The organism is Candidatus Limousia pullorum (assembly GCF_057405065.1).
The window spans coordinates 115,343-173,013 of sequence record NZ_CM171614.1 but is presented as its reverse complement, the minus strand read 5'-3'; the positions used below and the strand labels follow the sequence as shown (position 1 = coordinate 173,013).

Annotated in this window: 46 protein-coding genes and 5 tRNA genes (1 of these 51 cut by a window edge); 16 read left to right on the top strand and 35 right to left on the bottom strand. The window is 37.4% G+C overall.

The window, feature by feature from the left end; all coding sequences use genetic code 11:
• The 14 genes from hslO to CGICJO_RS00645 all read left to right on the top strand — a co-directional run.
• Positions 1-810: the 3' portion of an Hsp33 family molecular chaperone HslO gene (hslO, locus tag CGICJO_RS00710; protein WP_486499280.1), read on the top strand. It extends 87 nt beyond the left edge of the window; 810 of the gene's 897 nt are visible here — the last part of the coding sequence; the start codon falls outside the window, past its left edge; the stop codon is at positions 808-810.
• A gap of 186 nt (positions 811-996) precedes the next feature.
• Positions 997-1,072: transfer RNA gene (locus CGICJO_RS00705), tRNA-Val, on the top strand.
• A gap of 3 nt (positions 1,073-1,075) precedes the next feature.
• Positions 1,076-1,152: transfer RNA gene (locus CGICJO_RS00700), tRNA-Asp, on the top strand.
• A gap of 5 nt (positions 1,153-1,157) precedes the next feature.
• A tRNA-Phe gene (locus tag CGICJO_RS00695) sits at positions 1,158-1,233 on the top strand.
• Positions 1,234-1,238: 5 nt separating this feature from the next.
• A tRNA-Gly gene (locus CGICJO_RS00690) sits at positions 1,239-1,314 on the top strand.
• Between the two features lie 91 nt (positions 1,315-1,405).
• Positions 1,406-1,480, top strand: a tRNA-Cys gene (locus CGICJO_RS00685).
• A 166-nt stretch (positions 1,481-1,646) separates the two neighbouring features.
• A complete protein-coding gene (locus CGICJO_RS00680; RefSeq protein ID WP_486499279.1) occupies positions 1,647-1,922 on the top strand; it encodes a hypothetical protein in 276 nt (91 codons plus the stop codon).
• A gap of 618 nt (positions 1,923-2,540) precedes the next feature.
• Positions 2,541-4,106, top strand: coding sequence for a type I restriction-modification system subunit M (locus CGICJO_RS00675; RefSeq protein ID WP_486499278.1), 1,566 nt, complete (start codon positions 2,541-2,543; stop codon positions 4,104-4,106).
• A gap of 79 nt (positions 4,107-4,185) precedes the next feature.
• Positions 4,186-5,388: a restriction endonuclease subunit S gene (locus CGICJO_RS00670; RefSeq protein ID WP_486499277.1), complete on the top strand. Its 1,203-nt coding sequence runs from the start codon at positions 4,186-4,188 to the stop codon at positions 5,386-5,388.
• Entirely contained in the window at positions 5,378-5,884 is a 507-nt protein-coding gene (locus CGICJO_RS00665; protein ID WP_486499276.1) for a HEPN domain-containing protein, read from the top strand. The genes CGICJO_RS00670 and CGICJO_RS00665 overlap by 11 nt, the downstream gene beginning before the upstream one ends.
• A 54-nt stretch (positions 5,885-5,938) precedes the next feature.
• A complete protein-coding gene (locus CGICJO_RS00660; protein WP_486499275.1) occupies positions 5,939-6,412 on the top strand; it encodes a hypothetical protein in 474 nt (157 codons plus the stop codon).
• Between the two features lie 25 nt (positions 6,413-6,437).
• On the top strand, positions 6,438-6,938 hold the full coding sequence (locus CGICJO_RS00655; RefSeq protein WP_486499274.1) for a hypothetical protein: 501 nt from the start codon (positions 6,438-6,440) through the stop codon (positions 6,936-6,938).
• Between the two features lie 19 nt (positions 6,939-6,957).
• Entirely contained in the window at positions 6,958-10,068 is a 3,111-nt protein-coding gene (locus CGICJO_RS00650; RefSeq protein ID WP_486499273.1) for a type I restriction endonuclease subunit R, read from the top strand.
• 51 nt (positions 10,069-10,119) lie between these two features.
• The gene (locus tag CGICJO_RS00645) at positions 10,120-13,890 is read left to right on the top strand and encodes a tetratricopeptide repeat protein (protein WP_486499272.1); all 3,771 of its coding nucleotides are present in this window, start codon (positions 10,120-10,122) and stop codon (positions 13,888-13,890) included.
• Positions 13,891-13,994: 104 nt separating this feature from the next.
• Here the strand turns inward: CGICJO_RS00645 and CGICJO_RS00640 are convergent, their stop codons facing one another.
• The 3 genes from CGICJO_RS00640 to CGICJO_RS00630 form a co-directional block, all read right to left on the bottom strand.
• Positions 13,995-14,957, bottom strand: coding sequence for a DUF2806 domain-containing protein (locus CGICJO_RS00640; protein ID WP_486499271.1), 963 nt, complete (start codon positions 14,955-14,957; stop codon positions 13,995-13,997).
• A gap of 25 nt (positions 14,958-14,982) precedes the next feature.
• Complete coding sequence (locus CGICJO_RS00635) at positions 14,983-15,414, bottom strand: hypothetical protein (RefSeq protein WP_486499270.1); 432 nt, start codon at positions 15,412-15,414, stop codon at positions 14,983-14,985.
• Between the two features lie 72 nt (positions 15,415-15,486).
• Complete coding sequence (locus CGICJO_RS00630) at positions 15,487-16,437, bottom strand: tyrosine-type recombinase/integrase (RefSeq protein ID WP_486499269.1); 951 nt, start codon at positions 16,435-16,437, stop codon at positions 15,487-15,489.
• A 297-nt stretch (positions 16,438-16,734) separates the two neighbouring features.
• Between CGICJO_RS00630 and CGICJO_RS00625 the strand changes: the two genes are divergently transcribed.
• Positions 16,735-17,916 carry an IS110 family RNA-guided transposase gene (locus tag CGICJO_RS00625; protein ID WP_087376648.1) on the top strand — a complete coding sequence of 394 codons (1,182 nt, stop codon included), beginning with the start codon at positions 16,735-16,737 and terminating at the stop codon, positions 17,914-17,916.
• Between the two features lie 274 nt (positions 17,917-18,190).
• Here CGICJO_RS00625 and CGICJO_RS00620 read toward each other — a convergent pair whose 3' ends face one another.
• The 32 genes from CGICJO_RS00620 to CGICJO_RS00465 all read right to left on the bottom strand — a co-directional run bounded on the left by CGICJO_RS00620 (position 18,191) and on the right by CGICJO_RS00465 (position 56,174).
• Entirely contained in the window at positions 18,191-18,472 is a 282-nt protein-coding gene (locus CGICJO_RS00620) for a TM2 domain-containing protein (protein ID WP_486499268.1), read from the bottom strand.
• A 199-nt stretch (positions 18,473-18,671) separates the two neighbouring features.
• A complete protein-coding gene (locus tag CGICJO_RS00615) occupies positions 18,672-19,463 on the bottom strand; it encodes a helix-turn-helix domain-containing protein (protein WP_486499267.1) in 792 nt (263 codons plus the stop codon).
• A 169-nt stretch (positions 19,464-19,632) separates the two neighbouring features.
• Positions 19,633-20,598 carry a DUF3991 and toprim domain-containing protein gene (locus CGICJO_RS00610; protein ID WP_486499266.1) on the bottom strand — a complete coding sequence of 322 codons (966 nt, stop codon included), beginning with the start codon at positions 20,596-20,598 and terminating at the stop codon, positions 19,633-19,635.
• A 260-nt stretch (positions 20,599-20,858) separates the two neighbouring features.
• Positions 20,859-21,122, bottom strand: a complete 264-nt coding sequence (locus CGICJO_RS00605; protein WP_486499265.1) for a topoisomerase C-terminal repeat-containing protein — start codon at positions 21,120-21,122, stop codon at positions 20,859-20,861.
• The gene (locus CGICJO_RS00600) at positions 21,119-22,612 is read right to left on the bottom strand and encodes a hypothetical protein (RefSeq protein ID WP_486499264.1); all 1,494 of its coding nucleotides are present in this window, start codon (positions 22,610-22,612) and stop codon (positions 21,119-21,121) included. The genes CGICJO_RS00605 and CGICJO_RS00600 overlap by 4 nt, the downstream gene beginning before the upstream one ends.
• A gap of 3 nt (positions 22,613-22,615) precedes the next feature.
• The gene (locus CGICJO_RS00595) at positions 22,616-23,170 is read right to left on the bottom strand and encodes a hypothetical protein (protein WP_486499263.1); all 555 of its coding nucleotides are present in this window, start codon (positions 23,168-23,170) and stop codon (positions 22,616-22,618) included.
• A gap of 12 nt (positions 23,171-23,182) precedes the next feature.
• Positions 23,183-25,597 (bottom strand): VirB4-like conjugal transfer ATPase, CD1110 family, encoded by a 2,415-nt coding sequence (locus CGICJO_RS00590; protein WP_486499262.1) that lies wholly within the window; start codon positions 25,595-25,597, stop codon positions 23,183-23,185.
• The gene (locus CGICJO_RS00585; RefSeq protein WP_486499261.1) at positions 25,594-25,923 is read right to left on the bottom strand and encodes a hypothetical protein; all 330 of its coding nucleotides are present in this window, start codon (positions 25,921-25,923) and stop codon (positions 25,594-25,596) included. Before CGICJO_RS00585 ends, CGICJO_RS00590 begins: the two co-directional genes overlap by 4 nt.
• A 14-nt stretch (positions 25,924-25,937) precedes the next feature.
• Entirely contained in the window at positions 25,938-27,332 is a 1,395-nt protein-coding gene (locus tag CGICJO_RS00580; RefSeq protein ID WP_486499260.1) for a CHAP domain-containing protein, read from the bottom strand.
• Between the two features lie 6 nt (positions 27,333-27,338).
• On the bottom strand, positions 27,339-28,427 hold the full coding sequence (locus CGICJO_RS00575) for a type IV secretion system protein (protein ID WP_486499259.1): 1,089 nt from the start codon (positions 28,425-28,427) through the stop codon (positions 27,339-27,341).
• Positions 28,428-28,432: 5 nt separating this feature from the next.
• Positions 28,433-28,846, bottom strand: a complete 414-nt coding sequence (locus tag CGICJO_RS00570) for a hypothetical protein (RefSeq protein ID WP_486499258.1) — start codon at positions 28,844-28,846, stop codon at positions 28,433-28,435.
• A 19-nt stretch (positions 28,847-28,865) separates the two neighbouring features.
• Positions 28,866-29,213, bottom strand: a complete 348-nt coding sequence (locus CGICJO_RS00565) for a hypothetical protein (RefSeq protein ID WP_087378672.1) — start codon at positions 29,211-29,213, stop codon at positions 28,866-28,868.
• 21 nt (positions 29,214-29,234) lie between these two features.
• A complete protein-coding gene (locus CGICJO_RS00560) occupies positions 29,235-30,224 on the bottom strand; it encodes a hypothetical protein (RefSeq protein WP_486499257.1) in 990 nt (329 codons plus the stop codon).
• Positions 30,225-30,239: 15 nt separating this feature from the next.
• Positions 30,240-31,730: a VirD4-like conjugal transfer protein, CD1115 family gene (locus CGICJO_RS00555; RefSeq protein ID WP_486499256.1), complete on the bottom strand. Its 1,491-nt coding sequence runs from the start codon at positions 31,728-31,730 to the stop codon at positions 30,240-30,242.
• Positions 31,727-32,185, bottom strand: a complete 459-nt coding sequence (locus CGICJO_RS00550; RefSeq protein ID WP_486499255.1) for a hypothetical protein — start codon at positions 32,183-32,185, stop codon at positions 31,727-31,729. The genes CGICJO_RS00555 and CGICJO_RS00550 overlap by 4 nt, the downstream gene beginning before the upstream one ends.
• Positions 32,186-32,256: 71 nt before the next feature.
• Positions 32,257-39,027 (bottom strand): helicase-like domain-containing protein, encoded by a 6,771-nt coding sequence (locus CGICJO_RS00545; RefSeq protein ID WP_486499254.1) that lies wholly within the window; start codon positions 39,025-39,027, stop codon positions 32,257-32,259.
• Between the two features lie 10 nt (positions 39,028-39,037).
• On the bottom strand, positions 39,038-40,834 hold the full coding sequence (locus tag CGICJO_RS00540; RefSeq protein ID WP_486499253.1) for a relaxase/mobilization nuclease domain-containing protein: 1,797 nt from the start codon (positions 40,832-40,834) through the stop codon (positions 39,038-39,040).
• On the bottom strand, positions 40,821-41,246 hold the full coding sequence (locus CGICJO_RS00535; RefSeq protein WP_486499252.1) for a plasmid mobilization protein: 426 nt from the start codon (positions 41,244-41,246) through the stop codon (positions 40,821-40,823). The genes CGICJO_RS00540 and CGICJO_RS00535 overlap by 14 nt, the downstream gene beginning before the upstream one ends.
• Positions 41,247-41,565: 319 nt before the next feature.
• Positions 41,566-41,865, bottom strand: a complete 300-nt coding sequence (locus tag CGICJO_RS00530; RefSeq protein WP_486499251.1) for a hypothetical protein — start codon at positions 41,863-41,865, stop codon at positions 41,566-41,568.
• Positions 41,840-42,133 carry a septation protein SpoVG family protein gene (locus CGICJO_RS00525; RefSeq protein WP_486499250.1) on the bottom strand — a complete coding sequence of 98 codons (294 nt, stop codon included), beginning with the start codon at positions 42,131-42,133 and terminating at the stop codon, positions 41,840-41,842. The genes CGICJO_RS00530 and CGICJO_RS00525 overlap by 26 nt, the downstream gene beginning before the upstream one ends.
• Position 42,134: 1 nt before the next feature.
• Positions 42,135-42,998 carry a ParB/RepB/Spo0J family partition protein gene (locus CGICJO_RS00520; RefSeq protein WP_486499249.1) on the bottom strand — a complete coding sequence of 288 codons (864 nt, stop codon included), beginning with the start codon at positions 42,996-42,998 and terminating at the stop codon, positions 42,135-42,137.
• Positions 42,999-43,787: a ParA family protein gene (locus CGICJO_RS00515; protein WP_486499248.1), complete on the bottom strand. Its 789-nt coding sequence runs from the start codon at positions 43,785-43,787 to the stop codon at positions 42,999-43,001.
• Positions 43,788-43,816: 29 nt separating this feature from the next.
• Entirely contained in the window at positions 43,817-44,713 is an 897-nt protein-coding gene (locus tag CGICJO_RS00510; RefSeq protein ID WP_486499247.1) for an MSCRAMM family protein, read from the bottom strand.
• Positions 44,714-44,750: 37 nt separating this feature from the next.
• Positions 44,751-46,103 carry an MSCRAMM family protein gene (locus tag CGICJO_RS00505; RefSeq protein WP_486499246.1) on the bottom strand — a complete coding sequence of 451 codons (1,353 nt, stop codon included), beginning with the start codon at positions 46,101-46,103 and terminating at the stop codon, positions 44,751-44,753.
• Positions 46,104-46,120: 17 nt separating this feature from the next.
• The gene (locus CGICJO_RS00500; protein ID WP_486499245.1) at positions 46,121-49,807 is read right to left on the bottom strand and encodes a leucine-rich repeat protein; all 3,687 of its coding nucleotides are present in this window, start codon (positions 49,805-49,807) and stop codon (positions 46,121-46,123) included.
• Positions 49,808-50,150: 343 nt separating this feature from the next.
• A complete protein-coding gene (locus CGICJO_RS00495; RefSeq protein WP_486499244.1) occupies positions 50,151-50,963 on the bottom strand; it encodes a hypothetical protein in 813 nt (270 codons plus the stop codon).
• 358 nt (positions 50,964-51,321) lie between these two features.
• Complete coding sequence (locus CGICJO_RS00490; RefSeq protein ID WP_158096314.1) at positions 51,322-52,437, bottom strand: STAS-like domain-containing protein; 1,116 nt, start codon at positions 52,435-52,437, stop codon at positions 51,322-51,324.
• Positions 52,438-52,682: 245 nt separating this feature from the next.
• The gene (locus CGICJO_RS00485; RefSeq protein WP_486499243.1) at positions 52,683-52,874 is read right to left on the bottom strand and encodes a hypothetical protein; all 192 of its coding nucleotides are present in this window, start codon (positions 52,872-52,874) and stop codon (positions 52,683-52,685) included.
• Positions 52,875-53,089: 215 nt separating this feature from the next.
• Positions 53,090-53,311, bottom strand: coding sequence for a type II toxin-antitoxin system RelB family antitoxin (relB, locus tag CGICJO_RS00480; protein ID WP_486499242.1), 222 nt, complete (start codon positions 53,309-53,311; stop codon positions 53,090-53,092).
• A gap of 140 nt (positions 53,312-53,451) precedes the next feature.
• The gene (locus CGICJO_RS00475; RefSeq protein ID WP_486499241.1) at positions 53,452-53,850 is read right to left on the bottom strand and encodes a single-stranded DNA-binding protein; all 399 of its coding nucleotides are present in this window, start codon (positions 53,848-53,850) and stop codon (positions 53,452-53,454) included.
• A 664-nt stretch (positions 53,851-54,514) separates the two neighbouring features.
• On the bottom strand, positions 54,515-55,639 hold the full coding sequence (gene ybiA, locus CGICJO_RS00470) for a riboflavin biosynthesis intermediates N-glycosidase (protein ID WP_486499240.1): 1,125 nt from the start codon (positions 55,637-55,639) through the stop codon (positions 54,515-54,517).
• A 37-nt stretch (positions 55,640-55,676) separates the two neighbouring features.
• Positions 55,677-56,174, bottom strand: a complete 498-nt coding sequence (locus CGICJO_RS00465; RefSeq protein WP_486499239.1) for a hypothetical protein — start codon at positions 56,172-56,174, stop codon at positions 55,677-55,679.
• A gap of 235 nt (positions 56,175-56,409) precedes the next feature.
• On the opposite strand from CGICJO_RS00465, the gene CGICJO_RS00460 reads away from it, so the two are divergent.
• A complete protein-coding gene (locus CGICJO_RS00460) occupies positions 56,410-57,621 on the top strand; it encodes a helix-turn-helix domain-containing protein (RefSeq protein WP_486499238.1) in 1,212 nt (403 codons plus the stop codon).
• The last annotated feature ends 50 nt before the right edge of the window (positions 57,622-57,671 follow it).

The following is a 57,671-nucleotide window of genomic DNA, read 5'->3' as shown; positions in this document are numbered from 1 at the left end:
GCTCAGGAGCTTCACCACACCACAAGCTGCGGCACAGCGGCTCTGGGAAGACTGCTGACAGCGGCTTCTATGATGGGCGCACAGCTTAAACAAAAGAACGCAGTGATAAACCTCAGCGTAAAGGGAAACGGCCCTCTGGGCCCTGTTGTAGCCGTTGCAAACAGCAAAGGTAATGTAAAGGGTTATGTGGGAAACTGGGATTGCCCTACAGAGCACTACAGCAACGGAAAGATAAATGTTGCCGCCGCAGTTGGTAAAGAGGGCATACTCACAGTTATGCGTGACTACGGAAGCGGCGACCCGTATATAGGACAGGTTCCTTTGGTAAGTGGAGAGATAGCTGAGGACATAACAAACTATTACGCCACAAGTGAGCAAATTCCAACAGTATGCGCTCTTGGAGTTTTGGTGGATAAAAATAACGGACTGGTTTTGGCTGCCGGAGGATTGCTTATACAGCTTCTGCCAGGTGCTACAGACGAAGAAATAGAAAAGCTCGAAAAGAATGTTGCCGCTTTAGAGCCTGTAACCACAATGCTCGCAAAGGGAATGTCAGTTTTGGATATCTGCAAAAAAGCTTTGGAAGGCTTTGAAGTGGAAGTTTTGGACGAATTCCCAGTAAGCTATGTGTGCGGATGCAGTAAAGAAAAAATAGAAAACGCCATAAGAGGCCTTTCTGACGAAGAAATAAAGGAAATAATAGAGAAAGAAGGGGCAGCAAAAGCCTCCTGCAACTTCTGTAATAAAAAATTTATTTTTACAAAAGAGGATTTGGAGAAGATTATTTCCGAGAGAAAAGACAAAAAATAAGGCGAAAATACAGAAAAACAGGGTAAATTATTAGCGATGTTACGTATATTTTAAGTGATATTGTCATAAAATAAAAAAATCAAAAAAAATTTAAAAAAACGCTTGACTTTTACCCTGTGATGATGTATTATAATACACGTCGCTGAAAGACACCACACCGAAACGGCAAAAACGGTGTGAGTAAATGGGAGCATAGCTCAGCTGGGAGAGCATCTGCCTTACAAGCAGAGGGTCATAGGTTCGAGCCCTATTGTTCCCACCATTTGGCCCGGTAGTTCAGTTGGTTAGAACGCTAGCCTGTCACGCTAGAGGTCGACGGTTCGAACCCGTTCCGGGTCGCCAAATTTGCCTCTGTAGCTCAGTTGGTAGAGCAGGGGACTGAAAATCCCCGTGTCGGTGGTTCGATTCCGCCCGGAGGCACCATAAATGCGGATGTAGCTCATCCGGTAGAGCGCCACCTTGCCAAGGTGGAGGTAGCGAGTTCGAGCCTCGTCATCCGCTCCATTGAAAAGCACTTAATAAAATTTATTAAGTGCTTTTCATAACATAAGAGTTAACTGCATATAATAAAGTGTAGTTAAGAAAAAGTAAATAAGGCGTCATAGCCAAGTGGTAAGGCATGGGTCTGCAAAACCCTGATTCCCCAGTTCAAATCTGGGTGACGCCTCCAAAAAGCGATAGGGGAAAGTGTATACTTTCCCCATTGCGTACATCTTATTATTACATGCCTTTAATGATCTTTGAAATACTTTCGCATAATATTCAAGGCAGTATTTGCAGCGAAGGAATGAATATTAAAGATTGTTTTTAATTAACAATAAAAAGGAGAAATAATCATGAAAAAATACATAAAGGAAAGTCACATATATTTGCCAGTATTCTTATTTATAATTGTGCTTGCGGTAGCTTTTGTTATGAAACATTTCTTTTTTAATTATAGTGGAAATGCACAGCTTAATTATACAGCAAATGAGCAACAGGCCCTTGATTTATTGGCTCTTGTAGTTATTTTCCGTCTTTATTATAAAGTTATTAAAAAGTCTTTAATATTCTCTATCAAAGAAACAAAAGGTTTTATAATCAGATATAGAGATTATAAAAAGAGCATGTAATAACACTAATAGGTTCAAGAAATTTGAGCGCATTAGTATTACCGCATAGACGCCCGATTCTCATAACGCTTTCTTCCCGGCACATCATCTTTTCGAAGTGTGTTCCCCAAGATTGTCAATGAGTGAGTGGCTCGCTGGACAAACCGTTGTCTTGGTAGGGTGAACGGTTCATCGTCACGGCGAATGCTTATATGACTCAAGTATCCGTCATGTCAGGCGTGAGGTAAGCAAAACAGCACTTACCTGTTTTTCAAGGTACAGCGAAAAAACAAAAAGCCTGCACCTCTGACACGTCAGAAAAGTACAGACTTACAGCAAAAAATATATCCAAAATAAACGCACACCACAAAGCGTGCGGAAATCCGGCTTCATAAGTCATGCTGAGTATTGTGAGTACTCTCATGGCGCAAGGCTGTCAGTAATTGCAGTTATTGGCAGCCTGTGAGGCTTATTTGTGTTTCCACAAATATATTATAGACCTTTTGATTTTCAAAGTCAATACTTACGAAGGGGAAGTATTGACTTTTTTTGTATTTTTTATTTGTCGAAATTTAATATAATTTGATGATGTATAAATAAAAAACTAAAGATAGTAGACATTTTTTTGGAGGTTTTAGGATGAGTGATATTAAAAAGGAGCAAGAGAGGGACGAGCTTCACAGGGCTATATGGGCGATTGCTGATGAACTTCGTGGAGCTGTTGATGGTTGGGATTTTAAAAACTATGTGCTTGGAACAATGTTTTATCGTTATATATCCGAGAACCTTTGCAGTTATATAAACGAGGGTGAACGTGAAGCAGGTACACCTGATTTTAATTATGCAGATATGTCAGACGATGATGCCTTAGACGCTAAAGAAGGTTTGGTAGAGGAAAAAGGCTTTTTCATTCTTCCCAGCCAGCTTTTTTGTAATGTACAGGCAAAAGCCAAGGATGATGAAAACTTAAACGAAACCTTGGAAAAGGTGTTCAGGAGCATTGAGGATTCAGCAAAGGGAACAGAGTCAGAAAACAGTCTTGCAGGTCTTTTTGATGACTTCGATGTAAACAGCAATAAGCTCGGTGCAACAGTGGCAAAGAGAAACGAGAAGCTTGTAAAGCTGTTGGACGGAGTTGCCAATATGAAGCTTGGGGACAATGTAAAAGATCATCATATAGACGCATTCGGCGATGCTTATGAATACCTTATGACCATGTATGCCAGCAATGCAGGAAAATCCGGAGGAGAATTTTTCACCCCGGCGGATGTTTCAGAGCTTTTGACAAGACTGGGTACAGTGGGAAAAAAGGAAGTAAATAAAGTATATGACCCAGCCTGCGGTTCAGGTTCTCTGCTTTTAAAAGCTGTGAAGATTTTGGGACGTGACAATGTCCGCAACGGATTTTTTGGTCAGGAAATAAATATAACCACTTATAACCTGTGTCGTATAAATATGTTTTTGCACGATATACCATATGATAAGTTCAGCATTGCCTGTGAGGATACTTTGACAGCTCCACAGCATTGGGACGACGAGCCTTTTGAACTTATAGTATCAAATCCGCCATACTCTATAAAGTGGGCAGGCGACAGCGATGTAAAGCTTATAAACGACCCACGTTTTGCACCTGCCGGAGTGCTTGCTCCAAAGAGCAAGGCAGACCTTGCTTTTATTATGCACAGCCTTTCATGGCTTGCCACAAACGGAACCGCCGCAATAGTCTGCTTCCCGGGAATTATGTACCGTGGAGGAGCGGAGAAAAAAATCCGAAAATATCTTATAGACAACAACTATGTGGATTGTGTTATCCAGCTTCCGGGAAATCTGTTTTTCGGTACTTCAATAGCAACCTGTATTATGGTTTTAAAGAAAAGCAAACCGGACAATAAAACCTTATTTATAGACGCCTCAAGCCAGTGTATTAAGGTCACAAACAACAACAGGCTTACAGAGGAAAACATAACTAATATTGTAAATGTTTTTGCAGACAGAAAAGAAGAAAAGCATTTCTCTCATTTAGCCGAATACGAGGAAATTGTAAAGGAAGACTATAATCTTTCTGTTTCCACCTATGTAGAGGCTGAGGACACAAGAGAGAAGATTGATATAGAAAAGCTTAACGCCGAAATAGCAGAAATCGTCAAAAGAGAGCAGTGGCTTAGAGATGAGATTGAGAAAATAGTAAGTGAAATTAACAATTAAGAATGAATAATTAAAAATTGTTTTTAATATGAAACAGGCGGTATAAGCAAAAGAAAAGTCAGAAAAAGGCGGTAAAAATATGAGCAGGCTGGAAGATTTAATACAGCAACTTTGTCCGGATGGGGTGGAGTATGTATCACTCAAAGAGATAGCACATTATTCTAAAACAAGGATTGGCGTGTCAAAAATAGATGAATACACTTATGTAGGAGTAGAGAATCTGCTTCAAAACAAACAAGGTAAAACAAAAGCAAGTATTTTGCCAAGCTCTGGTTTGGTTATTGAATTTAATAAAGATGATATTCTTATAGGAAATATTCGTCCATACCTAAAAAAAATTTGGATAGCCGATTGTAATGGTGGAACAAATGGCGATGTTTTAGTAATAAGAAGAAATGACACTGACACACTTATATCAAAGTTTCTATATTATATTTTATCATCTGACAACTTTTTCCGTTATGATATGCAGAACGCTAAGGGAGCTAAAATGCCAAGAGGAAATAAAGAAGCAGTAATGCAATATAAAATCCCTGTTCCCCAAATTCCCGTTCAGCGTGAAATTGTCAGGATACTTGACAATTTCACAGAGCTTACAGCAGAGCTTACAGCAGAGCTTACAGCCAGAAAAAAGCAGTATGAGTATTATAGAGATAAGCTTTTAACTTTTGGTGATGATGTCCCGATTATAAAGTTAAGAAATGTCGTAAAAAAAAGTTGTTCTGGTTCTACTCCGAAGAAAGGTGATAGCAGATATTATGAAGGAGGCACAATACCTTGGATTAGAACACAGGATGTATACTTTAATGAAATTTATGAGGCAAGTAGTTTTATTACACAGGAAGCGGTTGACAAAACAGCTGTTAAATGGATACCGGAAAATTGTGTCATCGTTGCTATATCAGGTGCTTCAGCTGGACGTTGTGCAATAAATAAAATTAAAACCACAACAAATCAGCATTGTCTAAATATGGAAATTGACTGCTCGAAAGCATTGTATAAATATATTTTTTATTGTTTGACAAATCAATATAATGAGCTTTTATCAAAAAAACAGGGTGCGAGAGGAGATTTAAATTCCACATTAATTTTGGACATAGAAATACCTGTTCCACCACTTGAAGAGCAACAACGTATTGTTAATATCCTCGACAGATTCGATACTCTATGTAATGACCTAACCAGCGGCTTGCCTGCTGAAATAGAAGCCAGAAAAAAACAGTATGAGTATTATAGAGATAAGCTGTTAAATTTTGATGAGGTAAAACACTATGAACAATGATGATAATAGCACGCCTTTTGATTTATCAAAAACAAGGAAATACGATAAAAAAACAGATAAAGATAAACTTAGTAAAAACTTTTATAAGGATGCAAAAATATATTTAGAAGTTGCTATGCATTGCTTTAGTTTTAATCTTAATTGGACACCGGCTGTATTATGTAACATATCCTTTTCCTGTGAATTATTTTTAAAAGCTATATTATACGGTTTTGGAATAGATTTTAAAAATACTCACGGTCTTAAAAATCTCTTTGAAAAGTTGCCTGAAAATGAGCAAAGTTTTATTAAGAAAAGTTTTATTAAGAATAATATTTTAATGGAAAATACAGAAGAAGAGTTTATGCGTTGTCTTGCAGAGCAGAATGAAGCATTTACCCAGTACAGATATATGTGTGAGGCTAAATCAATAGTTTGTAATTATAATTTTTTATTTGCATTTGCACATATTTTAAATTTTGTTTATGAATCATTAGTTAAAGAAAACTTTAAATAATGAATGTTGTAATTTAATAAATGTTTTATATTTGTTTTAAGGAGCTGAATAATAATGAATTATTATGAAAGAATGTACCGTTTTTATGAAAAGATTGTAGGAAAAGAAGCTGACAGCTTGGCTCGTGTTGCTGTAGATAAGGTTATTGAAAGATTAAAGAGTATTACACCGGATAACAGTGATTTTATGCAGTCAGGCGATGACAATTCTATTGCTAACCTTTGGGAAGAAATCTGCGTGCAGGTTCAGGGAGAAAAATCAGCCTCATGGAATGCATATGAAGACTTTATATATTCATGTATTTCAGAGATAATCCCAGACACCTATACTGACAATCAGCTTGATATTCTTTGGTTTAAGACAAAGGAATACGAGGAATGGAGCGGCTGCGAATTTGATGAGGAAGAGGAATTGGAAAGATGTTTCTATAAAGAAATCTATCCGGAGGGAATAGGATATATTGAGGATATTAAAAATATGCTGTATCTCGAAATTATCCAATCAGCAGCAGACGAAGAGCTGGAATAATTAAGAATGATGGAGGGGTAAGATTTTGGAAGCATGGAAAACAATCTTATTGACATCTATTCTTTCAATAATAACGGCAATTATTACAACACGAGTTACGGCATGGTGTAGCCATAAAAATGAAGTAAAAAAGTGGTTGTTAGAAAAGCGTGCGGATATATATTTTTCTTTTTATAATCAAGTAGAACTTGCGTTAAAAGAAAGAGAAAAAGTATTTAGAAAAGAATATCTTTATTCTTTGATTGATCTTAAACCACAAATGAAGCTAATATCATCGGAAAAAACATTTAATACGTTTCGATCATATTATGAATTTATAGAAAATATTGTAAATGAATATGAGTCGTTTTGTAATAAAAATGATCCTGAGAAAAATAAAGATCTTGTAACGCCTTGGGACATTGATATGTATGAATGGCAAGTGGGAAATTATGAGCAGGAACATTTACCAAATAATCAAATTATGAATGTATATATCGAACCATTATATAAAGCGATGAGAGATGATTTAGGGAGTAACATTTAATTCCTAAAAAGGAGGAATTATGAGCATTTATAATCTTGTGGCTTCGACTACCGAAAACACTGTTGTTGCGGAATACGAGCCTGTGAAAAAGCGTTCTGACAGTTATCAAAGTGAAGCAGAGCTGGAAAAAGAGTTTATATCTTTGCTTACCCAACAGGGATATGAATATCTTAATATTCACAAAGAGGACGAGCTTATAAACAATCTTCGCCGCCAGCTTGAAGCCTTGAACAATATTTCTTTTTCTGATGATGAATGGAAGCGTTTTTTCTCCGACTCAATAGCCAACAACAATGAGCATATTGTAGAAAAAACCAGAAAAATACAGGAGGACAGTGTTCAGGTTCTCAGGCGTGACGACGGTTCTTCAAAGAATATTTCATTGATTGATAAAAAGAATATACATAACAATCGCCTGCAGGTTATAAATCAATACGAGGTCAGCCGTGAACAGGGCGCAAAGCATGACAACCGTTATGATGTGACAGTCCTTGTAAACGGACTTCCATTGGTGCATATAGAGCTGAAACGCAGAGGCGTTGCTATAAGAGAGGCTTTTAATCAGATAAACCGCTATCAAAGGGATTCGTTTTTTGCAGGTTCAGGACTTTTTGAATATGTCCAAATTTTTGTGATTTCCAACGGCACAAATACAAAATATTATTCCAACAGCACCAGATTTAACGCCATAAAAGAACACAGCTCAAGGTCGGGAAAAAAGGTAAAGACAAGCAACAGCTTTGAGTTTACCTCTTTTTGGGCAGATGCAAATAACAGAATTATCCCGGACTTGGTAGACTTTGCAAAAACATTTTTTGCAAAGCATACTATTTTAAATGTATTGACACGCTATTGTATTTTTACTTCGGAAAATCTTCTCCTTGTAATGCGACCGTATCAAATTACCGCTACAGAAAAGATTTTAAATAAAATTGAAATTGCCAACAATTATAAGCTATATGGTAAAACTGCCGGAGGAGGTTATATTTGGCATACCACCGGAAGCGGAAAAACTTTGACTTCATTTAAAACCGCAAGACTTGCTTCAAAGCTTCCCTACATAGACAAGGTTTTGTTTGTAGTTGATAGAAAAGATCTTGACTATCAGACAATGAAGGAATATGACAGGTTTGAGAAGGGTGCCGCAAACAGCAATACATCCACGGCGGTTTTAAAAAGACAGCTTGAAAATGAAAACGCAAGGATAATTATAACCACAATACAAAAGCTCTCCACCTTTATAAAGAAAAACAAGGAACACAGTGTTTACGGAAAACATGTTGTAATTATCTTCGATGAGTGTCACCGCAGTCAGTTTGGAGATATGCACAGGGCAATTACAAAGAGCTTTAAATATTATCATCTTTTCGGATTTACAGGAACGCCTATATTTGCCGTGAATTCTGGAAACGGAAAATATTTTAATCTGAAAACTACGGAAGACGCTTTTGGCGAAAAGCTTCATACATACACTATTGTTGACGCTATAAACGACAAAAATGTTTTGCCTTTTAGGGTTGAATATTTCAAAACCATGGAGGCAGAACCGGATATTGATGATAAAAATGTATGGGACATCGACAGAGAAAAAGTATTTATGGCTCCCAAAAGAATTGAGCTTGTCACAAAACATATTTTGGAACACTTTGACCAAAAGACCTACAGAGGAAACAAAAGCTATATCTTTAACAGTCTTGTAAATGTTTCAGAGGTGGCTTCCGATAAAAAAGGCGTTATCGACGAGATAAAGGAAAAACAGCGTGTAAGCGGTTTTAACTCAATCTTTGCCGTGTCATCGGTTGATATGGCAAAGCTCTATTATCAGGAATTTAAAAAGCAGATGGAAAAAGACCCGTCTAAAAAGCTTAAAATTGCCATCATCTACAGCTATGGAGCAAATGAAGAAGAGTCGGACGGAATTATTGACGAGGAAAACTCTGAGGATACCAGTGCACTTGATCAGAACAGTCGTGACTTTTTGGAAAAAGCTATCAAAGAGGATTACAATAAAATGTTTGGCACAAGCTATGACACCTCTGCTGACAAATTCCAAAACTATTATAAGGATGTTTCTTTGAGAATGAAAAACAAGGAAATTGACCTTTTAATTGTAGTCAATATGTTCCTCACCGGATTTGACGCAACTACCCTCAATACTCTGTGGGTTGACAAAAATCTGAAAATGCACGGATTGATACAGGCGTTCAGCCGCACAAACAGAATATTAAATTCAATAAAAACCTTTGGAAATATAGTTTGCTTTAGAAATCTCCAAAAAAGAGTTGATGATGCTCTTTCACTGTTCGGAAATAAAAACGCCGGAGGTGTTGTTCTGCTGCGTAAATTTGAGGATTATTTTTACGGCTACACAGGAGAGGACGGAAAGAAACATCCGGGTTACTCCGATATGATTGAAGAACTTGAAAATAAATTCCCCCTGTTCGAACCGAGGATAGGGGGAGAGCAGAACCAAAAGGATTTTATAATGCTGTTCGGAGCAATTCTCAGAATGAGAAATCTTCTTTCTTCGTTTGATGAGTTTGAGAAAAATCAGCTGATTTCAGAAAGTGATTTTCAGGATTATCTTGGACGTTATCAGGATTTGCACGATGAATGGACAAGGCATAACAAAGGCGAGAAAGAGGATATTACCGATGACGTTGTGTTTGAAATTGAGCTTATCAAGCAGATAGAAATCAATATAGACTATATCTTAATGCTTGTTAAAAAATACAGCGACAGCAGTTGCCAGGATAAAGAAATACTTGTAACAATAAAAAAGGCTGTTGATGCAAGCCCAGAACTGAGAAGCAAAAAACAGCTTATTGAAAACTTTATTGCAGGTATTAACGAATCTGATGATATTATGTCGGAATGGTACGACTTTGTGGCAAAGGAAAGAGAAAAAGAGCTTGTAAAAATAATTGCAGAGGAGAAGCTCAAAGAAGCCGACACAAGAAAGTTCATACAAAACGCCTTTCGTGACGGAGAAATAAAGACAATAGGAACAGACATAGATAAACTCATGCCTCCGGTATCCCGCTTCGGAAACAACAAACGAGCCGAGAAAAAACAAAAGGTAATAGAAAAATTAAAAGAATTTTTTGATAGGTTTTGGGGGATAGGGTAGGAATAATTTTACAACAGTTGACGGTTGTTTATTAGGAAAGGATGGTAGAATATGTCTGGTATTATTGATGTTATAAATCTATTAAAAAATGTTGTAGATACTGCTGATAATGTCGGAGGGAAAATCGGTTCCGTTCAAACTCTTTATGAGCTTTTTAAGAAGGGCAATCACATAGATGAAACTATGGAGGCCATGAGAAAAAAGTCAAAAGAGGCATATGATAAGTACTGCAAGAACAGAAAATACAGGGAAAATGATTTGGGAATTCCGATAAAAGAAAGTATTCTTGGGTATTGGGAGTCCTGCCTTGAAAGAAATGTTATACCCAGTGAAAATGATATGGTTCAGTGCGGTATAGCAAGCCCTGAGGAAGCCGAAATTATGCTTCCTTACCTTATGGAAATGTGGATGACTGTTCCGGAATTTTCCCAGTGGCTCAACGGAATAATAAGCAAAAGCAAGTTGGAAAGCATATCTGAAAAGCTCAGAGACCTTCCAAAAATGATTAAGGCTTTGGAAAAAATCGAAAACAAGCTTGAAATCCAGAGCATAAACGGCATTGCAACCATATTGACCGCCTCCTATATCAACGACGCAAAGTGCTCCTGTACTGATTCAAAAATCAAGAATTATTACATGGTAGACAACAGGTTTGACATTATGCTGAGCGTTATAAGTGCAGGTCGGGATGTACCCAGCCCTCAGGTGGAACAAGAGATAGAAAAGACTCTGGAAGCTGGAAATCCTGTTATAATCACCGGAAACGGAGGTCAAGGAAAGACAAGTCTTATGCTCAAAGCGGCCATAAAATGGGTTGAAAGTGGTAAACCTGCTATTTGGCTGGCTTTATCCGGCAGTGAAGAAATATTGGAAAGACAAGCACGAGATTTTTATAACAGCTTGATTCAGTTGGTTCCAACAGGTGAAAGACTGCTGCTTTGCATAGATAACCCTTACGAGGGAAGAAGGTCCTTTGAAAATCTTGGCAGAGCTTGGGGTGATTGTGAGAAAATACAGCTTTTAATGGCAGAGCGTGAAAATAGGCTGACACAGCTTGCGGACCCGGACTCAAATTTGCTTATAAATTGGTTTGAAAATTCCAAACTTATTGTATTGCAGGGTGTTAACCAGAGCAGAAAGTACACTCTGCACGACTATCCTATGAGTTACAGCTATTTTAAAGAGGATGCCGAACGCAGGAAAAAGATAATCAAAAAATCTACCTATTTTTTGGTAAAGGAAAAAGCTGTAAGCGATGAGGGCAGAATTTCAACTATAGAAAAAATATTGGACAGATACGGAAGACCAAATGTCAGTATAGTTGAACTGATTTACCGAACCTTGTTTGAACTAAAAAAAATCGCCTCAAAACCGGGAAGTATCAAGCTGGATTGGGATGAATGGGGAGATTTGTTAAAGAAAGAATTTAATTGTAACTGGAGTTATATAGATCTGTACGGGGTTATTGCAGCTTTTAAGATTTTTAACGTGCCCTTTACACTTTCGCTGTTTTGCAAGTACTTTGATTTTAACCAGAGAAAACTTATAAGCAGAATTCGTGAAAGCTTTTTACCAAGCCACGTGGAACCCGTGATATTCAAAAAAAACAAAGAAGACAAAGAAGAGCTTCAGACAAAGCACGATGTTATTGCAGAACTGTTTTTCTCCTTTAACAAAAGAAAAATTTCCATTGATGATTTAATATTGAACTTGATAGAGGTTATGGACGAGAGCGAAACAGAGATATTTTTAAAGTGCATAGTTGAAAACAACAAAAAAGAAATAAAGAAGGGCTATAAGCATCTTGTGGGTGATATAGATTACTGGAGCTATATGAAAAAAATATATCTCCGCAGTAAAAATGGAAACTTTAATCTTTTGTACAGGTCAAAGGCGTACCTGTGCCTCGGAGCGATTTGGGCAAAAAAGCAGAAGTCTGAGGATGAAGATCTTTTGAAGGCTATGCTTGAGAGTACTGCACCTCCTGTAGACAATGATATATTGCTGGCAAAGCTTTATACGGAATGGGGAATTTTGGCAGCAAGTAAAAAGGATAAGAAACTTGCCGAAGAAAAGTTTATGGAAGTGATAAATAATATTCCCAAACAAATCCCTGCCAGAACAGAGTTAGGTCGCCTGCTGTCAAAGCAGGCAGGAAGAGAAGCTGAGGCAGAGCAATATTTGAAGGAAGTAATAGAAATAGACCCGAAGAATATACAATCGAGAACAGAGTTAGGTCGCCTGCTGTCAAAGCAGGCAGGAAGAGAAGCTGAGGCAGAGCAATATTTGAAGGAAGTAATAGAAATAGACCCGAAGAATATACAATCGAGAACAGAGTTAGGTCGCCTGCTGTCAAAGCAGGCAGGAAGAGAAGCTGAGGCAGAGCAATATTTGAAGGAAGTAATAGAAATAGACCCGAAGAATATACAATCAAGAACAGAGTTAGGTCGCCTGCTGTCAAAGCAGGCAGGAAGAGAAGCTGAGGCAGAGCAATATTTGAAGGAAGTAATAGAAATAGACCCGAAGAATATACAATCGAGAACAGAGTTAGGTCGCCTGCTGTCAAAGCAGGCAGGAAGAGAAGCTGAGGCAGAGCAATATTTGAAGGAAGTAATAGAAATAGACCCGAAGAATATACAATCGAGAACAGAGTTAGGTCGCCTGCTGTCAAAGCAGGCAGGAAGAGAAGCTGAGGCAGAGCAATATTTGAAGGAAGTAATAGAAATAGACCCGAAGAATATACAATCGAGAACAGAGTTAGGTCGCCTGCTGTCAAAGCAGGCAGGAAGAGAAGCTGAGGCAGAGCAATATTTGAAGGAAGCAATAGAAATAGACCCGAAGAATTTGCATCCGCATACAGAGTTAGGTCGCCTGCTGTCAAAGCAGGCAGGAAGAGAAGCTGAGGCAGAGCAATATTTGAAGGAAGCAATAGAAATAAATGCTAAGGATATACAATCGAGAACAGAGTTAGGTCGCCTGCTGTCAAAGCAGACAGGAAGAGAAGCTGAGGCAGAGCAATATTTGAAGGAAGCAATAGAAATAAATGCTAAGGATATACAATCGAGAACAGAGTTAGGTCGCCTGCTGTCAAAGCAGGCAGGAAGAGAAGCTGAGGCAGAGCAATATTTGAAGGAAGCAATAGAAATAGACCCGAAGAATTTGCATCCGCATACAGAGTTAGGTCGCCTGCTGTCAAAGCAGGCAGGAAGAGAAGCTGAGGCAGAGCAATATTTGAAGGAAGCAATAGAAATAGACCCGAAGAATTTGCATCCGCATACAGAGTTAGGTCGCCTGCTGTCAAAGCAGACAGGAAGAGAAGCTGAGGCAGAGCAATATTTGAAGGAAGCAATAGAAATAAATGCTAAGGATATACAATCGAGAACAGAGTTAGGTCGCCTGCTGTCAAAGCAGGCAGGAAGAGAAGCTGAGGCAGAGCAATATTTGAAGGAAGCAATAGAAATAGACCCGAAGAATTTGCATCCGCATACAGAGTTAGGTCGCCTGCTGTCAAAGCAGGCAGGAAGAGAAGCTGAGGCAGAGCAATATTTGAAGGAAGCAATAGAAATAGACCCGAAGAATTTGCATCCGCATACAGAGTTAGGTCGCCTGCTGTCAAAGCAGGCAGGAAGAGAAGCTGAGGCAGAGCAATATTTGAAGGAAGCAATAGAAATAGACCACAAGAATTTACACGCTCGAAATGTGCTGGCAGAATTGTATGAAAAGTTGGGCAGGCTTTCAGAGGCAAAAAAGCTTTATCAGGAAATATGTGATATTGACCCAGAAAACAAATATGGACTTGGAGGATTGTCACGGTTGAAATAGCGCAGTTGCTTGCCTAATTGCTCATAAGAATTAAACCAATAAACAATCCCTGTAATTCAGAAATAAGAATAAATTGCAAGGATTTTGAAATATTATGATGTTGTTTAAAAGAGTAAATCCTCATTTTCAAAGCTGTTTGTTCCAGTGATTCGATAGGCGGAAATTTTTAAATCTGGGTATGTTTCTTTCAGTTCTTGATAACAGCAGAGTTTATATTCTGTGTTTTCAGTAAAATTCGGAGAACTACTGATAATTTTGAAAAGATCTATTCCGCTTGTGGTCAAAAAATATGGCTCTATGGACAGAAAATTATTTTTATTTTCATCAGCGAATATAAGACAGATTATACTTTTATCATGCATATGCAAAATATTGTTTGTTTTAAAATCTGTAGTCAATGCGTTGTCGATAGAAAGCAGTCCGCTTTCTATCATAGGAACAATATGGGTTGAGTATTTCATGCCGGTATTTTCTATTATTGCGTAGCTTTTTTCATTTGTGCCGTCAAGTTCATGAAATCCATTGCTGAAGATAAATGTACAGTCACCGCTCGATACAACATAACGGCAAAGATTATTAAAGATTTTTGCTTCTTTTTGGGATAGATTTCTTATAATGTCGAGGGTTCTGAGAGAACAGACTCCTGGTTGTTTGATTTCTCCAGCCAAAACCTGTCCCCAAAGTTTTTGTAGTTCTTCATTGCTTATATTGCTGACAGCATCAAAAAATCTCATAAGCCAGTCGAAATCCACCGGTTCATCGGAGCAAGTTTGTTCGTTTTCTTCGTTTAGTTCTTCTGCCGCAAAGTTAACTGTATGTACGAAATTTTTCAGTTTGGCAATTTCGTACATGGTAAAAGTCTGATTTTCAAACAATTCCATATTTTTCTGTTTTTTGTATATCTCAACATCAACCTCGGCTTTGCCGTTTTTTAAGGTCAATGTTGGGGTGTACAGCGTTTTAAATATGTCGGTGGCAGTATCAAACAATTTTATTAGAACCGGCGATGTGGCAATTACGGGAGCCACACTGTTTATTATCTCTATAAGTCCGTTTTGGTCAATCATATTTATCCTCCTATCTATTAAAATATTAAATCACATTTCTTATATCATTTTCTACGATATTAAACCTCATAAACTCGGGAATGGAGTATGCTAATGCTTCTTCCTTTATGGTGTTGTCGTTATTTACATTTGCTAATATCAATATGCTGGCAGGGAAGAGCGGATCTTTTAATTTTAGATGACGTAGCTCTTCATATCGGTTACATATTGGTACATTATTTACTCTGCTTATATAATCGAGCATTGCAAGGAGATAAAGGCATTCCGAATACCATTTTCTTTTATAGTATTCCGTGATTTCATCTTTTTCTAAAAGATCGATGATGAAATCTATATCGCCCTTTTCTTTGAGGCGGTGGCATACATTGCTTTTGAAAAGCTCAAAGTCAATGCGACTGGAAGTTTCATCAGTGCAGTTTGTTAATTTATTTTGTGCGTTGCTATTGTTGGTTGACACAGTGAACACCTCCTATTATTGATATTATAAGGGTATACCGTTATAATATCAATAAATTTTATCCTAAATATTTTATATTATCCTATCCAGCACATTGGTTTCTTTGTAGTTTTTTTCAAACAGGTGGATATAGGTGTCATAGGTTGTGCGGACGCTGGAGTGTCCCATTATATGGCTTACGGATTTTATATCACAGTTTTCTCTGAAGAGCAGGGAAGCGAATGTATGGCGCAGACAATACAATTCCCTTGGAGTGACTTCAGCTTCCTTTAACAGTGCGTACCAATTTCGTCTTAACATATCGGGTTTTACTATCTTTCCCTCGTGCTGCATTATAAATTTACCTTTTGGGTTGGTTTTACTTGCAATTTGTTTTAGTGCATATTTAGCGTTATTATTCAAATAGATTTTTCGTCTGCTGCTTGAGGTTTTAAGGGTTTCTTGGAGAAGAACCACATAGTTGTCGTTCTTTTCGTCGTGATATGAAACAACGCTTCTTTGTATGTATATATAATCGCCTTTAATATCGCTCCATTTAAGACCCAATAATTCACATGGGCGCAGTCCTGTGTTCAGAAGGAAATAATATCCCCAGCCTATATAAGGCTCTAAAAGACTGCTCTTATAGGTTCTCACTGATATGGCGAATTTAAGGCGTTTGATTTCCTCGGGAGTTAAAATTGATTTTTCCTTTGATGGGGAAAAATTATTTTTCTTTGGTTTCTTAATTGGTAGCATAGGATTATTGGGAACATCTCCTATGTACTGTGCAAACTTAAAACAGGCGTTTACAGCTTCATATATTTTCTTTGAGGTAGATAGGGAATAGGTGCCATACACAAATTCAAAGAAATCCAACACTTGTTGAAGTTCAATTTCACACATCGGAATATGTCCTAAATAGGGAATTACATTTTTGGTTACTGTTCTGTAAAGGCGATCGTATGAGGTTGGTTTTAACTCTATTTTTTTACATGGAAGCCAAACCGTTTTGTAATATTCTGTCAATGTTTTTTCTGTCATAAAAATTCTCCTTGTATAATAAATTTAGGTTGATAAGGGAGCCTATCTCCCAAAATCAACTGTATAATTATTCAACATAATGTTGTATAATTGTAGTTATTAGATAGAGGATGTCGTATTCTCCTTGGGGAGCCAAAAACTACTCCGTACTGGAAAGACTGACACCTCTTTCTGATAAACAGATTACGAATAAGTTGGATGTTGACGGCTGATTGCCGTACTTCGAATATAGAACAAGGCAGTAACGTTTATCAGATAAGAGGAACTATCTAAAATCTGTTTATTTAGGTGAATGTTATGCTTTATCTCGGAATTGATATCGGCAAAAATACTCATGTTGCTTCTCTTATTGATGAAACGGCAAAACCATTATTCAAAGCATTCTCGTTTTCAAACACAACCGAAGGCGCAAACAGCCTGATTGAAAAATTATCAGTACATATCAATAATCAATCAGAAGTTGAAATAGGAATGGAGGCTACCGGTCATTATTGGCTTTCGATTTACTCATTTCTTGTTGAAAACGGATTTGTTGTTCATGTCGTTAATCCTATTCAAACTGACGGCTGGCGAAAAGGGACTGAAATCAGAAAGCGTAAAACAGATTTCATCGATTCTGTTCTCATTGCTGATTTGATACGCTACGGTGATTTTGTTGAAACCTCACTGTCAGATGAAGACACAATGTCACTGCGTAATCTGTCACGCTTTCGCACTTATCTTGTTTCGTCCATTTCAGACTTGAAGCGCAAGGTAATCTGTGTTCTTGACCAGGTGTTCCCAGAATATCACACTGCTTTTTCAGATGTTTTCGGCGAAACCTCTAAAGAACTTCTTTCGCACTTTCAGACTGCGGATGATTTTGAAAACATCTCTTCTGAACAGCTTGAAAACGTGCTCAAAAAGGTCTCTTTTAAGGGTTTTGCCAAAAACAAAATCACTCAGATTTCAGAGCTCGCAGCAAGTTCTTTCGGACTGAAGTTCTGTCAGGATAGCTTCTCTTTACAGCTTCGGCTTTTAATTGAGCAGATTAAATTTATTGACGCTCAGGTATGTGATGTGGAAGCAGAAATCAAAGTTATCCTTGATAAAATTAATTCTCCTATTATGACTGTACCGGGTGTAGGCAATATTAACGCCGCTGTTATTTTAGGAGAGATCGGTGATATCTCTCGCTTTTCAAACGCTTCCAAGCTTGCTGCTTATGCAGGTATAGACGCTTCTGTCAGCCAATCCGGTGAATACCAATCCACCAATAACAAAATGAGTAAGCGTGGCTCTCCCTATTTGCGCAAAGCTCTGTTTCAGGCTGCCTTGATTGCAGCCTTTCATGATCCGGTTTTCTCGGCTTTTTATCAAAAAAAGCGATCCGAGGGCAAGCATCATCTTACTGCTGTTGGTGCTGTTGCCAGAAAGCTTTGTAACACCATTTTTGCTGTTTTAAAATACAATACCGCTTACGTCCCTCAATTTAAATAATCTTTTTATACCCACTTATCCATCGACTTGGACTTTTTGTTCAGGTCTTTTTGTCTTGCATATTTTTTCATCCCTTATTCGTTATTTTTTTATTTTTCCTATTGACTTTTTATAGTTGGTCTTTCCGATATAAAAAAGACCGGCTATAACTCTCAAAAGAGGTACAGCCGGTCACATAGCTTTTATACAACTCATTTTTAACAACATCCATCTTTTGAGTTCTATTTAAGCTTTTTAATTATATCAAATTTAAAATAAAAGTCCTTAAAAGTTGTTATTTGACAATTCTTCCGTCTTTATCTTTAAATTCTCCCACTATCAGCAAAAGTAAATCGTTAAGCCAGCCAAGGAAGAAAAAACCTCCTGTTAAAAACATCAAAAAACCGGATTTAACTCTTCCTACATACATTCGATGAATTCCGGCAATGCCGAAGAAAAAACAGAGGAACAAAGCCACCCAACGGCTGGGCAGTTTCCTGATTGTTTGTGTGGTATAAAACTGATTGGTTTCCGGTACATACTCTGTGTGTTCTTCAACTAGATACCTGTTACTCATTAAAAACAACTCCTTAATTTTTTATTATTCAAATCTTATCGCACCACCAGTGAAAAAAGCTTACGATAAAATATAAGTTTTAAATAAAATAAATTAAATTTATTAGACTTATGTTAAAATACTGATTATTTATATAATAAAAATTCTAATACATGTTGATAAGTGTTGAAATGTTAATTATGTTTAATATTATATCATATCATTTCATGTCATATGTTGAAAAATCATATTGTTTGATATAAATTATATAAGAAGTGTTATGTATATAATTTATTATTTCTTTTTTCTGGAGATAGATAGTGGGTACTATAAGAGATAGACGTTTTTTGATACTACCCCATGAAATAAAAGAAAAATCATCAGAATAAATAATTGTAGAAGTGTTATTCAATACAAGTTTATCTGCTGTCGGCTCGGAAGTCTGCTCTGTATCATCACTGAGTCTGTAGTGATTGTCGGAGTAGCTTCCGTCCTCTTTTCTGACTTTACTTTTGACAATTAACTTCATATCAGCCAGCTGACGGATAAGTCTAATGGCTGTTACACGGCTGCATCCGAGTTTTTCAGCTATATCCGTGTAGCTGTTCCATGCAAAGCGTTTTACGCTCTGGATTGATCTACAGATGAACAGATACGCTTTCATAGCCGATGGACGCAGCTTGCCCATTACGTGACGTGGTACAAAGAAATAATCTCTTGTCAAAACAGGGAGAGAATAGCTGAATGTGCCGAGATTGCCGTCTCTTTTAAGATTGCGGCGGATTATTCTCAGGAACCCTTTATTGCACAGTGACTTTATGGCTTTGCGCACGGCGGCAATGCTGGAAAGACCGCATTTTTCAGCTATTTTAGCCTGCTTAATGCAAAGGCAACGTCTTGTACTGCCGTTGACAAAAAATGTACTGTGAACGCTGTAGAGAGCCGACAGCACGGCACATTCTGTAGCTGTTAAAGAGAATATATCGTTTGGCATTTTAAAATGATTCAGCATATTTTCACCTCTTTCTGTATTGACAATTAAATGGATAAGCCTTAAAATAAAAATGGGCAAGGCAAGGTGCGGCGATTAACTATTGTTTAATCGTTGTTTATTTGTTTGTTCGTCAGTTTCTAAGGACAACCGTGAAAAGGGAGAGTTTCACGGTTGTCCATTTTTTATTTTACTTGATATTTACTGACCTTCTTTTTTGAGCATACTCATTCAAATCTTTTGATGCTGATATAAGGCTGTCGTTTAAATCTTTCCCGCTATAGGATAAACGTGTAATTACATATTTGTCTTTATATTTTTGGGATATCTTTTTGCCTGCTGTTCTTCCTGCTTCGTCGTTGTCGAGGCATACAACTATCTTTTTCACATTTTCGTGATTATTAAGATAATGTTCCAGGGCGACATCTGAAGTTCCTCCAAGTGACAGCAGTGCGTAATTTTCAAATACACCTGTTACGGTTTGATTCTTTTGCAGACCTATTAGAAATGTAGCAAAACTCATTGCGTCTATAGGTGCTTCAAAAATCTGTAGAGTTTCCTCATTATGATTTCCTATGAAAAAACCTACCTCTTTACGGCTGTTTTGAACATCTCCTCGGAACTGTTTATCGCCGGTTCCTCTTATCGAGCCGTACTGAGGTTTTTTGTTGCCTTTTTCGTAACCTACAAAAACAACATTTCCTTTATTGTCCTGATATAGCTGTTTTCTTCTTATAAGTTCAATTACAAGCTGTGGGTCAATTTTACGTTTCATACAGAGATAACCGAAAAGTCTTTTGTATTTTCCTTTTTCAGCTTTTGGAAGAACAATATCCGCAACAGTATTTTTACTTTCCTGGAGTGAAGATTTCGGTATATATGTTTGTTGATTGCCGAGGATATTTGATAAAGCTTCGGGAAAGCGCATACCCTCAATTTTTGTACAGAAATCAATAGCACTGCATCCTCCTATTGAACGTGAATTCCAATACCATCGGTGTCTGTCCTTGTTGATGACAAGGCTGTCGTGCTCAACACATTTATAGGCTTTTCCTGATGTTTTAAAGCTGTAGCCTTTGCTTTCAAGAAAATTTATCATATCGGTTTCTTTTGCTTTTTCTATTTCCTCTAATGTGTATTTTTTATGTTCAGCCATTTTATTTTTCCTTTCTTGATTTTTTCATAGTTCTTTTTTCAATAACTATAAAGACCAAAACAGAAATAAACCCGGGAATAACCAAGTAGTCACCGATTAACAAATAGAGCAGGACTGACAAAATAACACTCAGTCCTGCTCCTATCAGATATTTATTCTTTTTTGGGAATTGTCCGCAGTTTTTCCTCACACTGTAAAGATAATAAAGGCGGTAAAAAATAAAAAGATTGATGAATAATATTGAGTACATAAAACCTCCTTTATTCAAAAACAAATTCGACCTTGCCGTCGGTTTTGTTATAGGAAAGAGCGGCGTCAAAGTGACTGCCGCTCTTTGATATCATATTCTTGATAACTGCTGTTCTTCCTCCTGCGCAAAGAATTTTAATTTGAGATTTTGTTATTCTTTTACCGCACAGAACCTTTACTATAGAGAAATCACAGGCGTTATTTGTGCAGTAATACCTGTAGTTATTTTCTGCTATTGGATATCCGCATTTAGGGCATTTTATATTTTCATTCATTGTGTAACCTCACTTGTTGTGGTTTCTGCTTCTATTGTGAGTTCCGGTGTTTCTGGTTGTGTAGTGGGTTCTGTTGTTTCAGCAGGTTTTTCGGAACCGGTTCCGCTTGATAATAATCCTTGCAGAAAAGATATATCGGTAATATCAAAATGTCCGTCCTTGTTAAAATCGTAAGGCACAGTGTTTTCTGTAAAGGGTTCGGTAGGTTCTTCATATTCCTGTATTTTGTTATCGTTTATGAAAATACAGATGTACACGATAAATACAACAAGAACCGCCATAACTGCAAACAGAGAAATACTGTGAAGCAAGCTGCTTGCTGTACCTTTCTTTTTGTACATGCCTTTTTTTTCATTAAAACAAGGTATGTATCTGCTGAAAATGCAGGAATATGTGTCTATATTCCAAGGGCATGGTTCAAAGGGGTTTTCACTTGATTCCAGGCGGAACGCTTTTCTGCCTGATTTATGTAAAATCTTATTGATACTTAAAAACCTGTCTTTATCAACATGAGTGAAAACATAGTTGATATCTTTTTCCTTTTGGCTGTTGATATATTCCTGAAGATCGGGCAGTTCCCATTCATAGGCAGAGCAAACGAGAATATAGAAATCAGCTTGAGTATCCTCTGACTTTAAAATTTCTCTTATTACAAATCTGTATTTACTTACGTCCTCAGTATTCCTCGGATAAATATCTATATCTTTATAGGATATACCCGAGGTTTCCTCTTTGATTGAATGATATTTTCTTAAAGCTTCAAAGTGGGATGAGCAGATACAAACAGAACCATAAGATTTTAATGAATATGCCATTTCCAAACAGTAAGCTAAAGAAAAATCATCATCCTTAAATGCAGTGACACCAATTACCGCCTGAGGGTAATCGGTTATGTCTGAAACAGGGTCGGTGTAGGTTACTTTGTCCGAATTAAAATCAAAGCCGTCATCGGTAAAGATATTTGAGTTTAATTGCACATCTTCCAAATCTCTGTTTAAAGTGTTTCGTTTCTTCGGCAAAGATGTAACCGTTATAGGTTCTTCATCTTTATCATCATCTGCAGCTGTTTTGAGAAAGTCAAATTCTGTTGGGGAGGGAGAGTTGATTATTTTTTTAAGTCTGTCCTCTATAAATTCGTTGTCGTCAGAAACAATACAATCATGAATTTTTGCATTTTCCAAGTTTTTATAAAACTTATCTTTCCCAAAGCTTTCAACTGATGTTTTGGAAGCTATCAGAATAATTCTCAGGGATGATATTTTGAATTTTAACAGTGACAGCACATCAAAAAAATCCATGCGCACCTTGAGCGGTGTTTCAAAATCCACAACCACCATGTGAGGCATATAGGTTTCCTTAACATTTACAAGGAAGTTTTCATCTATTGTTGGCATGGTGCAGACAACATTTATATCGGGCATAGTATTCAGTATGGAAGTCAGATTTATTTTCTTTTGTCTTTTTTTGCCCTGTACTGTAACAACAATCATTACTTAACTCCTTCCTGTTTTTAATTTACCGGTTAGACACTTGTGGGTGTATTCCATAAGAATGTACATATCTTTTTGATTTCTGAAAGCCTCCAAAATCTTACTGTCGTAAATGATAAGGTAGTCTTTTCCGATATAGCTGCGAAAGTCAACGGATTCTATGTACATTTGTGTTATCATTCGGCTTTTTACTTCCGGAGAGTGAATACCAAGTGCAGAAGTAAAAACTTCAGTGTTGTTATGTGCGTAATAACTCATAATCAAAGCTTCATTGTCAAGAGGTTCGCCCATTACAAGTTTAGCTTTGAAAGGGTGTGTTTCAACAGTATAAATATGAATTCCCGATATACGGAAGTTATACAGAAGATATTCTTTCATCTGTTGATGACGATCACGGCTGTTTTCCTGTAAGCTATCGGAAATTATCATGTCTTTTTTTCGTCCCAGCGAGAACGATTTTTTCTCTCTGATGATATCGGACTTCTTTTCTTTCGGTTTTTTGTTTGAATGTGTGTACACTCCTGTTGTTTTTAAATTCTTTAAGTTAACGTCTTTCATTTAATTCTCCTTTTATTCATTGAATTTTGTGGAGCAAAGCTTATACAAGGCATTTGTCTTTATAATCTCAGGCGGCAGAGCCTTTGAAAAAGGAATAATCTTTTTGCCGCAGATTATAATTCCTGTTCCTACCTTTCCGGAAGATATGTAGCTTAAATGTGTAGGGGAGAGATTAAATAACTTTTTAATTCGTTCCAGGTCGTCTTCAGCCTGCTGTAAAAGCACGATAAAGCTGGCATTTGAAAGCATTGTTCTCGCCTGAGGAGAGTCAAGAACCTGTGATATATTCTGTGTGATACCTGTAACATAACCGCCGTACTTTCTGATACGTTTGAATATCTTCTGATAGAATTGTCCAGAGCTGTCTATGTTGGCGTAATAATTGCCGTCAAGGAACATTGATGAAATCTCGTCGTTGATTATAACGGTTCTTATTCCTCTTTGATGGTTTTGTCTAACCCTCTGCCACAGATATTCAAAAATAACCTGAAGTCCTACAGTCCTCAGCTGCTGTCCCATATCGGATATATCTATGATTATTCTGTTTGAGGTGCTTTCGATATTTGTGTGTCCTGCGAAATTGTTAAAGCTTCCCGTTACATACAACTCAAGAATCTTTTGCAGGTCTGTAGCTGTTGTGTCTTTCTGTTCGCCTAAAATTTCATAGAGAGTTGTAAGTGTGGGAAGATATTTTTCATCACCGTCGTGGAGCATAAATTCATGGTATGAAGCTTTAACACACTTATCCAGCATTGATTTTTCGGCGGCTGTCAAAACCTGTCCCTTTGCTGTTTCGGTCATAGTCATAATAAACTCCGACTTCATGGTAAGAGCGTCGCCGTCTGACTCTATATAATTTATGTTAGTATCAAAAACATTCAGTTTTGTTGGACTGTTGGGACGCAGTTTCAACACCTGAGCGTTTAGTTTATCGGCAAGGGGAACATACTCCTTTTCAGGGTCAACGAGGATAATCTCATAGTCTTTAGGATGTTTAAAGTGAGTTTCAAAGGTTTCCAGCTTTGAAAAAAGAGATTTTCCTGAACCCGATGTTCCCAAAATAAATCCGTTTGAGTTCATTTCCTCGGTTCGGTCAAGAAGAATAACATCTCCTGTAGCGTCATTCAAGCCATAGTTTAAGCCGTTCTCCGCAAAATAGGTTCGTGCTGAAAATGGGATAAGCACACCCGCCGCATCGGAAAGAAGAAATGTACTTACGTTGCTTCTGCTTTTACTTGTAAGGTGATTAACTCCGTAGGGTAAAAGACTGTTCATTGCGTTCTCTTGGTTTGCGGAAGCAGGCTTCAAAACAACCTGATTGTTTTTGGCTTTACCCAAAACAAATGTGGTAAGACTGTCAAGTTCTTCAAGAGTTTTAGCCGAAATACCTACAAGCACGGAAACCTCGAAGAGCTGGGTATCATTTGAGGAAAGCTGATTTTGAAGATTTTTAAGCTCTTCTGATTGTTCCTGATATTTGAAAGGAATGAAGTTTGTGCCGTCTTTATGGTTATCTTTCATTCGCTTCTGAATTTTTTCTTCAACGTCAAAAATCTCTTTTTTGATTAGAGTCATTGCGTCGCCTTTGTCAACATGGACAATGTGCTTTGATACACATATGTGATAACTGTTGTCCAGAAGGTCCGAAATAAACTTGTCTGCCAACTCATTGGGGTAAACGGAAAGATAAAAAATTCTTGAGTAGGCTGACCCCATTTTATAATAATCATCTGTAGGCATAAATACAAAAGATGAAGGGGCTATGTAATCTTTGAGAGAACTTCCACGGCTTGCAATCTTTTGAGGAATAAAGAAATTCTCTGCGGTGAATGGATGATAGTAGCTGTAGAGCAGCTCGAAAACTTCCATAGTCATAAGCTGTCTTGCATTGCTTCCCATCTCCTGTAGATTTCTTTGAAGTTCTATATAGTATTTCAACAGAACCTCAGCGTTATCCATCTTTCCCTCAACTGTATAGGAAAGAACGCCGATGAGTTTTTTCTCTGCAGAGGATTTTTCTGACTCCTTTATGAAGTGTTCCTGAATATCAGAGTAACTTTTGAATATTTCTGATTCCTCCTTGTTTTTGGGAGAAAAATTCTCAGGTATCATTGCCTTTCTCAGTCTTTCTGAGTTTTTAGGAATATTCATCAGAAATTCTTGATAACAAACCTCAGAAGGTAAAGCGTTTAAATACTGCTGATAGAGCCTGTAGATATTGTTTTGTTCTGGGTCACGCAGAAGGCGGTAGTCGATATTCTCTATCTCGAACATAAGCGAGTATGTGTTTTCTGCGGTTTTAAAAATACCGTTCTCATAAGCCTCAATAAATGCCAGTGTATCTTGCGACGATTTTGGAATTTTAGTTGATTTTATATTTAAAAACTGACGTTTTGGTTTATCGTTAGAAAAAGAAAATAGACTCATTTTTTACCACTCCTGTCTGTTAAATTTGTTAAAAAAGATTTTCTATCGAAAAGTCTTATGTCTTTATTGTTTGTGAACACTTTGTAGCAGTAAACAACAATGTTCATGCCTTCCCTTTCGTATGCTATCAAAATAAAAACGGCTAAGACTTCCAACATTGTTATCCAGCCGTTAAATATTCCTGTGAGTTTATAAGTTATACCTATAAGAGCAAGGCTAATTACTATAGCTATAAAATATTTTGTCTTTTGACCAGTGGCGGCAAAATTCATTTTTCCATTTCGGTTACGCTTTATTACATTTTTGGATATTTTTGCCTTAATCATTTTATTATCACTCCTTACATCAAATTTTTAATTGCTCTGGGAGCTTTTATAACCATAAATCCCATAGCTAAAATAACGATTGCTTTTACTATATTTTCAAAAAACCATGTGTTACCCCATGAGATTGAAATGCTGTTAAGCCATATTGAACCCAAAGTTATGACTATGAATATGTAAATAATATTAAGACCGGTTGAAAGCAATGCTCTTATGTAGTTCTCGAAGATATGCTTTCCGGGGCGTCCTGCAAGGCAGGCAAAAAAGGGCGGGGCAAAAAGAATAAGACAAGCCAGGGATAGAGATGTTATATAGATTTTAATAAGCATGACAACTGCTACACCAAAGGCTATCAAACATACAAGATAGACCGGAAGAGGGTTCAAAAATGCCATAAAGATGTTTTCAGGAGTTACCGTTGATATGAAGTTAGTTTCAAAATTCGTCAAAACCTTATCAAAACCAACACCGATACCCTGCATAAACTGACCGAAAAGACCAACGATAATTCCAACGATGTCATATGATAAATCAACAAGAACCTTTGCAATTATCACGGAGAATATCAAATTTACTGCGATATTTGTATTTATTTCAATTCCCATTGTGAAATCCTCAATAACAGAAATTGAAAATACTATAGCTATAATGATGTTTGCAATAGATACAAATATATTTCCTCTCAGCTGAACTAAAGCAAAAACATCACTCATACTGACAGCTTTGTCTATATCAGTTCCTAAGTTAGTCCACTGTTCGTTTACATAATCTATAATTCCGTTTAGACTGTCGTCAATTTTATCATTGAGCGACACTTCCTGAACTGTACCTCCTGTACTTCCTCCAAAGTCGGCTATGTAAATAAAGCCCAAAAAAGTCCAGCCGGCACGGTTGCCGCAGTAGTTATCAGAACCGTCGGCTGGGGCGGTCGTAAGATAAAAGGTAGAACCTCCCCAAGCTGAGTTTGAAAAGGTTACAGTGCCGTTTTCGATTTTCTCAACAACAGCCACATGACCAGATACATCGCTCCACCATACAGCTACAGCACCTAATGCAGGAGTTTGCCCCTTTGGGTATGCGGTAGTTCTTTCGTACCATTTTCGTGCGTCGCTTGTAGGCAAAGCAGGGGGAGAGCCTAATATTTCATAAGCTCGTCCCCATGCATATGCCGTGCAGTTCGGCATACCGTATCCGCTTGCGAAAAATGGGTTGCTGTCTGAATAGTAGTAAGGGTTTGACCTGTCAGGTGCGGTCAGTCTTGGTGTATATAAAGGCTTGTCCGGTTCTGAGTTTTCTGTTGTTTCCGTTATACTTGTGTTCTCACTGCTGTCAACAGCAAAAACAGGAACAGCAGATAAAATCATCAGAATAAATAAAATGAAAATTGAAAGAGCTTTTTTGTGTTTTTTCAAAATTCATCACCCCACAAGTCCGGTCAAGACCTTTGGAGGTTTGCAGATTACAACACCCATGGCAACTATCAGAACCATGCGTGTTACATATTCCCCAAATTCCATAAATCCTCCGGAGTTTTCGGCTGCAAGCTTATTCAGCCATTGCAGACCTATCGTATAGACTACAGCGATAAAGACGAGGTCAAGACCTATTGATATAACAGTTTCTATATATCGCTGACCGTATTTTTTTGTAACATCACCTGCAAAGCAAGCCATAAACGCAGGTGCAACCGTTATAAGGCAGGTCATTTCAAAACACCTGATTGTGAGTTTTACAAATATACAGATAATAACTATTGATACCACAATAAGCGTAAGAAGCAACGGAATAAGCTCGAATATCGCTACCACCAGGTCTATTAAAACACCGATTATCGGAATATATGAATACCACGCTTTTTCAGGCGTGTATTGAGGGAGAAGTTCCATAGTAGCAGGGTCTGAAATTACATAAGCTATTGAATTGAAAATTCTGAAAATAAGAAGAACAATTTTAATTGATAAGTCTACCCAGCATTTTCCAAGAAATATGTATCCTAAGGTTTTAAAGTACATTTTTTTATCGTAATACTCAAATTTCAATCCATACTCAATAATGTTTAGGGAGAAAACCAGAATGATAATGAAATATCCGACTGTTTGAAAAATGAAAGCCATATTTTCAGCGAAATTTTCCATTTCGGAAGTACTGAAACCGATGAGCATTGAGTTATCGGCGGCAAAATTTCTGATAACCTGTCCCACAGTACTCCACATATAGTTTATAGTCATTATCAATTCGCCTGCCATGCTTCCGGGTCTGTTTGCCACATCTTCATTTGTAACAGGCTCTACTGTATTTCCGCTTGGAGAAACAACTCCTGAATCTGATGTTCCTTCAGTTGTTGCTCCGCTTGCCTGATAAAGTACATTTTGTTTCCTTGCGCCATCCGGAACCGGTTCCGCAAAACCAATGGCTGCAAATTTAAAAACCGCTATAAGCGGCAAAACAATACATAGAATCAAAATCCATCTTTTTCTTGATTGTATGGTTTTAGTTTCTTCATTCAATTTTTTCACCGCTTTCTAAGATAGATTAAAAATAATATGTTTCCCAACACCAAAAGACAAACCGACATGACTTTAAAAGCTGTAATAAAAGTTTCCCATTTAATGCTCATCAGAAAAGGAATAGCAAAGGTTGAACAAAATGTAAGTGTGTATGTAAAACCGGCGACAGTTCCTAATTTTAAGCTATGTGATTTATTTTTTCTGATGCCTTTAATCACATTGCGTATGCCAAATAGAACCGTAAATAAAAGGCTGAATGTTCTTGGATACAGCCATAAAAGCACATCGGTTTTATAGTCGCCGTTGATATTAAAAATGTTTCCCGATATACCAACAGATAAAACAAGAATTGCAGCAGCAGGAACAATCAGCAGATATTTTTCTTTTGGTGAAAAGCCTCTGTTTTTTCTTTTTCTCATTATGCCGATTTTAATATACTTAAAAATTAACCAAATCAGGAACGGCAAAGGTTATGGCGAACATGACGCCGCAAACAACCATCGTAATTAAGCCCATATACATTTCCGAAGGTCGTTCCTGTACACGTCCTTCGGCTGTTTTTACAATACCGGCAATAACCATAACAATAAGTATTGCACGAGCTGCCCAAAGTACCATATCCAAAAGTTTAGTAAACATCGTTGTATCAACTCCGGCAGGTGCAGCCGATACATAACCGAAAGATGTACAGAATACAGTCATAACCGCTATAAGTATGTAGGTCATGATTTTACCGATTTTCTTTGTTCTTCTGATTGTCTTTGTGTTTGTTTTTTTCTTGTTCATTTTAAATTCCTCCATTTTTATTTATTTACTTGCAACAGACTTCTTTGCCATGTTAAGTACTGAGTCGGACAGCTTTATTACTACTCCAACCGGAACAACCTTTGCGGCTGTATTGACCGCAGTATCTGCTGTTTTCTTAACTCCGTCCTTTACGGCTTTTGTTTTCTTTACAGCTGCGCTTGAAGCCTTTCCTTTAGCAACTTTTAAATCGCCCTTTTTATATTTCCCGTGGATATGTTTTTTCACAGCAGAATTTGATGTTTTCTTCATTCGATAGCTCTTTTTAAGATCAATATCATGAAGCTTCATATCCGGTATAGGGTGTTTGCTAAGATACTTTTCAATGGCTTTTTCTTTAGGAAAGACAATATTATTTCGTATCTCAACAAGACCTTTTTTCTCAAGCTGTTTAAAATTATCCATTACAGCCTGAAGCCTTTCTTTTCCCGGGTTATTGTATATTCCGGTTAGGTCAATGCTTTTGGTGTATTTAAAAGCCGCAAGGTCGGCGTCCGTTCCGTTGAGCTTTACATATTTGTAGTTTCTGTTAAACTGCTGATTTAAAGCTTCAATTCTCGTCTTTTGCGCATGCACAAAGTTATCGAAAAATCCCTGACGCATAACAAGACTTTTTCCTTTTTCGGTAAGCTTTATTGTATCGCCCTGAATTGAAATGTAGCCGTCATTCATAGCTTGTCCGAATGTTCTCAGTACAGCGTCTTTAAGCTCTTTTGGAGAAACATTCAAAGCTTTTAACGGGATGCCTGCATCTCCGCAAATAGCTATATCAGTCAGCTGACCTGTAAATACAAAGCCGTTTTCATTGACATAATTTCTTATGTTTCTGAAACATTCTCTCTCCATGTTTTGCTGAGCTTTTGCAAGCTGTTTTTGTCTGGAGTGTTCGCTTCGCTGAAAGGCATTTCTTATTGTTGCGTAGTTTTGCAATATGTTTATCGGTGTTTTAAGCGCTGATTTTATGGCGATAAATTCTTCATTGTTGTCGTACATTCAAACCACCTCTTTTCAGTAATTTTCTTCTTCAAAATCCGCAATAGGAGATTCCTCAATATCATCAGGTAAATTGAGGCTTTTATAATACTCTTCCTCCTGTTGTTCTTCCTGCTTCTTTTTAAGCCTTTTAGACAGCTCGATATATGCTTCTTTATCCTTTTCTCTCTTTTTTGAATAAGCAGACATTTTCAGAGCGTTAATGTTTCCATAATCCTCATCAAGAGAAGCCCTTTTAAGCTGACGGTAATATTTATGGTGAAGAGTATCAAATTTCTTTAAAAAGAACGGGTCAAACTCATCAACGAAAACAATACAGTTACCGCCGCTTTTTTCTGTTAGCTTCATGGCTTTAGCCAACTCATTGGACATAAGTAAATCTCTGCTTGTGAAATTTTCGGAATCAGTTCCGCCTCCTGTCGTATTACTTGATTTTGTATCAACTCTTACGGTGATTTTTCCAAGACGTCTGACTATATATTCTTTTGTGTCTAAGTCATTGGTTCCAAGATAAGTGAAGATACTGCAATTACCGATAATACTTTCCCAGCTGTTTCTGTATAAAGCTTTCAGCTGTGAAAGTCCCTGCAATGCTATGCATATTCTTATGTTGTTTTTTCTGACAACCGCCAATGTTTCCTGAAAGTTCGGTATCTCTCCGATGTTTGCAAATTCGTCTATCTCACAGGAAACAAGCAATGGAAGTTTTCCTTTATACTTAAAATTTGCAGTGTTTGTCAAAACCTCAAAGAGCTGCGTAAAAAAGATATTTGCTACAGCTTTGTAGGTTTGTCTGGCAGGAGGGATAATTACATAAACGATAGTCTTTTCTTCACCTATGGTTTCTAATTCCATTTCATCCTCATCGGTCAGAATATCTACCGCAGAAACTGCCCAAAGACTTAGTCGGGTAGAAAGGGTAGCAACAACACTTCCGAATGTTTCAGGAGGGGAGCTTTGAAGTGAGTCCCAGTAAATTGACACAGCATCTCCGGGATGTTCTATTTTGTGATAGTTCATCTTTTGTGCGAACTCACAGAGTGGGTCTACTCTTCCGTTGCTGTCAAACCTTATGGTGCTTATCATTCTCATAACTTTACCGAAAGATTTCTGTTCATTTTCAGATTTAAAAAGATACATCATACATGTGACAAGCAAATTCTTTGCTGAACTCGACCACATATCTTCTTTTTCGTCTTTGCCTGCTGTATTCTTTATGAATAAATCTGCAATGTTGAGGACGTCTTGTTCGTCATTGATATATCGAAAGGGATTGTATGTATTACCTTTTTCGATATCTATGAGATTCAATACTTTTATGTTATAGTGATGCTCTCTGAGAAAATTTGCCGTATCACGGTAAATTTCGCCTGATGGGTCCGTTACAACATAAGAGCCGAACATCTGCATGATGTCCGGCTTGATTTTCCTGAATGACTTTCCAGCGCCGCTTCCTCCGATGATTATTTCATTCAGATTGTGCGGCTGATAATATTTAGATTTCATTTTTTTACATCCTTTCTCTTAGAGTCTGCGCCGATAGAAACGTAGAAACCATCACCGCAGGGAATACCTGTATCGTCTGTGAAAAGGCTTTTGTCTTTTTCTGAAGCCCAACCGGCGGAGCCGTGTTCTACACCGTGAAAATCATCTTTTTTTCGGCGTATGAACAATAAAAGCAACAGAAGAAAAAATGTCAAATGCACATACCAAATTTGTTCCATCAATCTCAGGGTTTCCTGAAAATCAAAAGGCAGTGTAAATCCTGTTGGGGTGAAAAGCAGTTTTGTTGAGTCGATGAAAGAAAGAACGCTGTATTGTTCACTATAAAGGTTACAGTATCCCACAAAGTTTAAGATTATATATCCCATCAAGAGCGTGTAAACCAAAAGACAAACGATAAATAAAATGATTTTTCTCTTTTTCTTTTGGTTTGATAAAAGATATTTGCTTTTAGCCATTTATAACCTCCTTTTCTTTAACTAAAAAGCGTCCCAAAACTTTAATTATAGTTTCGGAACGCTTTTCTCTTTTACAATCTTCGTTTAGGTCTGTTCTGGTTTTGATTTTCCTGAGCTTCCTGTGCGGTTATAGGTTTATCCTCAAGACTTAAAAGTTTATTGAGTTCATTAAGTCTTTTTGTTTTTGCTTTTAATTCCTCCTCTCTTGAGAATGGTTTTTCCACTTCTTCTTTTGCAGCTTCAAGCTGTTTTCTTGTTTCTTCCAGCTCTCTTTGAGCAAGCTCCAAAGCTTCGGGATATTTATCTATGACGTTGTCAATTCTTACAGTGTTTCCTGATGGGTCGTCACTTATGTATGTTTTTAAGCTTATGTTGCCTTTTACCTTGACTTCGTACATTCTCTCCATTCTGTCAAAGGCAAGCTCCAGCTTAAATCCTCTGTATTCTCCAAGAGGAACGGGGTCAGGACTTGTCATTGCTTTGCATGCTTCAATTATGCCCATTCCCGCTTTTGTTCTCTTTGTGTATGTCTTATCATCAATTTTAAAAGTAAAAGTATTTTCGTCAGGTCTGGGATTTTTTGATACAACCTCTATATCCTTTTGCAGTCCATCTATTCGGGTTTCATACGCAGAAATTCTGAAAGGATAGTATTTAAGGATTTTATCTTCCAAAGCATACCTTTCAGACAAAAAGTTGGATTTTAAAAGTTTTAACTTCTGAACCTGAATATCTAAATCCATTTTTTCTTTGATGTATGGATTTCCTGTAGCGAGCATTTTGATTTCAGCGTAGGACAGAGCTGTTTCGTCTATGTCTTCAGCTGACCTTACAGGGGATTTACTTGTCATTATCTGACTTGCAAATTTTTGCTTTCCTTCTACAAGCTGATACAGATAAGCGTCAAAGGTCTGTTCTGTAACATATCGGTAAATATCCACTTCCGGGTTTTCATTTCCCTGACGGATTATTCTTCCGCTTCGCTGTTCAAGGTCAGCCGGACGCCATGGACAATCAAGGTCATGCAAGGCAATCAGCTTGTCCTGTACATTCGTGCCGGCTCCCATTTTCTGAGTAGAACCTATCAGTATTCTTACCTCGCCTTTTCTTACTTTCTTGAAAAGCTCTTGCTTTTTGGCTTCGGTATCGGCTTCATGTATAAACCTTATTTCTTCTTTTGGAATACCTCTTTTAATCAGCTTATTGCAAATATCATCGTATGTATTAAAAGAACCGTCCTTTTTCGGGGTTGATAAATCACAGAAAACAAGCTGTGTGGATTTCTTATCGGCTGTGTCGGTCCAAATACGGTGGATATTATCAACGCAGGCATTTAATTTACTGCCCTCAAAATCAGGAAGCATGGGGTTTATCATTCTTTGGTCGAGGGCAAGCTTTCTGCCGTCATTGGTGATTTTCAGCATATTATCATCCTTTGAATCAACCATTCCGTTTCTTACTTTCTCTGCTCTTTCAGAAAGAGATAAAACCATTTCCTTTTGTATTTCGGAAGGTTTTACAGCCACATTATGGAAGTTTGCTTTCGGTACGGGCAGGTTCAGCATATCGGCTGTTTTAATGTCCGCAGCTTCTTTGAACATAGCCATAAGTTCAGGAAGGTTGTAGAACCTTGAAAAACGTGTTTTCATACGGTATCCGGTTCCCTCTGGAGTAAGCTCTGTTGCCGTTACTGTTTCGCCAAAGGTAGAAGCCCAAGCGTCAAAATGCTGTAATCCGTTTTGCTGAAGCTTACTGTACTGCAAATATCGCTGAATGGTATAAAGTTCCACCATACTGTTTGAAATCGGTGTGCCTGTCGCAAATACAACGCCACGTCCTCCGGTAAGCTCGTCAAGGTATCTGCACTTCATAAAGAGGTCTGAAGATTTCTGTGCTTCGGTTTGAGCAATACCGCCCACATTACGCATTTTTGTGTAAAGAAATAGATTTTTGTAATAATGACTTTCATCAATGAATATGCGGTCAACGCCAAGCTCCTCAAAGGTAACAACGTCATCCTTTCTGCTTTGGTCATTGAGTTTATCAAGCTTTTGTTTAACTGACTTCCTTGTTCTTTCCAGTTCCTTAACAGAGAAGCTGTCACCACGGTTTCTTTTGATTTCATCGATACCATTTGTTATATCATCAAGCTGTTCTTCCAAAAAGGCACGCTGTCTTTCGATTGACATAGGAATCTTTTCAAATTGTGAATGACCTATAATAACCGCATCATAATCGCCTGTCGCTATTCTTCCGCAAAACCTCTTTCGGTTTTTAGTTTCAAAATCTTTCTTTGTGGCAACAAGGATATTCGCCGCAGGATAAAGCTGTAAGTATTCAGAAGCCCATTGTTCTGTAAGGTGATTGGGAACAACAAAGAGGGATTTCTGACAAAGTCCCAAACGTTTGCTTTCCTGTGCGGCGGCAACCATTTCAAAGGTTTTTCCTGCTCCAACCACATGGGCGAGGAGAGTATTTCCGCCGTAAAGAATATGTGCAACTGCATTTCTTTGATGTTCTCTAAGTTTAATTTCAGGGTTCATCCCACTGAATATAATATGACTTCCGTCATATTCACGTGGGCGAATTGAGTTAAACTTTTCGTTATACATCTTTGTGAGCTTTTCACGGCGGACAGGGTCTTTCCATATCCAGTCCTGAAATTCCTGTTTAATGAGTTCCTGTTTTGATTGAGCAATAGCAGTTTCTCTCTTATTCAAAACAGCTTTTTTCTTGCCGTCCGGAGTTTCTTCATAATCAAAAATACGGACATCTTTCAGATTTAATGTTTCTTCGATGATGTAGTAGGCGTTAATCCTTGATGTTCCGTATTTCTGTTCAGCTCTGATATTATTCCTGTCAGCGCTTTTGCCTGAAATATTCCATTTTCCTGTGTATTTTGAAAAGTTTACTTTCATATTCCACTGTGTATATCTGGGTGTCTGTAAAAGTTCGAATACAAATTGCTGTACTATTTCGGAAGGCAGCCACGTAGCGCCAAGCCTTACGGAAATTTCACTTGCTGTTAAATCCTTTGGCTGAACTTTTTCCAACGCTTCTACATTTACCTGAAAATCATCGGGATAGAGCTCTGCTGTCTTTCTTGCTGTTCTCAGCTTTTCTCTAACATTACCGGAGAGATACTCATCAGCCGTCAGGTATTTGGCTTCAGTGAGAGTTCCGTATCCGTGCATGGGGTTCAGAAATATAACACCTTTAAGCTCTTTAAATATTTCCTGTTCGCTTTTGCCTGTAAGCTCTGACATATATTCCATATCCACTGTAGCTTTTTCCCCGATTGACAAAGCTAAAGCTTCGCTTGCAGTGTCTACAGATGTAACAGCCTGATGAGGTCTGATCGTTCTCTTTGTAAACATATCAGCTTTTCGCTCAAGCTGTCCTTCTTCATTGACTATTTCCAAGGAGGTAAGCAATGGGTAAGAGCTGTCATTTTTAAAAACAGAGTTTCCACGGGAACTCAAAAGACCGTATTTTTCAATAAACTTATCGTAAAGCTTGTTAAGATTTTCCTGTTCCGCTTTTATATCATCGTCGGGAAAATTCTCTTTTTGCAGGTCGAGCAAGTTTCTTGCCGAGTCACGGATTTTAATCATTTCCTTTATTCGTGTTTCGGCATTGGACGAAACCTTGCAAAGGTTCATTCTGGAGTTTTCTCTGTAGTATAGATTTCCGTCAACAACAGTGTAGGAAAAATTTCTGACCGTAGGGTCGGCTGTTATGAACTCTGTTGCTTCTTCGATTTCATTTTGTTCGTAAGCGAATATTGTGCCGTTTATCTTTGATACAGCTTCTGCAAGCTGTGACTTTAAGTCGGCTCCCTCTATAGGTTCGCAGGTAGCTTCCGTGCCGAAACGTCCGGATATCATCTTCATTTCACCTAAAATCATTTCAGGGTTCTGAACAAAATAAGAGTTCATTTTTATACCGTCATCGTTTACAGCTAAGTCAACCCAATCGGGAGAAAGGTCAAGCTCTCTGTCCCTTTTCTGTAGAAAAAGAATATCGGAAACAACCTCGGTTCCTGCATTGCCCTTAAATGTATCGTTAGGCAATCGGATAGCACCTAAAAGCTCGGCTCTTTGAGCTATGTACTTTCTCACTGAGTTGTTTTCTTTGTCCATTGTACCTTTAGAGGTAATGAATGCCATAACACCACCCGGGCGAAGCTTATCCAAAGTTTTTGCAAAGAAATAATCATGTATCAGGAATTTATGTTTGTCATACCTTTTGTCAATAACCTTAAAATCGCCGAAAGGCACGTTGCCTACAGCTACATCAAAAAAGCTGTCAGGTAAATTCGTTTCTTCAAATCCCTGAACAGCTATTGAGTGTTTCTGATACAGCTGCTGTGCTATACTGCCCGATATCGTATCAAGTTCAACACCATATACTTTGCTTTCTTTCATGCTGTCCGGAAGCATACCTATGAAATTGCCGATGCCGCATGATGGTTCAAGTATATTTCCCTGTGTAAATCCCATATTTTCAATAGAACTGTAAATGGCTGTGATTACTTCCGGCGGAGTATAAAAAGCTGTTAGCGTACTTTCTCTCGCCGAAACGTATTCATCTGGGGTTAAGACAGTTAAAAGCTCAAGATATTCTGTTGACCATGATAAATTTCTCTCGTCAAAGGCTTCAGGAATACCTCCCCAGCCGACATATTTTGACAGTATTACCTGTTCTTCAGGAGTTGCAAAACGGTTTTCATCCTGACATTTTTTCAAAAGCTGTATTGCCATAATGTTACGGCGAAAACGCTCTTTTTTGCCCACATACTCAACCTCATTTTCGTTAAGGTTGAAATTGCGTCTTTCTGAAATAGGAATGTCAGCATGTATGATATGTGCTTTTGAATTTGAAGAAACAGGAGGCTTTAATGAAGTTTGTTCCTGTATCTCCTGAAGCTTATTTAATTCTTCAGACGGCTGACTTTCCGGTTCTTCCGTGTTTTCCGGAACCGGTTCCGAATTTTCTTTGAGCAGTAAATGCTCGTTCATGGGATTTTCGGAAACAAGTCTATCAAAGTCAGAGCGAGTCATTTCCTGATTAAAGAGTGGAGAGCCGGTATCATAGAGCATTACTCTGGTTTCATCAAAGGATAGAATTTCATATTCAGAAGCACCAATGTATACCTTATCGCCGAGGTGGTATTCATATTCTTTCTTTTCTGGTGAATCTGCTTTTAAAGAGCTTTTTTGTTTCTCAAGCCACTTAGGATAATATTCCTTTTCTTTTGGGTTTAAGTATCTGTCAAGCTTTATAAGGTCAAACAGTCTGCGTTCGACTTTTTTCCATGGAAGATGAAGCTTTACAGCGTTTTCGTTAAATCCGGTTGAAAGCTCTATTCCTTTACCGTTGTGCCATTCACTTATCTTTGTTTCGTTTATGATCACCACGGGAGATGAACCGCCGATACCATATTCGTCTTTAAGAAACTTTTCATTTTCTTTTGGTGAAAGGTTTTTTTGATATTGTTCATAAATACGTAATTTACCCTCAGATACGCCGCTTCCACTGCAAAGTACATTATCTATAATTTCCTGAGAAAAAGAAAAAACAGAGGTTTTTGTTTCCTCTGTTTCTTCTATTGCTGATATTTGGTTTTCTAAAGATGGGAGAGGCTTTAAGCGTAAATCACCTGTTCTCTCACTATCTCTCTCACTGCGTTCTGGATGTTGTTCATTCCCTGAACCCATGCCATCTGGTCTTTGGCTTTCAGTTCCTCGGTCAAGCCCTGTCTTTCCTTCATCTGCTCTGTCAGCGTGTCGGTCAGTTCCTGAGCCTGCTTCTCCACGTCCAAAAGATGTTCCGTCAGCTTGCCCGCTGTTAAGAGGTTCATGTAATCCAGCTTGCGGTACTCCATCAGGAACTCTTTCCTCAGCAGTGCGTATACTCCCAGCTCCTGCTCCATATCCGTTTCCTTCTCGTCCTCGCCAAAGTCCGGAAGCATGTAGTCGCCTACCATCTTGTATTTGATTTCTTTCATCTGAAAAACTCCTCTCATCTATATTTTTACTGCTGTTTTCATTGTAATTATTATTACTTTTTTCGTCAATGGCTTTTCTTTCTTTTTCTAATGATAAAACCACATTTGCCACAGATGTGAGCAGTTTTTGGTACACTTCTCCGGTCGCCAAGCCAATGGCGTTTAATGTTTCAACAGTATTAAAGCTTGTAATGTCGCTGAAATCTTCATCATCGAAATATTTTGATGTATCAATTTCCAGTCTTGTCATAACCAAAAAAGCAATGCTGTTTGAAACTATGTTTCTGCAGACGGACGTTATTGCGGTTTCATCAAGGTCAGAAAGAAAACTGTTTTCCGACTCCCTTATAAGAGTCCTTTTATAATTCTGTATGCTTGCTTCAACGGTTTTTGAAACGGTACTGACAATCGCATCGGGTAATGTACTGTTGTTTTCTATAACACCGAACCTTTTTTCAAAACCGTTTATTACTTTGTTTTCATATTCCTCCTTCATTTTCCATATAGGAACAGGTCTTGCATATTTGCTGTTGACTGTGTCTGAAATATCAAAATAATGAACAAGTCTTTGATTTGTTCTTTTTGCATTTTCAAATACTGCAATGCCGTGACTTCCTCTTTTTACATATCTTCCGAATTTGTTCCATTGCTCTATCTCCAGCACTGCTGTTGCATCGGGACGCTGAGCGTAAATCAAAAGCAGTTCATCAAATCGCAGCTTGTAATTTCTGCAAGCTGACTTTAAAAACTCCTGCCATCTTCTCGGTGAGGAAACCACAGCTTTGCAGGTATCTGCATAAAGCTCTGAAATTCTCTCATACTTTGTTGACATGTTTGCCTCCTTATTTATTTGTACTTGTTTTTGTCTGCTGTACTTGTTTAGGAGACAAGGTGTTTTTTATTTCCATATCAGTTTCCAAATAAATTAACGTATAGTTATCACTTCCTTTAATTTTAAATGCGGCAAATCGTTTATCACTCTCCCTTGTGTAGAATTTATCATAAATCCGATTTTTTGTATCGGAGGTTATTGTGGTGTATGAAAGCTTAACTCCCTGAATTGCTGATTTCTTTTTCAGACTGTCAAGGATATCCCTGTTGTATCTGTATTCTGACTTATAATTAGAATTTTGATTTTCAGACAATGTCGAATTAACTCGGTCAGCGACAACCGGATTGAAAGCGATTACCGTTTTACCGTCTTTCTCAAGTACGGAAAAGTAAATTCCTTCATGTTTAAGCTTGCCGAGCTGACCGGACTGAATTGTTCTATATGCAATTTTTGTTCCTGACTGCTGACACTGTTTTTTTATTGTTTCATAGATTTCTCTGTTTTTTATTCTGTCGCTTTGTTCATCCAACATTTTATGGTTTGATAAATTCAAATGATTTAACAAATTGTACTTGTTGTAGTCCTTTACTGATACGGTGGCTATTCCTGTTCCTTTATTAAGACTTACACTGTAAAAACATTGTATGCCCTGTAACCGTGGAAGCTGATAGGCAAAAAGCTTTATTGAGTATTCAGAGCCTTCCATGTTTTTAAGCTTTTCGTTGCTTACGTTACCGCATTGAGAAGTCTTGCCGTATATTGCTTCATTGGTTTTTGTTATCCAAAACCATCTTTTCTCAGCTGACGTAAACGGTTTATCTTTCTTAAAAGCCTTTTGAACTCTCATATACTTTTCAAAGTAGTTTGAAAAATAACAGGGATCTGATTCAAAGTTTGTTTTGCTTTTAAACCAATCAGGGAAAAATATGTATTCATCGTTGTGTTTAAAATAATCCTCCTCCTGTTTCTGCCACTGGCTTTTTTGATTGTTTTCTTTATGTTTTTTATTCCTGCTTGAGGTGGTTTTCTCTTTCTCCGTTTTTATTGCTTCATCGTACTTCATACCGAGCTGAGAAAAAATACTTTTTGATGAATATTTTTCTCCGAACTCTTTGGATAAGGTTGTAAGCCTTATTTTTTTCTGCCCAATAGACACGGTGATGTTTTTGCCTGTAAACTTTACGGAGTATCCTTTTTCCTCAAGCAGCTTTATAAACTCGTTTTGGGTTGTGCAGTTTTTCAAAATCTCGTCCAAATCTCTCACAAGACTTACTTTCCATGATTTTCCCTGCATAGCCATTTGATAAGTTGTGAAATCCATTCCCTTTTTACCGGGTTCTTTCACAATGCTTAAATTGTTCTCTATACAAAGACGGTCGCTTTCTTTTCTCATGGCTTTTAAAGTTGTTTGATTACCAAGCCACTTTTTGCCAGTCACCATATTAACTGAATTGATGACTATATGAGAATGAATGTGGTCTTTATCAGAATGGGTTGCAACTAAATATTGGAAATTATCTCCCGCAATCTTTTGAACTAAATCCAAGGTTAATTTATGAACCTGTTCCGGTGTTACATCATCATCCGGGGAAAAGCTGTGACAATAGTGATGAGCTAATACACCTTTGTCTTTTCCGAAAAACTGCCTTATGTATTTAAACTGAGAAGTTATGTTTTTTTCATCTCCGTAACAGTTAAACATTGTTACAAGACCTTTTGTCTTTTCCTGTTTTGTGATATATTCAATGGCATTAGCTATATGCACATCAGCTTTAATTCCGCCTTTTATACTTTTAACTGTTGCCATTGTTTTTTCCTTTCAGATTTTCAAAGTCACTTTCCAGCTTTTTTAATCGTTCTTCTATTTCTTTTTCTGATGATGATAACGAAAGTTCTGTGTTTTCATCAATTTGTTTTAAAATCAAATTAAGCCTTTCGTTTACAAGATTTAAAAGTTTTTGAACATTTAAAAGTTCTTCAATCGTTGCGGAGTGTTTTGTGTTGATTGCAGTTGTAATCTGATTTATGTTAATTCCTATCTTTGCGATTTGATACAGTAAGTCGGGAAAACCTCGTATATTTACAACACGCTTCTTTTTCACCAAACACAAAATATATTCGCTTATGTTCATGTCTGCACTGCGGGCAGATTTTGTAATCAGCTCTTTTTCCTCGGATGTGACTCTAAGGTATATTCGTTTATTTTTGTTTTCCTTCAATAAATCACCTCCGTATTTAACTTTCACTAAATTAACTTTTTATAATTTTATAATAAAGTTGGTTTTTATATGTTTAATTTTTAATTCACGAACAGAGGGCAAAAACGACCCGTTTCCTTCGGAAACGGCAGTTTTGCAAGCATAGATTTTGTACACCTTGTGCGTACACAATGTACAAAATCGCTTGTTAGGGGATACCCCCTAAGACCCCTTTTAAAGAAAAAACATTTTTTTATTTCTAACGAATAAAAAAGCGTTTTTGTCAAAACTGTAAAAGGAAAAAATTTTGAGGTTTTCAAAATTTCTGCTTTTATGAACGTCAAGATAAATCATCGGTAATTGAACTACCTGTGATTTTTTCAAGGTCTTTAAAATCATCCTCAAATTTAAATCCCTGATTCATAAGAATTTCCTTAATGCGTTCAGGAGTTTCAATTCCGTTGTCGTTAAGAATTTTAAGTATCAATGCGTTTTGTTCCTCTTTGTATTTTTTGGAAAGCTCCTTTTTTTCAGCTCTCAGCTTCGTAAGATTTTCTTTGGCTTCGACTATTATTTTTTCCTGTGCCGTTATCTGACTGTCCACCTTTAATATCTTATCTAATGTTGTTTGCTTTGCCATCGTCTTCCTCCTTTAACTTCTTTTTGTATTCCTTTAAAACTGTACCCACTAAGCTATCTCTAAACTGTGGTTTAATAATAGTGATGTCTTGATAATTCTTTTCTTCCGATGAATGGCTTCTTGGAAATTCCACAAAAAATTCACCGTTATAATTTTCAAAAAGCTTTACATTATCTATTACGATTGTATAGTCAAGGACGATAAAACAAGTCGCCCTAAGTCGTTTACTGTTTTCAAGCTTTACTATCTCAACTTTTGTGATTTTCATTTTATTTCAACACCTCTCTTATGCAGCTTGATATGGCTTTTTCCATTTTTTTGTTGAGCTTTTGACCGAACTTTTCAAGCTGTTCGTCAGAAAAAGAAATGCCGCAGGTTTTTGTGATTTCATCGGTTTCGGAAAAAATTCTCTGCAAATAAAAATCCGTCAGCTTCTGAACCAACGGATTTTCCTCTCTTGTTTTCTTTTCCTTTTCTTTACTCTTTTCTTTATTTTCGGCTTTTGCTTCTTTTTCCTCGACTGCCTTTTTATAGGCGGTGTTGATACTCTCATCTCCTTTGATTATTCTTTCATGTTCAGCTTCATCAAGGTTTTCTAAAATCTTTTTATACTTGCGAACCTGTCTGTCGCTGATTTTTAACATTTCTGCAATGCCCTGCTGAAGCGTTCCGGTGTATTCTCCGGAGGATATAAGCTTTTTAATACATTCTTCGGTCGCAGGGTAAAACTGTAATTTCTCACCCGGTGTGTATTCTCTTGTTTCCAAGTTTGCCACATGGAGCATAAGCTGCGCCTTATCGTCGCTGAGTTTATCATATACGGTACAGGGGATTTTCTTCCATCCCAGTGTTTTAATAGCTTTGTATCTTCGCTCTCCCGATATGATTTCGTAACATTCATCGTTTATCTTTCTTACGGTCAACGGATGAATCAGCCCGATTGCTTCAATGGTTGTGGCAAGTTGTGAAACAATCTCCGGTGTGTCTTGTCTGTTATAGGGATTGTCCTTTGAAGGGAAAATAAAGTCGGTTTCGATAAGCTCGCTTCTTGAGGTGTTGGCAAGTTTTTCGGTAACTTCCTTTACCTGATTGAGCTTTGCAAACATGCCGTTTACATCTATCGTCTTTTTCATTTATTTGCCCTCCTTTACGATTTTTATGATTTCCTCGGTTAATGCCATGTAGTCCTTTGCACCGTTACTGCGCTTATCATAACGATGAACAGGCACATGTGCGTTTATAGCTTCCTGCAAGGTTGTGTTCTTTCTTATAACAGTTTCAAAGCAGGGGAATATGTCCTGAGTCTTTAAAGCATCCGCATAGGCTTTTTTACTTTTTGTTTGTTCCATCATGCAAATCAAAATTCCCATAATTTTCAAATTGGGGTTTGTGAACTGTTTTATCTCAACTATCTCTTTTGCTATACACAGCAGTCCGTGCAGAGCATAGTCATCCGGGATACATGGAAGAATAACATAATCACAGTAGGTGAGTGCATTTTCTTTTATACGTTCTCCGGACGGGGGACAGTCGAAAATAATGAAGTCATAATCTGCTTCAATTTCCTTTAAAGCCATTTGCAGTGTGTATTCCTGCCTTTTTGTTTTCATCATAAGGACTGTTTCTATGTTTCTAAGCTCATGCTTAGAGGGAAGTAAAAACAGGTTTTCAATATCTGTTTTCAAAATGCAGTCCTTTGGATTTTTCTCGAATTTCATAACCTCGTAAATTCCCGGGTTGTTATCGTCAAACAATCCATAGTAGCTTGTGGCATAGCTTTGGAAATCCAAATCTACAAGTAATGTCTTATATCCTTTATCCGCTAACATTGCAGAAAGGTTAACGGCGGTTGTGGTTTTGCCACAACCGCCTTTTTCATAAGTAATTGCTATCTTTGTACTCATCATCAAATCACTGTTCATAATCGTTCACCTTTCATATGTTTTTAAGATTATTTATTTTTCTTCTTGTTTCTTATAATAAAGAAGATAATCACACCGACGCTCAGTATGATTATAATAAGCAGTGGGACAACGTAGCTTTTCTGTCCTGTCTGCGGTGTGTCCGGAGGTGTTGTTGTGGGCTGTGTGGGTATTTCCTCATTTACGAAAACACCGTCTTTATTTTGTACCGTAACCGTATCCTCTGAATTGATAACAAACCCATAAAACGCAGGGTCTAAGTTATAACCTTCAGGAGCTTTTGTTTCGTTTACAAAATATTTACCGTATGGCAGGTTATCATAAAAATAAACGCCTTTGGAAACTTCCTCCATATATCCTATAAGCTCGTCAGTGTCGGCATAAACTCCATCGCCGTTTGTGTCTTTATAAACCGCAAATTCAGCACCCGATAATTTCTTATCGGGATTTTTGCTGTCAACCTTGATGAGCTGGACAGAACCTTTTTTGAGTGTGTTGTGCATTGTAGCCTGGGTAAGCTTATTGTATTCAATTACAACTGTCTGCTCATCGGGAGTAACATATCTGTCCGGAATTTCGATTTCGTTAAGCTTGAAATCTGTACCGATTGGAATATCTTTAAAGTGTGCAATACCATCTTTGCCTGTTGTGGCAGTCAGGTCGATAGGCTGACCGCTCATTGATGTACCTGTAAGATGAAATTTGAAGCCTTCAACAAGTCCGTCCTCTGCGGTCTTTGTAACATCAAGATTTCCTTTTTTAAGTTTGTTTACAAAGACATAGTTTTCTTTCTGTTCATCATTGTTTGCAGTTACGCTTGTGGTTTCTGTAGGTTCTGTTTCGTCTGCACTCGCTACATTGAATACAGGTATTGCCGTCATCATTATCAAAAGAACGACAAGCATTACATCTCTGATTCTTTTCATCGGATTTCCCCCTTTCGTTATTTATCTAAGGCAAACCTTAGTTGCCGGAAAACAAGTTAGCCGCCAATACAGGTATAAATGAGAATACAGATTCTACTACAGCTTCAGGGTCTGCATCGGCGTTGAGTGAATATGTAACGCTTGCTTCAGATGCTATTGCTGCCTTAACTACAACAGTCTGAGGTTCCGGAGTGATATACCATTCAGGAACTTCAATTTCCTCTGCCGTGTATGTTCCGACCGGAACATCTTCAAAGACTGCAATACCGCCGGCATTGGTGATTTCTGTCATATCAACTTCTTCGCCGGAGTCGGATGTTCCATACAGATGAAATTTAATGCCTTCAATCTTGTTATCTTCAGACTGTTTCTGAACAGTAACGCCCTGACGTTTAAGGGTGTTATGGAATGTTACCTCTGTTGTCTGCTGATACTTAATTTCTATGTCCTGAGGAGATACTTCAACGTAATAGTCTTCAGGCAAAGTTTCGATGATTGTATATTTTCCTATCGGAACATTCTTAATTTCCGCAATACCCTCATCATTAGTTTCAGCTTTCAGTTCAATCTCTTCACCGGAGTCTGATGTTCCCTTGAGTGTAAACTCAATTGATGAAATCTTTCCGTCCTCAGAAGTTTTGAAGATTTTTACAGAGCCTTTTTTGAGTGTATTGTCAAAGCTGAGATTTACATCTTTGTCTGCATTGATAGTTACTTCCTGCTCATCCGGAACTACATAGTAATTGGGAGCATCAATTTCCCTTACAATGTAATCGCCGTAAGGAACACCCTCAAAGGTAAGCTTACCTTCTTCGTTTGTAACGCCTGTCTGTTTAAACTCCTGTCCGCCCTCTGTTGTGCCGGAAATTTCAAAGGTTCTGTTTTCGAGAACATCGTCCTCTGCGGTCTTGGTAACAATGATATTGACCTTTTTCAATGCGTTGTGCATTGCAGCCTGAGTAAGCTTGTTGTACTCAATTACAACAGTCTGTTCATCCGGAGTTATGTATCTGTCCGGAATCTCAATTTCATTGAGTTTGTAATCTGTGCCGATTGGAATATCTTTAAAATGCGCCACACCGTCTGCCTCGGTTACAGCAGTCATATCAATCTCCTGACCGCTCATTGATGTACCTGTCAGGCGGAATGTAAAGCCTTCAACAAGTCCGTCCTCTGCGGTCTTTGTAACATCAAGATTTCCTTTTTTAAGTTTGTTTACAAAGACATAGTTTTCTTTCTGTTCATCATTGTTTGCAGTTACGCTTGTGGTTTCTGTAGGTTCTGTTTCGTCTGCAAATGACGTATATGTGTTGACTGCCAACATTCCGCATATGCTAAGCAAAACTAAAAGCAGGGATATTACTCTACTTGATTTTTTAATGTTTGTCATTTTCTATTTCCTCTTTCTCAGTTACTTAACTTTTCATTTTCCGGAGGAAGGGAAACATCAAGACTTTCGTCCTTATAATAGATATCGTCTTTCTTCTTATTCGACGTACCTGCTTCCTCTTCTGTCGTTGGAACATCGGCTGTTTCGGTTGGAGCTTCTGTTGTTTCTTCTGCAGGCGGTTCTTCCACTGTTTCAGTTGTCGGTTTTGTGGTTTCTGTTACCTCGTCAGTTGCTTCAATCGTTTCAGCAGGTTCCGTAACATTTTCGGTTGTTTCGGCAGGTTCTGTTACAGCTTCCGTTGTTTCTTCTTCATCCAAAATTTCATTTGCCGCATAGGTTCCAATGGAAACAAATTTGATACCATTATTATTAGCGTATGTTTCGGCAGGACTTCCGGTATAACCATACATTGTGGCATTAATTCCTATAAAACCGGAACCTTGGAAAGCGTAATTGTCTATCTTTGTGTCTTTACCGTATACATATACATTACGTATGTTTGGACATTTTGCGAAACAGCTGAAAGGTATTTCTTCCAAATTTGCGGGCAAGACAACAGTTTTTAAACTTGCATACATAAATGCTGCTTGTCCGATTTTTGTCACAGTGCCGGGGATGGTAACACTCATAACATGGGGATTTGCATTAAATACATAGTCTGCTATTTCTGTTACAGGATATCCGTCTATGGTAGATGGAATATCAACCTGTCCGCCTGTACCTTTGTATCCTGTAATAGTCATGCCGCCGTCAGCGTTTAATGAATAAGTAAAATCTTTTGCTCCGCTACCCTTTACAATAATTGTTTGAGGTTCAGGTTTTATATACCATTCAGGCACATTTTCTTCCTGAACTATCCATACACCGCTTGGCACTTCATTGAAAACAGCCAATCCATTTTTATCTGTAATGGCTCTCATTTCATATGGCTGACCGGTTACAGGATTTTTAATAATTCCACCATTTCCGTCCGGCATATATGCATAGAATGTAATGCCTTCGATTTTGTCGTCCTCAGAAAGCTTCTGAACAACCATGGAATGTAAATCCATTGTGTTTACAAATTCAAATACCGTAGTTTGGTTTGCGTTCTCTCTGGTGATGTTAACCGTCTTTGTAGCCGGTATCATATAATCATCAGGAATAACATAACCGCCTTCAGCTCCCACAACTCCAAGCTCTTTTATAGTCCAAGTACCTGTAGTTGCTTCGATTGTATTTGTATTGCCGTAATTATCTGTCGGACCCACTGTGGTCTTATCGCCTGTCGGTGATGTGATCTCAAAGTACCATCCGGCAAGCTTATCGTTAGGCGCAGTCATCATAGAACCGTCTGACTGCTTGATAGACTTTTTAATGCTGTAGCTGTACTCGGCATAGTCATTGTCAAACTCAACGGTTTTAACTTTGCCTGCGTCTGCTGATGTTATCTCAAAACTTATCTTTTCAGGCTTTAAGAACTCATCGCCTAAGGTGTAACTTCCGTCGGAGTTTTTTGTGCCGAGCTCTTCAACTGTATATGTGCCTGTCTTTGTAACAGTGTAAGCAGGAGTTTTACCGTATTCGTCGGTTGCACCTATAACAGTGGATGTTCCGTCAGGGGCGGTAACTTTAAAGTAAAGACCGCTATGAAGTTTTGACGGTGCGCTTATGGTTTCTCCGTCTTTATCTGTTATTGTTTTTTGGATTTGATATTCAAACTTCATCTGTGTGTTTGTCACCGTTACGGTTTCAACAGAGTTATTAAGTTCAGTTTGAATATTTTCCGGCTTTGAGTAAATGTCGGGGAAATAATAATCTCCGTCACTGTTTTTAAGTCCAAGCTCCTCAACCGTGTAAGTGCCTTTCTTAAGTGATGTTCCGGCAAGCTGTGAAACTGTTCCGGACAGCTCTCCGTTTGAGTTGGTCGGACCGACGATAAGACCTTCAGACGGTAAGTTGCCGCCCGTCACTTTGAAGTACCAGCCGCTATACTCAGATGAAGGTTTAGTAAGCTGTGTACCCTCAGCGTTTACAACTGACTTCTTAATAATCAAATCGTTTGGAGCGTACTTGTTTTCAAACTTCATTTGAAGCGTGTATGAATCCTGAGATGTTTTTGTGAATGAGGCTGTCTGATTTTCCGGTTTTATGTAATCATCAGGAAAAACAATTTCATCGTTAACCATTTTTCCGAGTTCTTCAACCGTATAGGTGGTGTCATACCGGAAATCAAAGTCCACATCCACATAGCCGTAACTGTCGGTCGGACCAACTGTAAGACCTTCTGGCGGTAAGTTTCCTCCGGTTATTTTAAAGTACCAATCGGCAAGCTTGTCTTTGCCTGTATAGACGTTTCCGCTTTCATCCACTACAGTTTTTTGGATTTTCCAGTTAAGGTCGGTTTCTCCAGAGTTTGTGAAGGACTTGATTATAACCTTGCCTGAGTCTGCTGAGGTTGGGGTGTAGGTTATAGGTTCAGGCTTTGTATAGTTATCGGGGAGATAATAGCTGTCGCCGTTTTTAAGTCCAAGTTCTTCGATTGTGTAGGTTTCACCAATCTGACACCGGATTGTTTTCACGCCTGTTCCTGACCTAATCTGTCCGTTTACGTCAGTTGGACCAAGAATTTCTTCCGTTCCGTCTGTTCCGGTTATCTTAAAGTAAAGTCCGGAATAACGGGAGTCAGGCTTTTGAACCTCAACACCGTTGTAATCAACTGAGCTTTTCTCAACTCCCAACGAAACAGTATCAACGGCAACTTTGAAATATGCGGGAACAGGGTCGGCATAGCCGTTAACTCCTGTTACCATGTCCTGTCCGTCACCGCCCCATGTGATAAGCTGTGCGTCTGTATCATCAACAGGCATTTCCTTTGTTGCTGAAATGACTATCTCTGAGGATTTAAGTGTTTCACCGGGGTTTGTGTAAAGTGTGAGAGTGTTTCCAACCTGAGTGATATTCACGCCATCATGATTTCCTGAGAAATCAAAGCGGTCAAGAACTCCGTTTGTATCTTTTAAGGTCGCTTCATAGTGATCGCCTTTCCAATCAAGTTTTGCAGTAGGAGCATCGGACGCTTTAATAGATGTAAAGCTTGGTCTTACATAGTGAGTAGTCAAAAGTTCATCTATAAAATTATAAACCTTCTGCATGGATACGGTGTACTCAAAATTTCTTCCGAAAAAAGCCCATAACAGTTCCTGAGAAAATTGACTGTCACTTACTTCAGCTGTGTTTAAATCCCTAAGGTCAAGACAGTATTGCCAAATAATGAGCTTTGTTGCAAGATATGCAAATTGTTTTCGTTTTTCAAAAGTTTCCGCATTGGGGTCATTTTCTATGAGCTTGTTTATTGCTTCAAAGTTTCCCGGCTTACCGTATATTAAAGCAAGCGATATTTGCTCTTGCTTTTCGGAAGAAAAATTCCACCACACAGAACCGGAATAGCCCGGTTCAGCTGTAGAACCTGCGCTTCTGTACGGGTCTATGCAGTAGGCTTCCTGACCGTTGATTTCATACATTGGCATATATGCCCAGTCCCATATGAAGATATGGTCTGTGCCCGGCTTTTTAACACTGTGTTTATATGTTACAAAAGAGTCGGTGACGGTTATTTTTCCGCCGGCAGCCATTGATGAAATAGGAATAGCAGAAATAAGAAGCAGAAATGCAAGCACTATGGAAATAACCTTAAAAGAAAGTTTTGTTTTCTTTTCTTCCATTAGTATTCTTTCCTTTCTTTTAAAATAGAAATGAGTCAGTTCATTTCTTTTTGTTTGGCGGCATTTTGTTTTTTAATAATTCATCACCTCCAATATTAGATTTATAGTTTAGCTTAGGATGGATTTGACTTTATATATATGAAAAAGCGGCGCCGCCAATCGCCGCTTTGAATTGTCATAAAGGTGATTGGGAGAACGGAGTAGTAAGAAAGGAGATGAACAAAAACCTCAAAAGACCAATCACCTTAAAAAAGAAAAAGGCAGCCCTTTAGGTTGCCTTTGCGTATATATAACGAAACCTCCTGCGTCAAACAGGAGGTGAGGTATAATCAAATATTAAATTTTAACCGTAAAAACAGTAAACAAGATAACCACCGTTTGGCAATGGTTCAAGATATGGTCTAAATCTTGCACCTTCTACAGTTCCTGTTTCTCTTATCATCAAATTTACAACACTGTCTATTTTACCGAAACAATTACTTTGTGATAATCCAATTAAATCGCTTGACACAAAATAACTTGATGATAATTCAAATGGGGCATTGTACCCGCAGTTTCCGAAAGTCAGGGACGAATCGTATGTAAGTCCCTGGGAGATACCATAGTTAATCATATCCTGTTCAATGGTATATGGGTCGAAAGGATAGATATACGGAGAACTTACCGGAGGCTCTGTAGGAGCTTCTGTGGGAGGTTCAGTGGGTGGATTTGTAGGCGGTTCAGTAGGCGGCTGTGTCGGCTTTTCAGTCGGTTTTTCTGTAGGTTTCTCAGTTGGCTTCTGTGTAGGCTTTTCGGTTGGCTTCTGGGTCGGTTTGGTTGTACCGGAACCGGTTCCGGAATTGCCGGAGCTTGAAGGATTATTTGAACTGCCGCCGTTGTTGTTATTTTTTTCTGCTGCGTCTGTAGCCGGCTCAACGATTGTTATAACATCAACCACTTCACCTTCGTCGTCTGTTACAACCTCTGTTCTTGTTTCTGTTTCAATTTCATCGGTTGTATTTTTTGTGTTCTTATCTGTGTTGTTCTTTGTTGATGATGTTGTTGTGGTTTGTGTTGAGTCTGTATTTTTATCATCACCACAGCTCGTCAACACTGTAGTTGAAAGGGCAAGCATAATCGCTAATATTGTTGATATGATTTTGTTTTTGTACTTCATTGTTCTGCCTCCTTATATTAAAAACATAACACTTATATTTTTATTTGTCAATCAGTTCCTGACTTTTTGTGACTTATTGAGAAAGTTGCTTAAGTTTATTGTAACATCTGTCAAGGTATGTACTAAGTTTTTATAAAGAGAAAAGACCTGCAAAAAGCAGGTCTTTGTTTTTTAAATAAGCATTTTGTGCCTTAAAGACATAGTTGGAACGGGTTCATGCTAAACCTTATGAAGACTTCCGTTTGTAACTCTCACAACCGAGCACAAACATCAAAAGCATAGGGATTATCCCTATTTATATTATACTGCAATTATAGAATTTGTAAACCCCATTTTACAATATTATTCTTTATTTAACCTAATTTAACCCATCATTTACATTTTGATGAAACCGTAATGCAACTGAACGGTCAAATAGGTGCGAAACAAGAGAATTCATATTTTTGATCCTGATCAATTTGTTAAACTGCAGAAATCCGATTTCAATAACCATTTTAGCAAGAAATTCATCGATAAAAGAAGAACTGCAAGCTTGCACATTTACAAAATCAAGAATAATAGGAGATTGTGCTCGTTGGAGAATATTAAGAACATCATTTCTTAACTCTGCACCTGCAATTCTTGTACCAGTACCAGATGATTGTTTGAAAACATCATATCTAAGAACGTCGTCATCTTGCCACATATCATCAATTCTTATATCAAATCCGTCAAATCCATTAAGATTTCTTAAAGAGGTTTTTAAATCAATATCTTTTGATAAATCAAGTTGAAAGTCTACAGTGGTACAGGGATACTGTTCTGAAACGATAACGTCATTTTCAAATTTAATGAGTTCATTTTTTCTCAACATTAATGTAGAGTAGCCGGAAGAAATTACTAATCTACCGTTGTTTTCTTTTACAATTTCAAAAAGACCATACAAGCCATTACCCTGTCCTTTACCGTCACCTATACCTTCTTGTATTGCAAGTGTAAGAGCGTCTATTTCAGAAGCAGGTTTATGAGAACTGCACTTTAGTGAATTGTATATTCCAATTCCACAATCATAAACACAGAGAGCAAATACTTCTTTCCTTTTATGATATTGAGCCATAACATACCCATATTTTGATTGGCTATGAACAAGAACATTATCCATAACCTCATTAATACACCAAATTAAGCCATTTAGTACATCTTTTCCGCATTTAGTAGTACGACTTAGACAATCAATATATGCTTGTACAAGACTTGAAACCTGACCTTCTCGTTCTTTTTCTTCAGAAAATACAAATATTTTGTCCATAGGATTTCTTAAAGTTTTTATTTTTTCAGTTTCCAAATCAAAAGGATTAAAAAAGCCACATTTACTTAAATATGAATCCTCATTGGTAACAATAAATTCAATATCAAAAGTTGAGTGATAAAACTTTATTAAAATTGAAATAGGAAGGCAAGCGTCAGGAAAAATACTTCCTTTGGCACAATCCAATGTTATCTTAATGTTTTTTATCTTACGTTTTATACATAAACTAACACAACGTATAAATGAGGTAACACAGGACGGGTGATTCATTTTACGGATTATTATTTCGTTTTTTACAAGTTCAACATTCTTAGTTTTCAGATTGGTACCTTCTTTCAGTTAATTATAGAAGAATTTATTTTTATATTACCATGGTTTGCGTAAAAAGTCGATATTTTTATTATTATGATAATATAAAATTGTTTTTATAGTTACTGAGAAAGTTGCCTAAGTTTGTTGTAACATCTGTCAAGATACGCTTTAAGTTTTTTCATATCCTCATCATCAGGAAAATAAAATCTTATGTTATACGGAAATTTATACTCTCCTGTTTCTGTGTGTGTAATCACATGACCGTTCTTGTACATATCATAAAGTCGGTCACGGATTTCTTTTTCTTTCATTTTTATCACCCTTTCATTTGGAGTAAATATAAAAACGGAACTGGTTCCGGTTTATGGATAAAACAAAGCCATCGGAGTTAAATCACCGATGGTTCGTTTTATTCTGTATCAATAATGTTATCCTTTATATTATCCTTTATATAAGTCGCTTTTTGTGTATTGGTCGAGCTTCTTAAATTCCTTATCGAAGCAAGCAGTGGTTTTAATGTGGTATCTCACATATCATATTCTTTCCAGAGCTCTTCGATAGGTCGGCTTTTCTTGCCGTCAGCAACATATTCCTGATATGCCTCATCAGCAATATTAACATCGTATTCATCTTCGATTTTCTCAAATAATGCTCTCTTAAACGCTTCACCAAGGGACATTGAATGAATTTTAGCATAGCTATCTGCCAATCGTTTTTCTTCTTCAGTTAGAATGATTGAAAATATCATAATATCAGCTCCCTTATTTATAGTAAATTGTGCTACAAATCGTATGGTTTGTCAAGTGTTTGGAAATACATTAATAATATTATATGCATAATCTAAAGCTAAAACACAAGAGGTACAACTTAATGATTACTTTGTCCGAATTATTCAAAGGATAGGTCTTCATCAATTGGAAGTTCTTCATAGTCTGGGAATTGTTCGTCATGATTATGACTATCCTGATGTTCCTGTGATGATTTTGCCTTAACTCCAAAGGCTATCTCGTCGGCAACAATTTCAGTCATCTTATGGTTTATGCTATTTTTGTCTTGATATGTTCTTGTTGAAAGCCTTCCGGATACGGTCAAGACCTGTCCTTTTTCGCATTCTTTACAGATGATTTCCGCAAGCTTTTTCCACGCAACCACATCAATGAAATCTACATTATCTCCGTAGCCTTTAACCGCCAAGGTGAAACTTGTAACAGAAACTCCGTTTGGTGTAGTCTTTAATTCAAGGTCTTTTGTAATACGACCTGAAATGGTTGACACGTTAATACTCATATGATTTCCTCCTTTAATTTTTTATGGATATAAAAATCGGAACTAATTCCGGAAAATAAAAAACTCCGAATTTCGTAAAGAAGTACGTGAATTCGGAGTTTATAATTTAATTATTATAAAAAGAAGCGGCGAGGAAATTCCCCGCAATTCGGTGGACCAGGGTCTTTCGACCAGCCCAAACCAGTAATTATTACCAGCTTTATTTTATTCATAAGAATAATATATTTATTCCTATTTGTCAATAATATTATAAAAAATAGCTTTGATTTATAATAAAAAACAAAATCGGAACCAGTTCCGGAAAGGTGTAAAGGAAGTACGAGATATAAAGCGGAACTGGTTCCGAATACGGAAAAACATGAAAATGTAGTTATTAAATTAACAAATATGACAAGCTGTCATTTGCTGCAAAACCCTGATTCCCCAGTTCAAATCTGGGTGACGCCTCCAAATCAACAGGGAAAGCAATAGCTTTCCCTGTTTTTCTTTTTGCAATTTTGCATATTTAATAGTATTATGTAAATTAAAATAAAAAATAATATTTTTAATCTATTTACTATTCTTATTATGTACGATAGATTATTGATAAAAAGTAATTCCCCACAGGTTATTGCCTGAGGGGAATTTTTGCTTGATATTTTAAATTGTGAATTTTTTATTGATTTTAAATCTTTTTCTGCAAATTTAATTCGTTTCTGATTTTCATGAGGATTTTTCCGAGGAGATTGTTTCCTTTGCCTGTTCTTGTATCAACACCCCAGCAGGTATCTCCCCAGGTATTGCCCTCGATTATTGGGATATCTCCGGTGGCGAGGAGTTTTTCTGCAATATCCGGATTTTGTAAAAATTTTGCACGTACAATTTCTTCCATGATCTCGGCTTTTACATCCTCCCAATCCGGTCTTAACTGCACCTGACGCCCCAGGCGTTTGGATTTATTGGAAGGGAGATTTATAAATTGCATTTTTTCCTCTTTTGTAAGGCATTTTTGTGCTTGAAATGCGGCTTCGGCGTTGAGAAAATGCAATCCCTTATAATCAAGCTCAGACGGATAGAAGTTACTGAGAAAATCATATTCTTCACGGAAACGGTCGATGACTTTCGGAATTTTTCCGTTCTTTTTCAACAATTCCCAAACATCCTTTGTAACCATTCCTTTTGCAGATAAATCATAATTGCGCAGCTTTTCTCTGAAAGCCGATGAGCTTATTGTGTCGAGCCAATCGGGAACTGTAAACACTGTGAAGGCGTCTTTATGAGCTGACAGAAACGGATGATTTGAAATCACTGTTTCCGGCATTTCTCCTTGACGTTTTGCCACCATAATGCCGAATCTTTCTACAAACTCTTTGATACGGTGCCAGCGTGGAATAATATGGAGTTTATCACTGCCGGCAAGAAAAAGCACCTGACTTTCAGGATATTTTTCTTGTATTTTTTCCAGTGTTTCATAAGTAAAGCTTCTTTCGCCTTTTTGACGCTGAAGCTCACAGCTGTCTACTGCCAAGCGTTTATCTTCGGCGCACATGCTGTTGAGAAGTGCTATGCGAAGTTCATCCGGCAAGGTTTCTTCCTTATGTCCTGTCTTAGCAAGCTTTTTCTCTACATACCAGAACGGAGTGGGCACAAACAGCCCGAGCTGTGCACCTGCTGCATCAACAGCGGCTTTCATAAGAGCTAAATGGGCGGTTGTAGGCGGATTAAACGAACCGCCCAGCACCACGATTTTTGATTGATTTTCTTTATTGTAATTTGAAAAGCCGCAAGAGGATATTACTTTTGTTTCCACTTTGATAGCCTCCTTTCTATATAAAATATATAATCATCTAATTTTTAAATTCAACTATACGTTGTGTGTTTTTGTAACAGGATACTGTTACTTCATCGGTTTCTTTAAGATTATTATAGTCGCTTTCTGAGATTCTAAAGCGGTATGCTTTGCCGTTTGAATCTAATCCACGGAGATAATAATGCTGTCTCCAGATAAATTTTATTGATGGACTGCGGTCTATACTGCAATTATGTAATGTAATGGTTTCAGTGCCGGTTATTATGTCCATAAATATATCTGCGGATTTAAAGACGGCTACAAAACATAATATAACGAATACCAATATAACCAGTATGGATTTTAAATATTTTTTTGATTTAAAGATAGAGGGCAAGGATTTTCCGATAGCCACTGCCAAAATAATCATAAGTAAAACGGTAAAAAATTCCTTGAGCAAAACTAATTGACCGGATTCGGGAATAAAAATACCGGAAAGTAAACATACAACCGTAATAAATAAAATTATTATATAAAACAATTTTTTCTTTGTCATTTTTCACCTGCAAATATTTTCATATATTATATATCTTTGAAACGATTGTATCATAGGTGATAATGCCGGTCAACTATAACAGGTTGCTTTTACTGTAATTTCCATTGACGTGTAATTTTTCTAACTGTAAAATAAAAATTGATATTGCTTTGTGTTTGAAAATAATTGTACTTGTGTTCCAATAAAAGTTAATGCATAATTTATTTATAGGTTAGTTTATACAAGGGTGATTGGTTTGGATAATAATTATGACGTATTTTCAGGGCTGGAATTGTTCTATAATTCTACAGGATGCTATGTGTCTGTATATGACAAAGAGAGCAAAGATTTTGTATGGAGCTGTTCTGAGGAATTTAATGTATTTTTCCGTGAGGCCATAGACAGACCATATGTAATATTTAACGATTCGCCGACAACCTTTTTTATAAACAGTTTCGAGTTAGTGGGTGGATTTAACTATTCAAAAGACGGCAAAACATATACTGTGGTAGTTGGTCCTGCATTCGTAACGGACCCGTTTTCGGATTTACGCATTATAGGAAAAACATTGTATTTTGCAACGGGCGGTGACACACAGAAGCTTAAAAATTATCTTTATGTTTCAAAGATAACGGATAAAAAAGGTTTTAATGCTGACTTACTTATGTGTTACTATTTGCTCACAGGGAAGAAAATCTCCAAGAGTGTGGAAGAAAGCACTGTAGTGGTGGATATTAACAAAGACATAATTCAAAAGTTGTTTGACATGAGAGAAGAAGAGAAAAAGGATTATTTTTCTTTTGAAAGACAAGAGCTTTTACTGTCTGCCATATCTTCAGGAAATCTGGAGAACACGAAAAAGCTTTGTACTTCTTTTTTGAATTTCTCTGCTTTTAAAAGATGTGAAGACAATCTGATGTCAAGTAAATTTCGTTTTATAGCTGCTATGCTTCTTGTGAACAGGCAAGCTGTTATATTTGGAGTAGACGAAACAAAAGCTGCCGCCATATACAAGGAGTTTTGCAGAAAAGTATATGCGTCGGAAAGAGAATGGGAAATAAAGGAAATCTTTTTGAAAGTGACAATGGAATATACAAAAAGCATAAGCGAGTCACAAATATACAAGGTCAATATTCATGATGTTAATCCGGTGGTTATAAAAGCTGTAAACTATATAAGCCAGCATTTACATAATGATTTGATAGTTTCTGATATATGCCGTCATTGCGGTGTAAGCGAATCTCATTTGCGTCTGTGTTTTAAACATGATATAGGAAAGAGCATAGTAGAATACATTAACGAACAAAAAGTTGAGGAAGCAAAAATGATGTTAAAATATACTAACTACAGTCTTTTAGAGATATCTGAATATTTATCCTTTTCATCTCAAAGTTACTTTACTACTGTGTTTAAAAAGATTTGCGGACAAACACCAACGGATTACAAAAATTTGTTGAAAAATAATTGAATTTTAAAAATGAAAATTGAATTTCAAAAGAAGAATAGCTACTTGTGTGA

What these genes read in the sequence shown, in the direction of transcription:
- CGICJO_RS00680 (WP_486499279.1), top strand. Translation starts at nt 1,647, where the DNA reads ATGAAAAAATACATAAAGGAAAGTCACATATATTTGCCAGTATTCTTA.
- CGICJO_RS00675 (WP_486499278.1), top strand. Translation starts at nt 2,541, where the DNA reads ATGAGTGATATTAAAAAGGAGCAAGAGAGGGACGAGCTTCACAGGGCT.
- CGICJO_RS00670 (WP_486499277.1), top strand. Translation starts at nt 4,186, where the DNA reads ATGAGCAGGCTGGAAGATTTAATACAGCAACTTTGTCCGGATGGGGTG.
- CGICJO_RS00665 (WP_486499276.1), top strand. Translation starts at nt 5,378, where the DNA reads ATGAACAATGATGATAATAGCACGCCTTTTGATTTATCAAAAACAAGG.
- CGICJO_RS00660 (WP_486499275.1), top strand. Translation starts at nt 5,939, where the DNA reads ATGAATTATTATGAAAGAATGTACCGTTTTTATGAAAAGATTGTAGGA.
- CGICJO_RS00650 (WP_486499273.1), top strand. Translation starts at nt 6,958, where the DNA reads ATGAGCATTTATAATCTTGTGGCTTCGACTACCGAAAACACTGTTGTT.
- CGICJO_RS00645 (WP_486499272.1), top strand. Translation starts at nt 10,120, where the DNA reads ATGTCTGGTATTATTGATGTTATAAATCTATTAAAAAATGTTGTAGAT.
- CGICJO_RS00640 (WP_486499271.1), bottom strand. Translation starts at nt 14,957, where the DNA reads ATGATTGACCAAAACGGACTTATAGAGATAATAAACAGTGTGGCTCCC.
- CGICJO_RS00630 (WP_486499269.1), bottom strand. Translation starts at nt 16,437, where the DNA reads ATGACAGAAAAAACATTGACAGAATATTACAAAACGGTTTGGCTTCCA.
- CGICJO_RS00625 (WP_087376648.1), top strand. Translation starts at nt 16,735, where the DNA reads ATGCTTTATCTCGGAATTGATATCGGCAAAAATACTCATGTTGCTTCT.
- CGICJO_RS00620 (WP_486499268.1), bottom strand. Translation starts at nt 18,472, where the DNA reads ATGAGTAACAGGTATCTAGTTGAAGAACACACAGAGTATGTACCGGAA.
- CGICJO_RS00615 (WP_486499267.1), bottom strand. Translation starts at nt 19,463, where the DNA reads ATGCTGAATCATTTTAAAATGCCAAACGATATATTCTCTTTAACAGCT.
- CGICJO_RS00610 (WP_486499266.1), bottom strand. Translation starts at nt 20,598, where the DNA reads ATGGCTGAACATAAAAAATACACATTAGAGGAAATAGAAAAAGCAAAA.
- CGICJO_RS00605 (WP_486499265.1), bottom strand. Translation starts at nt 21,122, where the DNA reads ATGAATGAAAATATAAAATGCCCTAAATGCGGATATCCAATAGCAGAA.
- CGICJO_RS00600 (WP_486499264.1), bottom strand. Translation starts at nt 22,612, where the DNA reads ATGATTGTTGTTACAGTACAGGGCAAAAAAAGACAAAAGAAAATAAAT.
- CGICJO_RS00595 (WP_486499263.1), bottom strand. Translation starts at nt 23,170, where the DNA reads ATGAAAGACGTTAACTTAAAGAATTTAAAAACAACAGGAGTGTACACA.
- CGICJO_RS00590 (WP_486499262.1), bottom strand. Translation starts at nt 25,597, where the DNA reads ATGAGTCTATTTTCTTTTTCTAACGATAAACCAAAACGTCAGTTTTTA.
- CGICJO_RS00585 (WP_486499261.1), bottom strand. Translation starts at nt 25,923, where the DNA reads ATGATTAAGGCAAAAATATCCAAAAATGTAATAAAGCGTAACCGAAAT.
- CGICJO_RS00570 (WP_486499258.1), bottom strand. Translation starts at nt 28,846, where the DNA reads ATGAGAAAAAGAAAAAACAGAGGCTTTTCACCAAAAGAAAAATATCTG.
- CGICJO_RS00565 (WP_087378672.1), bottom strand. Translation starts at nt 29,213, where the DNA reads ATGAACAAGAAAAAAACAAACACAAAGACAATCAGAAGAACAAAGAAA.
- CGICJO_RS00560 (WP_486499257.1), bottom strand. Translation starts at nt 30,224, where the DNA reads ATGTACGACAACAATGAAGAATTTATCGCCATAAAATCAGCGCTTAAA.
- CGICJO_RS00555 (WP_486499256.1), bottom strand. Translation starts at nt 31,730, where the DNA reads ATGAAATCTAAATATTATCAGCCGCACAATCTGAATGAAATAATCATC.
- CGICJO_RS00550 (WP_486499255.1), bottom strand. Translation starts at nt 32,185, where the DNA reads ATGGCTAAAAGCAAATATCTTTTATCAAACCAAAAGAAAAAGAGAAAA.
- CGICJO_RS00545 (WP_486499254.1), bottom strand. Translation starts at nt 39,027, where the DNA reads ATGTCAACAAAGTATGAGAGAATTTCAGAGCTTTATGCAGATACCTGC.
- CGICJO_RS00540 (WP_486499253.1), bottom strand. Translation starts at nt 40,834, where the DNA reads ATGGCAACAGTTAAAAGTATAAAAGGCGGAATTAAAGCTGATGTGCAT.
- CGICJO_RS00530 (WP_486499251.1), bottom strand. Translation starts at nt 41,865, where the DNA reads ATGGCAAAGCAAACAACATTAGATAAGATATTAAAGGTGGACAGTCAG.
- CGICJO_RS00525 (WP_486499250.1), bottom strand. Translation starts at nt 42,133, where the DNA reads ATGAAAATCACAAAAGTTGAGATAGTAAAGCTTGAAAACAGTAAACGA.
- CGICJO_RS00520 (WP_486499249.1), bottom strand. Translation starts at nt 42,998, where the DNA reads ATGAAAAAGACGATAGATGTAAACGGCATGTTTGCAAAGCTCAATCAG.
- CGICJO_RS00515 (WP_486499248.1), bottom strand. Translation starts at nt 43,787, where the DNA reads ATGAACAGTGATTTGATGATGAGTACAAAGATAGCAATTACTTATGAA.
- CGICJO_RS00510 (WP_486499247.1), bottom strand. Translation starts at nt 44,713, where the DNA reads ATGAAAAGAATCAGAGATGTAATGCTTGTCGTTCTTTTGATAATGATG.
- CGICJO_RS00505 (WP_486499246.1), bottom strand. Translation starts at nt 46,103, where the DNA reads ATGACAAACATTAAAAAATCAAGTAGAGTAATATCCCTGCTTTTAGTT.
- CGICJO_RS00500 (WP_486499245.1), bottom strand. Translation starts at nt 49,807, where the DNA reads ATGGAAGAAAAGAAAACAAAACTTTCTTTTAAGGTTATTTCCATAGTG.
- CGICJO_RS00495 (WP_486499244.1), bottom strand. Translation starts at nt 50,963, where the DNA reads ATGAAGTACAAAAACAAAATCATATCAACAATATTAGCGATTATGCTT.
- CGICJO_RS00485 (WP_486499243.1), bottom strand. Translation starts at nt 52,874, where the DNA reads ATGAAAGAAAAAGAAATCCGTGACCGACTTTATGATATGTACAAGAAC.
- relB (WP_486499242.1), bottom strand. Translation starts at nt 53,311, where the DNA reads ATGATATTTTCAATCATTCTAACTGAAGAAGAAAAACGATTGGCAGAT.
- CGICJO_RS00475 (WP_486499241.1), bottom strand. Translation starts at nt 53,850, where the DNA reads ATGAGTATTAACGTGTCAACCATTTCAGGTCGTATTACAAAAGACCTT.
- CGICJO_RS00465 (WP_486499239.1), bottom strand. Translation starts at nt 56,174, where the DNA reads ATGACAAAGAAAAAATTGTTTTATATAATAATTTTATTTATTACGGTT.